General features: G+C 67.4%; 51 protein-coding genes, 2 pseudogenes and 1 riboswitch (1 of these 54 running past the window's edge). Of the genes and pseudogenes, 22 read left to right on the top strand and 31 right to left on the bottom strand.

The genetic code is table 11. From position 1 onward, the window contains the following. On the top strand, positions 1-388 hold the final stretch of the coding sequence (locus tag EK403_RS18940; RefSeq protein WP_128779026.1) for a multicopper oxidase family protein. The gene continues 1,082 nt to the left of window position 1, outside the view; only the last 388 of its 1,470 coding nucleotides appear in the window; its start codon lies beyond the left edge, outside the window; the stop codon is at positions 386-388. 125 nt (positions 389-513) lie between these two features. On the opposite strand, the gene EK403_RS18935 is transcribed toward EK403_RS18940, so the two are convergent. Then, a complete protein-coding gene (locus EK403_RS18935; RefSeq protein ID WP_128779025.1) occupies positions 514-1,659 on the bottom strand; it encodes an FAD-dependent monooxygenase in 1,146 nt (381 codons plus the stop codon). Between the two features lie 9 nt (positions 1,660-1,668). After that, positions 1,669-1,917 (bottom strand): zinc-finger domain-containing protein, encoded by a 249-nt coding sequence (locus tag EK403_RS18930; protein ID WP_128779024.1) that lies wholly within the window; start codon positions 1,915-1,917, stop codon positions 1,669-1,671. Positions 1,918-2,189: 272 nt separating this feature from the next. On the opposite strand from EK403_RS18930, the gene EK403_RS18925 reads away from it, so the two are divergent. The 3 genes from EK403_RS18925 to EK403_RS18915 all read left to right on the top strand — a co-directional run bounded on the left by EK403_RS18925 (position 2,190) and on the right by EK403_RS18915 (position 7,178). Further along, positions 2,190-2,942, top strand: coding sequence for an alpha/beta fold hydrolase (locus tag EK403_RS18925; RefSeq protein WP_128779023.1), 753 nt, complete (start codon positions 2,190-2,192; stop codon positions 2,940-2,942). 99 nt (positions 2,943-3,041) lie between these two features. Then, positions 3,042-3,866, top strand: coding sequence for a serine O-acetyltransferase (gene cysE / locus EK403_RS18920; RefSeq protein ID WP_206659589.1), 825 nt, complete (start codon positions 3,042-3,044; stop codon positions 3,864-3,866). A gap of 333 nt (positions 3,867-4,199) precedes the next feature. Then, on the top strand, positions 4,200-7,178 hold the full coding sequence (locus EK403_RS18915) for a bifunctional [glutamine synthetase] adenylyltransferase/[glutamine synthetase]-adenylyl-L-tyrosine phosphorylase (RefSeq protein ID WP_128779021.1): 2,979 nt from the start codon (positions 4,200-4,202) through the stop codon (positions 7,176-7,178). A gap of 24 nt (positions 7,179-7,202) precedes the next feature. Here EK403_RS18915 and EK403_RS18910 read toward each other — a convergent pair whose 3' ends face one another. Beyond that, complete coding sequence (locus tag EK403_RS18910; protein WP_128779020.1) at positions 7,203-9,515, bottom strand: PAS domain-containing sensor histidine kinase; 2,313 nt, start codon at positions 9,513-9,515, stop codon at positions 7,203-7,205. A gap of 177 nt (positions 9,516-9,692) precedes the next feature. After that, a complete protein-coding gene (gene pepN / locus EK403_RS18905) occupies positions 9,693-12,335 on the bottom strand; it encodes an aminopeptidase N (protein ID WP_128779019.1) in 2,643 nt (880 codons plus the stop codon). A gap of 262 nt (positions 12,336-12,597) precedes the next feature. On the opposite strand from pepN, the gene EK403_RS18900 reads away from it, so the two are divergent. Continuing rightward, positions 12,598-13,080 carry a hypothetical protein gene (locus EK403_RS18900; protein ID WP_128779018.1) on the top strand — a complete coding sequence of 161 codons (483 nt, stop codon included), beginning with the start codon at positions 12,598-12,600 and terminating at the stop codon, positions 13,078-13,080. A gap of 244 nt (positions 13,081-13,324) precedes the next feature. Then, a complete protein-coding gene (locus EK403_RS18895) occupies positions 13,325-13,933 on the top strand; it encodes a L,D-transpeptidase (protein ID WP_128779017.1) in 609 nt (202 codons plus the stop codon). A gap of 10 nt (positions 13,934-13,943) precedes the next feature. Here EK403_RS18895 and EK403_RS18890 read toward each other — a convergent pair whose 3' ends face one another. Then, positions 13,944-14,738, bottom strand: coding sequence for an enoyl-CoA hydratase-related protein (locus EK403_RS18890; protein WP_128779016.1), 795 nt, complete (start codon positions 14,736-14,738; stop codon positions 13,944-13,946). A gap of 2 nt (positions 14,739-14,740) precedes the next feature. Next, complete coding sequence (htpG, locus tag EK403_RS18885; RefSeq protein WP_128779015.1) at positions 14,741-16,636, bottom strand: molecular chaperone HtpG; 1,896 nt, start codon at positions 16,634-16,636, stop codon at positions 14,741-14,743. 315 nt (positions 16,637-16,951) lie between these two features. Between htpG and EK403_RS22525 the strand changes: the two genes are divergently transcribed. Next, a complete protein-coding gene (locus EK403_RS22525; RefSeq protein ID WP_164919677.1) occupies positions 16,952-17,239 on the top strand; it encodes a hypothetical protein in 288 nt (95 codons plus the stop codon). Between the two features lie 107 nt (positions 17,240-17,346). Here the strand turns inward: EK403_RS22525 and EK403_RS23420 are convergent. From EK403_RS23420 to katG, 6 genes and pseudogenes are all read right to left on the bottom strand, one after another. Next, a pseudogene (locus EK403_RS23420) lies at positions 17,347-17,499 on the bottom strand (LLM class flavin-dependent oxidoreductase); the annotation flags it as partial. A 66-nt stretch (positions 17,500-17,565) separates the two neighbouring features. Beyond that, positions 17,566-18,357 carry a DUF3750 domain-containing protein gene (locus tag EK403_RS18875; RefSeq protein ID WP_206659588.1) on the bottom strand — a complete coding sequence of 264 codons (792 nt, stop codon included), beginning with the start codon at positions 18,355-18,357 and terminating at the stop codon, positions 17,566-17,568. A gap of 252 nt (positions 18,358-18,609) precedes the next feature. After that, entirely contained in the window at positions 18,610-19,341 is a 732-nt protein-coding gene (locus EK403_RS18870; RefSeq protein WP_128779014.1) for a hypothetical protein, read from the bottom strand. Between the two features lie 37 nt (positions 19,342-19,378). Next, the gene (locus EK403_RS18865; RefSeq protein WP_128779013.1) at positions 19,379-20,572 is read right to left on the bottom strand and encodes a DUF6925 family protein; all 1,194 of its coding nucleotides are present in this window, start codon (positions 20,570-20,572) and stop codon (positions 19,379-19,381) included. 85 nt (positions 20,573-20,657) lie between these two features. Continuing rightward, the gene (locus EK403_RS18860) at positions 20,658-22,667 is read right to left on the bottom strand and encodes a TonB-dependent receptor plug domain-containing protein (RefSeq protein ID WP_128779012.1); all 2,010 of its coding nucleotides are present in this window, start codon (positions 22,665-22,667) and stop codon (positions 20,658-20,660) included. A 122-nt stretch (positions 22,668-22,789) separates the two neighbouring features. Beyond that, positions 22,790-22,985, bottom strand: a riboswitch (cobalamin riboswitch). A gap of 105 nt (positions 22,986-23,090) precedes the next feature. Next, positions 23,091-25,262 (bottom strand): catalase/peroxidase HPI, encoded by a 2,172-nt coding sequence (gene katG, locus EK403_RS18855; protein WP_128779011.1) that lies wholly within the window; start codon positions 25,260-25,262, stop codon positions 23,091-23,093. Between the two features lie 336 nt (positions 25,263-25,598). On the opposite strand from katG, the gene EK403_RS18850 reads away from it, so the two are divergent. After that, a complete protein-coding gene (locus tag EK403_RS18850) occupies positions 25,599-26,531 on the top strand; it encodes a hydrogen peroxide-inducible genes activator (RefSeq protein ID WP_128779010.1) in 933 nt (310 codons plus the stop codon). Positions 26,532-26,624: 93 nt separating this feature from the next. Here the strand turns inward: EK403_RS18850 and selD are convergent, their stop codons facing one another. The 7 genes from selD to EK403_RS18815 are packed head-to-tail and all read right to left on the bottom strand — an operon-like array spanning position 26,625 to position 30,385. Beyond that, positions 26,625-27,695 (bottom strand): selenide, water dikinase SelD, encoded by a 1,071-nt coding sequence (gene selD, locus EK403_RS18845; protein ID WP_128779009.1) that lies wholly within the window; start codon positions 27,693-27,695, stop codon positions 26,625-26,627. Then, entirely contained in the window at positions 27,692-28,591 is a 900-nt protein-coding gene (locus tag EK403_RS18840) for a terminase large subunit domain-containing protein (RefSeq protein WP_128779008.1), read from the bottom strand. The genes selD and EK403_RS18840 overlap by 4 nt, the downstream gene beginning before the upstream one ends. Next, positions 28,591-28,998 carry a P27 family phage terminase small subunit gene (locus EK403_RS23685; protein WP_128779007.1) on the bottom strand — a complete coding sequence of 136 codons (408 nt, stop codon included), beginning with the start codon at positions 28,996-28,998 and terminating at the stop codon, positions 28,591-28,593. Before EK403_RS23685 ends, EK403_RS18840 begins: the two co-directional genes overlap by 1 nt. Further along, positions 28,985-29,317, bottom strand: coding sequence for a phage head closure protein (locus tag EK403_RS18830; RefSeq protein WP_128779006.1), 333 nt, complete (start codon positions 29,315-29,317; stop codon positions 28,985-28,987). Before EK403_RS18830 ends, EK403_RS23685 begins: the two co-directional genes overlap by 14 nt. Then, a complete protein-coding gene (locus EK403_RS18825; protein ID WP_128779005.1) occupies positions 29,314-29,730 on the bottom strand; it encodes a DUF3168 domain-containing protein in 417 nt (138 codons plus the stop codon). The genes EK403_RS18830 and EK403_RS18825 overlap by 4 nt, the downstream gene beginning before the upstream one ends. Then, complete coding sequence (locus tag EK403_RS18820) at positions 29,727-30,104, bottom strand: HK97-gp10 family putative phage morphogenesis protein (RefSeq protein WP_164919676.1); 378 nt, start codon at positions 30,102-30,104, stop codon at positions 29,727-29,729. Before EK403_RS18820 ends, EK403_RS18825 begins: the two co-directional genes overlap by 4 nt. Further along, the gene (locus EK403_RS18815; RefSeq protein WP_128779003.1) at positions 30,101-30,385 is read right to left on the bottom strand and encodes a head-tail connector protein; all 285 of its coding nucleotides are present in this window, start codon (positions 30,383-30,385) and stop codon (positions 30,101-30,103) included. The genes EK403_RS18820 and EK403_RS18815 overlap by 4 nt, the downstream gene beginning before the upstream one ends. Positions 30,386-30,409: 24 nt before the next feature. Here EK403_RS18815 and EK403_RS18810 point away from each other — a divergent pair, with 24 nt between their 5' ends. Next, a complete protein-coding gene (locus EK403_RS18810; RefSeq protein WP_128779002.1) occupies positions 30,410-30,697 on the top strand; it encodes a hypothetical protein in 288 nt (95 codons plus the stop codon). Between the two features lie 20 nt (positions 30,698-30,717). On the opposite strand, the gene EK403_RS18805 is transcribed toward EK403_RS18810, so the two are convergent. The 8 genes from EK403_RS18805 to EK403_RS18770 are packed head-to-tail and all read right to left on the bottom strand — an operon-like array spanning position 30,718 to position 36,141. Continuing rightward, positions 30,718-31,266: a hypothetical protein gene (locus EK403_RS18805; RefSeq protein WP_128779001.1), complete on the bottom strand. Its 549-nt coding sequence runs from the start codon at positions 31,264-31,266 to the stop codon at positions 30,718-30,720. Next, a complete protein-coding gene (locus tag EK403_RS18800; RefSeq protein WP_128779000.1) occupies positions 31,263-31,619 on the bottom strand; it encodes a phage tail protein in 357 nt (118 codons plus the stop codon). Before EK403_RS18800 ends, EK403_RS18805 begins: the two co-directional genes overlap by 4 nt. Further along, the gene (locus EK403_RS18795; protein WP_128778999.1) at positions 31,619-31,981 is read right to left on the bottom strand and encodes an HNH endonuclease; all 363 of its coding nucleotides are present in this window, start codon (positions 31,979-31,981) and stop codon (positions 31,619-31,621) included. The genes EK403_RS18800 and EK403_RS18795 overlap by 1 nt, the downstream gene beginning before the upstream one ends. A gap of 1 nt (position 31,982) precedes the next feature. Further along, a complete protein-coding gene (locus tag EK403_RS18790; RefSeq protein WP_128778998.1) occupies positions 31,983-32,567 on the bottom strand; it encodes a hypothetical protein in 585 nt (194 codons plus the stop codon). Positions 32,568-32,572: 5 nt separating this feature from the next. Continuing rightward, positions 32,573-33,055: a hypothetical protein gene (locus tag EK403_RS18785; RefSeq protein WP_128778997.1), complete on the bottom strand. Its 483-nt coding sequence runs from the start codon at positions 33,053-33,055 to the stop codon at positions 32,573-32,575. Between the two features lie 2 nt (positions 33,056-33,057). Continuing rightward, entirely contained in the window at positions 33,058-34,599 is a 1,542-nt protein-coding gene (locus EK403_RS18780) for a phage major capsid protein (RefSeq protein ID WP_128778996.1), read from the bottom strand. Then, positions 34,589-34,912, bottom strand: coding sequence for a gene transfer agent family protein (locus EK403_RS18775; protein ID WP_128778995.1), 324 nt, complete (start codon positions 34,910-34,912; stop codon positions 34,589-34,591). Before EK403_RS18775 ends, EK403_RS18780 begins: the two co-directional genes overlap by 11 nt. Continuing rightward, the gene (locus tag EK403_RS18770; RefSeq protein ID WP_280986755.1) at positions 34,909-36,141 is read right to left on the bottom strand and encodes a phage portal protein; all 1,233 of its coding nucleotides are present in this window, start codon (positions 36,139-36,141) and stop codon (positions 34,909-34,911) included. Before EK403_RS18770 ends, EK403_RS18775 begins: the two co-directional genes overlap by 4 nt. Before the next feature lie 390 nt (positions 36,142-36,531). On the opposite strand from EK403_RS18770, the gene EK403_RS18765 reads away from it, so the two are divergent. The 9 genes from EK403_RS18765 (at position 36,532) to EK403_RS18725 (ending at position 42,212) form a co-directional block, all read left to right on the top strand. Beyond that, positions 36,532-36,948, top strand: a complete 417-nt coding sequence (locus EK403_RS18765) for a CopG family transcriptional regulator (RefSeq protein WP_128778993.1) — start codon at positions 36,532-36,534, stop codon at positions 36,946-36,948. A 288-nt stretch (positions 36,949-37,236) separates the two neighbouring features. Next, positions 37,237-38,172, top strand: coding sequence for an extracellular catalytic domain type 1 short-chain-length polyhydroxyalkanoate depolymerase (locus EK403_RS18760; RefSeq protein ID WP_342633792.1), 936 nt, complete (start codon positions 37,237-37,239; stop codon positions 38,170-38,172). A gap of 122 nt (positions 38,173-38,294) precedes the next feature. Further along, positions 38,295-39,179 carry a transglutaminase family protein gene (locus tag EK403_RS18755; protein ID WP_128778991.1) on the top strand — a complete coding sequence of 295 codons (885 nt, stop codon included), beginning with the start codon at positions 38,295-38,297 and terminating at the stop codon, positions 39,177-39,179. Positions 39,180-39,661: 482 nt separating this feature from the next. Continuing rightward, positions 39,662-39,874 (top strand): cold-shock protein, encoded by a 213-nt coding sequence (locus EK403_RS18745; RefSeq protein WP_128778990.1) that lies wholly within the window; start codon positions 39,662-39,664, stop codon positions 39,872-39,874. A 203-nt stretch (positions 39,875-40,077) separates the two neighbouring features. Continuing rightward, complete coding sequence (locus EK403_RS22520; protein WP_164919675.1) at positions 40,078-40,215, top strand: hypothetical protein; 138 nt, start codon at positions 40,078-40,080, stop codon at positions 40,213-40,215. An 11-nt stretch (positions 40,216-40,226) separates the two neighbouring features. Further along, a complete protein-coding gene (locus tag EK403_RS18740; RefSeq protein WP_128778989.1) occupies positions 40,227-40,499 on the top strand; it encodes a hypothetical protein in 273 nt (90 codons plus the stop codon). A 205-nt stretch (positions 40,500-40,704) separates the two neighbouring features. Beyond that, positions 40,705-41,010 carry a hypothetical protein gene (locus tag EK403_RS18735; RefSeq protein ID WP_128778988.1) on the top strand — a complete coding sequence of 102 codons (306 nt, stop codon included), beginning with the start codon at positions 40,705-40,707 and terminating at the stop codon, positions 41,008-41,010. 342 nt (positions 41,011-41,352) lie between these two features. After that, positions 41,353-41,721 carry a response regulator gene (locus EK403_RS18730; RefSeq protein ID WP_128778987.1) on the top strand — a complete coding sequence of 123 codons (369 nt, stop codon included), beginning with the start codon at positions 41,353-41,355 and terminating at the stop codon, positions 41,719-41,721. Positions 41,722-41,873: 152 nt separating this feature from the next. Beyond that, positions 41,874-42,212 carry a hypothetical protein gene (locus tag EK403_RS18725; RefSeq protein WP_128778986.1) on the top strand — a complete coding sequence of 113 codons (339 nt, stop codon included), beginning with the start codon at positions 41,874-41,876 and terminating at the stop codon, positions 42,210-42,212. 94 nt (positions 42,213-42,306) lie between these two features. Here EK403_RS18725 and EK403_RS18720 read toward each other — a convergent pair whose 3' ends face one another. Further along, the gene (locus EK403_RS18720) at positions 42,307-43,101 is read right to left on the bottom strand and encodes a hypothetical protein (RefSeq protein ID WP_128778985.1); all 795 of its coding nucleotides are present in this window, start codon (positions 43,099-43,101) and stop codon (positions 42,307-42,309) included. Positions 43,102-44,129: 1,028 nt separating this feature from the next. Here EK403_RS18720 and EK403_RS18715 point away from each other — a divergent pair. The 4 genes and pseudogenes from EK403_RS18715 (at position 44,130) to EK403_RS18700 (ending at position 47,751) form a co-directional block, all read left to right on the top strand. Beyond that, complete coding sequence (locus EK403_RS18715) at positions 44,130-44,399, top strand: hypothetical protein (RefSeq protein WP_128778984.1); 270 nt, start codon at positions 44,130-44,132, stop codon at positions 44,397-44,399. 158 nt (positions 44,400-44,557) lie between these two features. Then, a complete protein-coding gene (locus EK403_RS18710) occupies positions 44,558-45,280 on the top strand; it encodes a hypothetical protein (RefSeq protein ID WP_128778983.1) in 723 nt (240 codons plus the stop codon). A 642-nt stretch (positions 45,281-45,922) separates the two neighbouring features. Next, a complete protein-coding gene (locus tag EK403_RS18705) occupies positions 45,923-46,234 on the top strand; it encodes a hypothetical protein (protein WP_128778982.1) in 312 nt (103 codons plus the stop codon). A gap of 400 nt (positions 46,235-46,634) precedes the next feature. Beyond that, positions 46,635-47,751 (top strand): annotated as a pseudogene (locus tag EK403_RS18700) (IS3 family transposase). A 146-nt stretch (positions 47,752-47,897) separates the two neighbouring features. On the opposite strand, the gene EK403_RS18695 reads toward EK403_RS18700, so the two are convergent. The 3 genes from EK403_RS18695 to EK403_RS18685 all read right to left on the bottom strand — a co-directional run. Beyond that, a complete protein-coding gene (locus tag EK403_RS18695) occupies positions 47,898-49,094 on the bottom strand; it encodes an extracellular catalytic domain type 1 short-chain-length polyhydroxyalkanoate depolymerase (protein WP_128778981.1) in 1,197 nt (398 codons plus the stop codon). A 30-nt stretch (positions 49,095-49,124) separates the two neighbouring features. Further along, positions 49,125-49,541 carry a CopG family transcriptional regulator gene (locus EK403_RS18690; protein WP_128778980.1) on the bottom strand — a complete coding sequence of 139 codons (417 nt, stop codon included), beginning with the start codon at positions 49,539-49,541 and terminating at the stop codon, positions 49,125-49,127. A 169-nt stretch (positions 49,542-49,710) separates the two neighbouring features. Next, positions 49,711-56,783, bottom strand: a 7,073-nt coding sequence (locus tag EK403_RS18685) for a GH36-type glycosyl hydrolase domain-containing protein (RefSeq protein WP_128779040.1), incomplete at its 5' end; no start/stop codon positions are given.

The following is a 56,783-nucleotide window of genomic DNA, read 5'->3' as shown; positions in this document are numbered from 1 at the left end:
GGCCGACCCGCTCTCAGCCGCCCTGCTCGACAGCCTGTGCGCCGCGCAGAAGACCAACTGGACGATCAATCGCGAGGCCTGGCCCGCCGGCGGCGACTCGCGCCTGCCGAAACCGCTCGCGCTGCTGAAGCTCGGCCGATCCTACGTCGCGGAGCTCTCCAACGAGACGCCGCATGTCCACCCGATCCACCTGCACGGCTTCACGTTCAAGGTGCTGCGGTCGACCCGGCGGGACCTGCCGGTTCATTTCGCCGACACCGTGCTGCTGACCCCGAAGGAGCGCATCACCATCGCCTTCGTGGCGGACCGGCCCGGCGACTGGATGATCCACTGCCACCTGATCGAGCATCAGGAGACCGGGATGATGGGCTACCTTAAGGTGGCGTGAGGGTGCTCCGCCGTCATGCCCGCGCTTTCGCGCGGGTATCCACGACTTGAGCGTCGAGCGCGGTCATCCAAGGAAGTCGTGGATACCCGGCCTGCGGCCGGGCATGACGGCGTCGAGGTGAGCGCTCACCCCTGATCCCGCCAGCCGTAGATCCAGTCGAGGCCGCGGCGGAGCGCCGCTTCGGGGGCGGCGGCGAGGGCGGCGTTGCGGGCCATCGCCGCGAGGCCCGACAAATGGTCGATCCGCATCTGTTTCCGCGCCTGCGTCTGCATGCGGGCGACCCGCATCAGCCTCGCGGACTGATAGGCGGCGAATGGGTCCGCGATGTCGGAGGCGACGAGGCGCGCCAGCACCGCCGCGTCCTCGATCGCGAAGCCCGCGCCCTGCGCGAGCGCCGGCAAAGCCGCGTGGCTGGCGTCGCCGACCAGCGCGATCCGGCCGCGATGCATCCGGGCGTCCGGCGGGCGGTCGTGCAGCGGCCAGGGCGTCCAGGCCGGCCCCGCGGCGATCAGCTCGCGGGCCGGCGCAGCCCATGAGGCCGCGAGCTCCGCCGGGCCGGCGGCGCGGTCGTCTCCGATGACCACGACATTGGCCTCGCGGCCCTTGCGCACCGGGTAGACCACGAGATGCGCGCCGGGTCCGAGCCAGAGCGTGACCTCGGCCATGTCGAAGGCGGTCGGAAGCGCCGAGGCCGGCAGCACGGCCCGCCAGGCCTTGAGGGCCGACCCGCCGACCGAGGTCGGCAGCTTCACGGCGCGGCGGACGACCGAGCGCAGGCCGTCGGCGCCCGCGAGCCAGCCGCCCTCGACCGTCTCGCCGCCGCCCGTCGCATGCGCGATGTCGATCGCGACGCCGTCCGCCGTCTCGCGCATGTCGCGGAGCTCGGCCCCGAGCGTGATTTCGACCGCGCCCGCGGCGGCGATGGCTTCGAGCAGAGCGGCCTGGAGATCGGCCCGGTGCAGCACGCGATAGGGCGCGCCCCAGCGCCGTTCGGCCAAGGCGCCGAACGTGATGCGCTTCAGCCTGCGGCCCGACGGCGCGTCGACGATGGAAACCGCCTCGGGCCGCGTGGCGATGGCGTCGAGCGCGGGGCCGAGGCCCAGCGCTTCGAGGATGCGGCCGGCGTTGGGCGAGAGCTGGACGCCGGCGCCGGTCGCCTCGAGGGCGGGCGCGCGCTCGAAGAGCCGTGACGGTCGGCCTCGGCGGGCGAGCGCGAGCGCGAGCGTCAACCCCGCGATCCCGCCGCCTGCGATGAGCGCGGGACCCTCCATCGCCCTGCCTCAGGCCGGCGCGGGCGTGCGCCAGAGGCAGCCGGCCGGGTCGGTCTCGTCGGCGTGCAGGGTCCTGCTGAACTTGAACAGCGTCGAGCAGTAGGGGCAGACGATCTCGTGGTCGTCGCCCATGTCGAGGAAGACGTGCGGATGGTCGAAGGGCGGCTTTGCGCCGACGCACATGAACTCCCGCGCGCCGATATAGATCGTCGACACGCCGGCGTCGTTGGCGAAATGCGGGATCGCGTGGTCGGCCATGGCGTGTCCTTCGATGTGCGCCCCGAGGCTTACGGGATGCGACGGGAGGCGGCAACCGGGTTGGGGCGCCGGATTTGCGTGCTTCGAGACGGCCGCTGACGCGGCCTCCTCAGCATGAGGAAGGCAGAGGGCGCCGGTTCGCCGACCTTCTCATGCTGAGGAGGCGTCCGCAGGACGCCGTCTCGAAGCACGCAGGACGCTCATGCTGCCGCGGGCTACCGGCGGGCGGCGGACGTCGCTATAGCTCCCGGCCGAAAATCCGAGGAGCCCGCATGCCGACCTTCCACTCCGACGGACTCGAACTCGCCTATCGCGACGAGGGCGAGGGCGACCCGATCCTGCTGATCCACGGCTTCGCGTCGTCGATCGACGTCAACTGGGTCGGCCCGGGCTGGTTCGACACGCTGAAGCGCGACGGCCGGCGTGTGATCGCGATCGACAATCGCGGCCATGGCGCGAGCGAAAAACTCTACGACCCGGCGTTCTACGGCTCCGATCTGATGGCCGGCGACGCCTTCGCGCTGCTCGATCATCTCGACATCGAACGCGCCGACGTGATGGGCTATTCGATGGGCGCGCGCGTCACCGTCCTGATGGCGATCAAGCGGCCGCAGCGGGTCCGGTCGGCGATCCTCGGCGGCCTGGGCGAGGGCTTGCTGCACGGCGCGCCGAACGCCCAGGCGATCGCCGAGGGGCTGGTCGCGCCCTCGGTCGACGACGTCGTCAACCCGATGGCCAAGATGTTCCGCCGCTTCGCCGACGCCACCGGCTCGGATCGAAAGGCGCTGTCGGCCTGCATGCGGATGCAGCGCTCGCTGGTCGACGAGAAGATGCTGGCGACGATCTCGGTCCCGACGCTGGTCGCGGTCGGAACCGAGGACGAGGTCTCGGGCGATCTCGACGCGCTGGTCCGGCTGATCCCCGGCGCGGAAGGCCTGCCGATCCCGCGCCGCGACCACAATCGTGCCGTCGGCGACAAGGTCTACAAGGAGGGCGTCTTGTCCTTCCTCGCGAGACGTCCTTAATCAGGCTGAGCCGATTGATCGCAATTCGGGCCTCGGATGTTTACCTCCCCGTGGTAAGGTCCCTGACCGCCGGATGACATCCCGGAGAGTTCGATAGACATGGCCAAGCTCGCGCGCGCCGAGACGCACAATCTCAAGACGCTCGATCCCGTCTGGGCGCGCATCCGCGCCGAGGCCGAGGACATCATGCGGCGCGAGCCGGAGCTCGGCGGCTTCATTTCGGCCACGGTGCTGAACCATGAGAGGCTGGAGAAATGCGTCGGCGCGCGTGTCGCGGCGCGTCTCGACCATGTCGACGTGCCGCGCTCGCTGATCTGGCAGGCCTTCGAGGAGGCGACCGACGCCGACCCGTCGATCGGCCAGGCGATCCGCGCCGACCTCAGCGCCGTGGTCGAGCGCGACGCCGCCTGCCACCGGGCGATCGAGCCGCTGCTGCATTTCAAGGGCTTCCACGCGATCCAGGCGCACCGCCTGGCGCACTGGCTGTGGAAGGAAGGGCGGCGCGACTTCGCGCTCTACATCCAGAGCCGCGCCTCCAACATCTTCCAGGTCGACGTCCACCCGGCCGCGCCGTTCGGCATGGGCGTGTTCTTCGACCATGCGACCGGCGTCGTCATCGGCGAGACCGCGGTGGTCGAGGACAATGTCTCGCTGCTCCACGGCGTGACGCTCGGCGGCACCGGCAAGAGCGACCAGGACCGCCATCCCAAGATCCGCCACGGCGTGCTGATCGGCGCGGGGGCCTCGATCCTCGGCAATATCGAGGTCGGCCACTGCTCGCGCATCGCCGCGAACTCGGTCGTGCTGCGCGACGTGCCGCCGAACGTCACGGTCGCGGGCGTGCCCGCCCGCATCGTCGGCGCCTCGCCCTGCGCCGAGCCCGCGCAGTCGATGGACCAGATCTTCTATGACGCGGGCATTTGAAGCGCCGCTTTGGATCAGAATTGTTCTGTCGACCCTCGGCCTCACGGTGGTCGCCATTATGAGCGTCATCGGAGTATCGGACTGGTATCACCAGCGCCCGTTTCACTTCGGTTACCTTATTGTATTCTTTCTTTGTTGGATCATGCCCTTGGCATATGGGTGGGTTCGATGGCTAAGAGGCGGACGATTATTCGACAAGCGACGGCAAAACTAGCTTAGAAGCGCCGCGCGCTGGCGCTCTAGCGGCGTTCCGGGAGCGGCTCCTCCCTCTGCTTCCAAAGCCGCCTTGCCCGCGTCCGCTGCTTGCCCCATGCCTTCGACCGGGAGGCTGGGATGGCGGCACGATCATCGGAGCGAAAGGCGCGACCCGCCCGGAAGTCGCGACCGCCGGACGGCTCGCTCGCAGCGTTGCTGACGACCGTTCCGGAGCCGCAAGACGCCGAAAGCGCCCGAGAGCGGATCAATTCGTTGCTCGGCGAGGATGAGGCCTCCGACCTCGCCGCTCTGGCCGAGGCGAAACCCGTCCGGACCCTGCTCGAGGGCCTCGCGGATTTTTCGCCCTTTCTGTGGGGCCTGGTCGACCGCGATCCTGAGCGCGCGGCCCGCCTGTTCGCCTCGGAGCCCGACGAGCGGCTGGCGGCGATCCTGAAGGAGATGGCGGATGCGGCCGAGGGGGAAGACCGCTCGGGGCTCTCCTCCACGCTCCGGCGTGGGCGCGCCGAGTCCGCGCTGCTGATCGCGGCCGCCGATATCGGCGGCGTCTGGGAGGGCGCGCGGGTGACGGAGGCGCTCTCCGAAATCGCCGAGACGGCGATCCGCGCCGCGGTCCGCGCGACGCTCCGCGAGGCGCACGAGGCGGGCAAGCTCACCTTGCCGCGTCCCGACGACCCCGAGCGCGACAGCGGCTATTTCGTGCTCGGCATGGGCAAGCTCGGCGCGCGCGAGCTCAACTACTCCTCCGACATCGACCTGATCGCCTTCTTCGACCCGGAGGCCGCCAGGCCCGCGGACGAAGGCGAGATCACCCAGCTCTACGCCCGCCTCACCCAGACGATCGCCAAGCTCCTGCAGGAGCGCACGCCCGACGGCTATGTGGCGCGGGTCGATCTGAGGCTACGTCCCGACCCCGGCTCCACCCCGGTCGCGATCTCGCGCGACATGGCGATGAGCTATTACGAGAGCGTCGGGCAGAACTGGGAGCGCGCCGCTATGATCAAGGCGCGCGTCGTGGCGGGCGACCAGGCGGCCGGCGACGCCTTCCTGGCGGAGCTCCGGCCGTTCATCTGGCGCCGCTCGCTCGACCACGCGGCGATCGCCGACATCCACGCCATGAAGCGCCAGATCCACGCCCATAAGGGCCATGGGGCGATCGCGGTCGAGGGGCACAATCTCAAGCTCGGCCGCGGCGGCATCCGCGAGATCGAGTTCTTCGTGCAGACGCAACAGCTTGTGGCCGGGGGCCGCAGCCCTGAGTTAAGAACGCGCGGCACGATCGAGTCGCTCACCGGCCTTGCCGAGGCCGGCTGGATCAGTGGGAAGGCGCGCGACGAGCTCGCCGAGGCCTACTGGTTCCTGCGCGGGCTGGAGCACCGTCTCCAGATGGTCGAGGACGCCCAGACCCACACGCTTCCGGACGACGAGGCGGGGGTCGCGCGCTTCGCGCGTTTCGCGGGTTACGCCTCGCGCGACGACTTCGCCAAGGCGCTGACCAGGCGGCTGAAGACCGTCCAGGCGCACTACGCGAAGCTGTTCGAGGACGCGCCGGCGCTCTCCTCCGAGATCGGCAGCCTCGTCTTCACCGGAAAGGAGGACGATCCGGACACGCTGCAGACCATCGCCGGGCTGGGCTATGCGGAGCCCGCGTCGGTCGCGGCTGCGATCCGCGGCTGGCATCGGGGCCGTTATCCGTCCATGCGCAGCGCTCGCGCGCGCGAGCTGCTGACCGAGATCACCCCGACCCTGCTCGACGTCTTCGCGCGCTCCGGGCGGCCGGACGCGGCCCTCAATGGCTTCGACAAGGTGCTGGAGCGCACCACGGGGGGCGTCGCGCTGCTCGCGCTGGTGCGCGCGCATCCCGAGATCCTGAACCTGCTGGCCGTCGTGCTCGGCGCCGCGCCGAAGCTCGGCGAAACGCTGGCGCGCCGTCCGCGCGTGCTCGACGCCCTGCTCGACCCGGCCTTCTTCGGCCACCTGCCGACCCGCGAGGAGATCGTCGAGCGCGTCGACGAAGCGCTCGGCGAGGCCGCGTCCTATGAGGACATGCTGGACCGCGCCCGCATCGTCGGCCAGGAGTTCAAGACCCTGATCGGGCTAAGGGTCGCTTCCGGCACCGCGCCCTCCGACCAGGCGGGCTTCGCCTTCACCCGCGTCGCCGACGTGCTGGTCGAGGCTCTGTTCAAGCGCGCCGAAGCCGAGCTGACGCGGGTCCACGGCAAGGTGAAGGGCGGCGCGGCCGCGGTGCTCGCGCTCGGCCGGCTCGGCGGCGAGGAGATGACGGCCGCCTCCGACCTCGACCTCATCCTGCTCTACGAACATTCGGACAAGGCGACCGAGACCGACGGCGACCGGCCGATCGCGCCGGCGCAGTTCTATGCGCGCCTGACCCAGCGTCTGGTGGCGGCGCTGTCCGCGCCGACCGGCGAGGGGGTGCTCTACGAGGTCGACTTCCGGCTGCGCCCCTCCGGCCGCGCCGGCCCGCTCGCCACCCGGCTGAAGGCTTTTGAAGCCTATCAGGCCGAGGAGGCCGAGACCTGGGAGCACATGGCGTTGACTCGCGCGCGGGTGGTCGCGGGGCCGAAGGCGTTCCGCCGGCAGGTCGGCCGCGCGGTGGGAAAGGTGCTCACCTCGAAGCGTGACGCGGCCAAACTTGCGAAGGACGTGCGCGAGATGCGCGCGCTGCTCGACAAGGAGAAGGGCGGCGGCGGCCCCTGGAACCTGAAGCATGCGCCGGGCGGGCTGGTCGACATCGAGTTCGTGGCGCAGACGCTGCAGCTCGCGCATGCGCACGCCAAACCGGAGCTGCTCTACACCGTGACCGCGACGGCGCTCGACCGCGCGAAGCAGGCCGGAATGCTCGGCGAGAAGGAGTGGGAGGCGCTCGCATCCGCGGCGCGGCTTCAGCTCGACCTCACCCAGACGCTTCGGCTCGCCCTCGACGGGCCCTTCGATCCGGACGCCGCGGGGGAGGGGCTCAAGCAGCTTCTGGCCCGCGTCGGCGAGGCGCCCGACTTCAAGACGCTGAGCGCAGACCTGGCCAACCGGCAGAAGGCGGCGCGCAAGGCGTTCGAGCGGGTGATGAAGGGGCTGGCCTGACCATCAGAGGTCCGGGGCCGGCCTTCACGCGATCCGCTCCTCCACGATCGCCTCGTCGGCCCTCACGGGCAGCCGCACCAGCACGACGGTGCCGACGCCGACCGTCGATCGCAGGCGCATCGAGCCGCCATGAAGCTCGGCAAGCGATTTCGCGATCGCGAGTCCAAGCCCCGAACCCTTGTGGCTCTTCGAGAACTGGTTCTCGACCTGCTCGAAGGGACGACCGAGCCGGTCGAGCGCCTCCTTCGAGACGCCGATGCCGGTGTCCTCGATATAGAGGTTCATGGCGCCGCCGACGGCGCGAGTGCGGATCGTCACGCGTCCGCCCGCCGGCGTGAACTTCACGGCGTTGGAGAGCAGGTTCAGCAGGATCTGCTTCAGCGCCCGGCGGTCGACCTCCACCGTCAGCCCGCAAGCGGCCTCGGCGCGCAGCGCGATCGACTTCTCCTCGGCGCGCGGCGTGATCACCCGCATCGCGTCCATCACCACCCTGTCGATGTCGATGGTTTCGCGCGAGATCATGAAGCGGCCGGCCTCGATCTTCGACATGTCGAGGATGTCGCTGATCACGTCGAGCAGATATTGGCCGCTGTCGCGGATGTCGCCGACATATTCGGCATATTTGTCGGAGCCGAGCGGCCCGAACAGGCCGGACTGCATGATCTCGGAAAAACCCAGGATCGCGTTCAGCGGCGTGCGGAGCTCGTGGGAGATGTTGGCGAGGAAGTCGGATTTCGCCTTCGACGCGTGCTCGGCCTCGCTCTTCTGTTCGGCGTATTTTTCCGCGAGGTCGGCGAGCTGCTGGGCCTGCACCTCGAGCGTCTGGCGCGACTTGCGGAGGTCCGCGACATTCGCCATCAGCGCCTTTTCGGAGTCCATCAGGCGCTCCTCCTGCCGCTTCAGCGAGGAGATGTCGGTGCCGACCGACACGAAGCCGCCGTCCTTGGTGCGGCGCTCATTGATCCGGAGCCAGCGTCCGTCCTCGATCTGCGCCTCGAAGGACCGCGCGCCGTCCTCGACGCGGCCGTCGGGCCGCACGGAGTTGACGATGACCGGCTGGCGGCCGGCCGCGATGATGTCGTCACGCGCGGCGCCGGGCGCGACGGCGTGGTCGGGAAGCTCGTAGAGCTGCTGGAACTTGGAATTGCAGGTGACGAGCCGGTTGCCGGCGTCCCACAGAACGAAGGCCTCGGAGATCGTCTCGATCGCGTCCCGCAGCCGCATGTCGGCGGTCGCGGTGCGCTCCGCGAGGGTGCGGTGCTCGGTGACGTCTACGCAAATGCCTATGAGCCGCTGGCCGGCGCCGTGCCGGTCGCGCACGGCCTCGGCGCGGGCGCGCAGCCACATCCACTCGCCGTCCGCGTTCCGCACGCGGAACACGCGGTCGATGTTCGACGTGGCGCCCGAGGCGATTTCGTCGGCGAGCGCGTAGAGATCGATGTCGTCGGGATGCGTCAGCGCGTTGAAGTCGCCGAACGACACCAGCTCCTCCCGCGGCGGATAGCCGAGAAGCTCGAACAGCGACCGGGACCAGAACACGCGGCCGCTCGCCACGTCCCAGTCGAACAGCCCGCAATGGCCCCGCGAGAGCGCGGTTTCGTTGCGCATCTGGTCGCGTTCATTGACCTCGCTCGCGGCGCGTGTCCGGGCGCATTGCCACTGGAAGGCGAAGCCGAGAAGCGCCAGTACGAATCCGGTGGAGGCATAGAGCGTGACGGAAGACCGGGCGCTCGCCCGCCAGGTCGCAAGAGCGTCGTCGACGCTCTGAACCACCGCGACTTGGCCGGGCCGGCCGGAATGGAGGTTGCGGACCGTCGCGATCGCCGGGACGCCGTCGGGCAGCGTCAGCGTCATCACGCCCGCCCGCTCCGCGAAGGTGGTCAGCGGCTGCGAGGGGCCGAGCAATGTCACCAGGTCGGCGGGCGGCTGACCCTCCGGCGCGCCGGCGGCGGCGACCACCCGTCCGGCCTCGTCGGCGAGGTAGAGCTTGCGACCTCGTTCGGCCGCGCTGCGGGGCAGCATCGCGACGATCGCGTCCCCGAAGGCTTTCGGGTCCGCCCGGCGGTCTACCGCCGGGGCGTGGATGGCCGCGAGCGCCGCGATCGTGGCGAGTTCGTCGGACGCGGCCTGGATGGACCGCGTGCGGCTCGAAAGCGACTGGAGCGTCGCGACCATGCCGAAGGAGATGAGAAAGAGGACGATGAGCGCCGGAACGAGGCGCCGGAGGGCGGGTTCGGCGGCGGCGAGGCGGTGGTGCGCGGGAGCGAGCCAGGTCGCGGGAGACGCCTTGAGGTTCCGTGGACGCAAAAGCATTCCCGCTACGGTGGCGCGCGCCATCGCAGTGTCCTTCCTGATCAAACTAACGGCTGCGTCGACCCGGAACCCCGACACGTCGAATCGACTTGGATATTAGAATCTCTGTCGCGGGGTGCTGTCCAGCATGAATTAACGCTAGATTAATTACTCCAGCCGGCGTGGCCGAAAAGGTGAGTCGGAAGAATCACTTGGCGCGGATCATGACTCGGCGAGCGCTCGTCGGACGATGTCGGCCACGTCGGGCGACAAATCGGCGGTCGACGCGAGCGCGCGGAGCGCGTGTTCGGCCTTGGCGCGGCGGGTCGGCTCCAAGGCTCTCCAGGTGCGGAACGATCCGAGCAACCGCGCCGCGACCTGCGGGTTCGACGTGTTGAGCTCCGCCGCTACGCCCGCCACGAAGGCGTAGCCGCGTCCGTCGGGCCGGTTGAACTGGGTCGGGTTGGCGGCGCCGAAGGCGCCGATCAGCGAGCGGACGCGGTTCGGGTTCTTCATGTCGAAGGTGGGCGCGGCCATCAGCGCCTCGACGCGATCGAGCGTGTCCGGCAAGGGTGACGAGGCCTGGATCAGGAACCATTTGTCCATCAGCAGCGGATCGTCGCCGTAGCGCTGCGCGAAGTCCGCGAGCGCCTCCTCGCGCTCCGGCGTGGCCGAGAGCGACAGGACCTGGAGCGACATCACCCGGTCCGTCATGTTGCCGGCCGATATGTAGAGCCCGTGCGCGCGCTCGACGCCGGTCCGCGCGCCGCCGGCGGCCAGGAGGTCGAGCGCCGCGACCTTGAGCGCCCGCCGGCCCGCCGAGGCGGGGTCGGGCGAATAGGGGCCGGTCTCGGCCAGCCTTTCGAAGGCCGCCTCAAGCGCGTCGCCGAGGCTGTCGCGCAGCCGGCCCTTCAGCTCCGACCGGGCGCGGTGGATCGCCTCCGGGTCGACATTCTCGCCGATCTCGCGGGCGACGTCGCCCTCGCTCGGCAGGCTCGCGACCTGGGCCGCATAGGCGCAGTCCGTCTCGTCGGGCGCGAAGGCGCGCCCGACCGCTTCGGCGATCCTCGGCTCCTCGGCGATCGACCGGCCCTCTCGAACCGCGTCGGTCGACTGCACAAGATGGCGGAGCGCGACCGTCTGCAGCGCCTGCCAGCGGTTGAAGGGATCGGAGTCGCGGGCGGCGAGGAACAGCAGGTCGTCGTTGGTCAGGTCGGAGCTGAGCTTCACAGGCGCCGAGAAGTTGCGGAACAGCGAGGCGACCGGGCGTTCAGCGACGTCCTCGAAGACGACGCGCAGGGTCTCGCGGTCGAAGGTGAAGACCGGCCCCGCCTTTTCGCCGCCGACCTTCAGGTCGACATCGGCGCCGTCCGGCCCGACAAGGCCGAGCACGAGCGGTATGACGACCGGCTGCTTGGTCGGCTGGCCGGGCGTGGGCCGGGTCTTCTGCGTCGCCTCCACCGTGAAGGTCCTGGCGGACGCGTCATAGGCCGTCCGCGCGATCACTTCCGGGGTGCCGGCCTGGCCGTACCAGCGCATCCACTGCGTGAGGTCGCGGCCCGAGGTCTCGGCGAAGCAGGCCACGAACTGCTCGATCGTGCAGGCCTCCCCGTCGTGTCGGTCGAAATAGAGGTCCATGCCGGCCCGGAAGGCGTCGTCGCCGATCCAGACCTTGAGCATGCGGATCACCTCCGCGCCCTTCTCGTAGACGGTCGGCGTGTAGAAGTTGTTGATCTCGTGGTAGATTTGCGGCCGTACGGGATGCGCCAGCGGACCGGCGTCCTCGGCGAACTGCAGGGCGCGCAGGTTGCGGACGTCGGAGATCCGCTTCACCGGCCGGGAGCGCCGGTCGGAGGTGAACTCCTGGTCGCGGAAGACCGTAAGCCCCTCCTTCAGGCAGAGCTGGAACCAGTCGCGGCAGGTGATCCGGTTGCCGGTCCAGTTGTGGAAATATTCGTGCGCGATGATCGCCTCGATATTGGCGTAGTCGCCGTCGGTCGCGGTCTCGGGCGACGCGAGCACGTATTTGTCATTGAAGACGTTGAGGCCCTTGTTCTCCATCGCGCCCATGTTGAAGTGCGAGACGGCCACGACCATGAAGACGTCGAGGTCGTATTCGCGGCCGAAGACCTCTTCGTCCCATTTCATCGACGCCTTGATCGACTCCATGGCGTGGAGCGCGCGGTCCTCTTTGCCATGCTCGACGAAGACCTTCAGCGCGACGCCGCGGCCGCCCACGGTCGTGAAGCTGTCCTCGACGACCCCGAGATCGCCCGCGACCAGCGCAAACAGATAGGACGGCTTCGGGTGGGGGTCGTGCCAGACGGCGAAATGGCGGCCGCCGTCCAGTTCGCCCTGCTCGACGAGGTTGCCGTTCGAGAGCAGGACCGGGGTCTCGTCCTTCGGGCCGGCGACGCGGGTCGTGTAGACCGCGAGCACGTCCGGCCGGTCCAGGAAATAGGTGATGCGCCGAAAACCCTCGGCCTCGCACTGCGTCGTGTAGGAGGCGTTCGAGCGGTAGAGCCCCATCAGCCTGGTGTTGGCCGCAGGGTCGATCTCGGTGACGATGGTGAGCTCGAACGGCCCGCGCGGTGGGTTGGCGATTCTGAGGTTCGAAGGCGACACGTCGAGCTCGTCGGCCGCGAGCGGCGCGCCGTCGATCGCAGCTGAGATCAGCTTGAGTTCGTCGCCGTCAAGGCTGAGGGCGGCGCCGGCGTCGCCCGCCGGGTTCGGCCGCATCTTGAGCGTCGCCGTGACCCGCGTGGCCGACGGTTCGAGATCGAAGTCGAGATGGACCTCGTCGATCAGGAAGTCGGAGGGCCGGTAGTCGGCGAGTCGGACGGGGCGGGGATCCTCGGCGCGCATGACGGCTCCGGCAGCGTGGCGGTGGGGCGCCCGGTTTAGGCCGCCCATCGCGGCGGGGGCAAGGCGGGGCTGCGGAGGCGCCGCCCGATCCCTGCATGCGGGCGCGGCCAGGGAGCGGCCGAAACCCCGAGAGGGTCTTAGCCCGAAGCATCCTGAACATGCGATTACTTGACAATATGTGAACAGAGAGGAAGATTTAGGCGTAGTTTGTTGTTAGTAGTCGAGTGAATACTTGATTTTATGATAACAATGGGAGGGTATCATGAAACTTGCGTATGCCGCGCTCGTCGGCGCCCTGGCGGTCGGTCTGACGGCCCCCGCACAAGCCGACATCCTGAAGTTCGTCGCGAACTCGTCGGCGCAAAACTTCACCACAGACACCGAGCTCACGATCAATCAGGACAATGGCGCGTTCTCGACCCGCTTCAGGGTCAAGAAGCAAAGCATGGTGGTGATCAACTTCACCGCAGAGTGCCTCGTGACGGGCAACAACAACTCCTATGTCGACATCGACATTCTGGTGAAGCTCGAAGGCGAGACGACGTTCAACGCGATCCCGCCGTCGAACGGCGACAACGCTCTCTGCGCGCCCGGCAACAACACGGGGAACTCTTGGGTCGGCGCGTCGATCGCCGGCGGCCAGGTGATGCCGGTCGGCAATCACACCGTGAAGATCCTGGCGAAGCCCCAGGGCACGCTGACCAACGTCCGCATCGACGATCTGGCGCTCTACGTCATTGACTAACGCCGCCGGCCGCCGACCGGCACTTCAACGACCCAAGGGCCGCGCGTCTTGTGCGGCCCTTCGCATGCCCCGCCTCCCATGTGGCCCGCAGGTCACGAGCGGAGCAGAAAGCGTCTTCGTGGCTCGCGCGCCATTCACTCGCCCGCAAGACTTGCGTGTACTTATGGCTCGGGGTAGCAGGGCGGCCGCAAGGCGTCGGGCGCCGCGCGTATCCGCGGCAGGGCAAGCGTCGATGACGAAAACGATGTTCTCACCTTGCGGTTCGGGGCGCGTGGCTGTCGTGCTCGCCACGCTTGCGGCCGCGGGTCTGCTGTCTGGCTGCGGCGGCGCCGACGGCCCGGCGTCCCGTCCCGAGGCGATCGCCTTCGCGATGTCGGCGACCTATCCATCCGCGCTGCCCGTCCAGTACCGCAAGACCGAGGTGATCGACCCGACCGGCGAGACGCCGGGCACCATCGTGATCGACACCTCCCAGCGCTATCTCTACCTCGTCCAGCCGGACGGCAAGGCGCTGCGCTACGGCGTCGGCGTCGGCAAGGAAGGCTTCGGCTGGACCGGCGAGGCCAATGTCCAGAACAAGCAGGAATGGCCCGACTGGGTGCCGCCGCCCGAGATGCTGGAGCGCCGCCCCGACCTGCCGCTCCGCATGTCCGGCGGCCCCGAGAACCCGCTCGGCGCGCGCGCCATGTATCTCTGGAAGGACGGCAAGGACACGCTGTTCCGCATCCACGGCACCAACGAGCCGCTGACCATCGGCAAGGCGATGTCGTCCGGCTGCATCCGGATGATCAATTTCGACGTCGAGGACCTTTACGAGCGCGTGCCGCTCGGCGCCCGCGTCGTGGTGCGCTGATCGGGGCTTTTCAGCCCCGCTCGCTCCAGCGCGGCGCGCGCTTCTCGATGAAGGCGGCCGCGCCCTCGGCATGGTCGCCGGTCGCGCCGGCCTCCGCCTGAAGGGCGCGCTCAAGCGCGATCTGCCGTTCGAAGCTGTTGTCCGCCGACGCCCGGAACGCCTGCTTGGTCAGCGCGATCGCGCTCGCCGACTGCGCCGCGAGCATCGCCGCGAGGGCGAGCGCCCCCTCGACCAGGCGTTCGTCGTCGAACAGCTTCCAGACCAGCCCCCACTCATGCGCCGTCTGGGCGGGCAGGGGCTCGCCCGTGAGGCAAAGCGCCTTGGCGCGGTGCTCGCCGATCCGGCGCGGCAGGGTCCAGGTGCCGCCGACGTCGGGGATCAGGCCGAGCCGACCGAAGGCCTCGACGAAGGCGGCTGACCGGCCCGCCACCACGATGTCGGCCAGAAGCGCGAAATTCGCGCCGGCGCCCGCCGCGACGCCATTGACCGCGGCGACGATCGGCAAGGGGCAGTCCCGGACCTTGGCGATCACCGGCTCGTAGTGCTCCTCCAGCATCCGGGCGACGTCGCGGTCCTCCGCCGCCAGTCCTGCGAAGGCGATGATGTCCTGCCCCGAGCAGAAGCCGCGGCCCGCGCCCGTGACCACGAGCGCGCGGACTGAACGGTCCGCCACCGCCTCGTCGAGCGCAGCCCCGATCGCGGCGAGCAGCTCCGGCGTAAAGGCGTTGATGCGCTCCGGCCGGTTCAGCGTCAGCAGCGCGACCGCGCCGCGCCGTTCGACGAGGAGGACGGGGGCCTCCCCCATGCTCAGCGCAGCGCCCGTTCGAGCATCCGAGCGAGGCGGTCCGAGAAGGCGCGCGGGTCGGCGGGCCGCTCGCCGTCGAGGATCCTGGCCTCGTCGAACAGGAGCCGCACCGCGTCGTCGCGGAAGGCCTCGTCGGACGCGCCCTTTTCGGCGAGCGCGGCGACCAGAGCGTGGGTCGCGTTGATCTCGAGGATCGGCTTTGCGCCCCCGCGCGCGGATTGGCCCGACGCGGCCAGGATCTTCTCGAGCTGCCGGTCCAGGCCATAGTCCGGCGCGACGAGGCAGACCGCGCTGCTCGTCAGCCGGTCGGAGGCGCGCACGTCCGAGACGGCGTCGCCGAGCGCGGTCTTGGCGAAGGCGATGAGATCGGCGACCGCGGGGCTGGTCTCCGTCGCCGGCTTGTCGGCGGCGTCGGGGGCCGAGATCGCGCCGAGATCGGCCGCGCCCTGGCTCGCCGACTTGAACGGCTTGCCCTCGAAGCCCTGCGCCGTCGTGACCCAGAAGCTGTCGACGGGATCGGTCAGAAGCAGCACCTCGACGCCGCGCGCCGCAAAACCCTCGAGATGCGGCGAGGACCGGAGCTGGTCGGGATTGCCGCCCGCGAGATAATAGATCGCCGTCTGGTTCTCCTTGAGGTCGGCGACGTAGTCCTTGAGCGTCCGGAAGCCGTCGCTAGACGCCGTGCTGCGGAAGCGGGCGAGCGTGAGGAGCTGCGCCTGCCGCTCGTAATCCTCGTAGATCCCTTCCTTGATCACGGGGCCGAACGCCTCCCAGACCTTGGCGAAGGTCTCGGGCTCGTTCTCCGCGAGCTTTTCGAGGTCGCCGAGGACGCGGTTCGTCAGTCCCTTTCGGATCGCCGCGAGAACCGGGCTCTGCTGGATCATCTCGCGCGAGACATTGAGCGGCAGGTCGGAGGAGTCGACCAGGCCGCGCACGAAGCGCAGCCAGCGCGGCAGCAGCTCGGCGTCGTCGGTGATGAAGACCCGGCGGACATAGAGCTTCATCCGCCCCTTGCGATCGGGGTCGAACAGGTCGAAGGGCGGCGTCGAGGGCGTGAAGGCGAGCGCCACATATTCGTGGCGGCCTTCGGCCCGGTAATGGGTGACGAGCGCCGGCTCGTCGAACTGGCCCGCGACGCCGCGGTAGAAGTCGGCGTATTCCTCCTTGGAGATCTCGGCCTTGGGGCGCGCCCAGAGCGCCGCGCCGTCGGCGATCTGCTCGGGCTCGGCGCCGGCCTCGGCGAGCGAGATCGGCACCGGCACATGTCCCGACTGCTCCTTGACGATGCGCTCCAGCATCCAACGCTCGGCGTAGGTCCTGGCGTCCTCCATCAGATGGAGCGTCACACGGGTCCCGCGCGCCGGGGCCGCCGCCGGGTCGAGCTCGGTGATCGTGAACGCGCCCTTGCCGTCCGACGCCCAGAGCGCCGCCTCCGCGGAGCCGGCCCGGCGCGACGCGACCTCCACGCGGTCGGCGACCATGAAGACCGAGTAGAAGCCGACGCCGAACTGGCCGATCAGCTGCGCGCCCTCCTTGGACCCGTCTTTGGATTGCGCGGTCTCGAGCCGGTCCATGAAGGCGCGGGTGCCGGAGCGCGCGATGGTGCCGAGAGCCTCGGCCATCTCGTCGCGGCTCATGCCGACGCCGTTGTCTTCGACGACCAGCCGGCCGGCCTCCTTGTCCGCCGTGATCACGATGCGGGGTTTCGGGTCATCGCCGAGCAGCGACGGGGTTTCGATCGCCTCGAAGCGCAGCTTCTCGCAGGCGTCTGCGGCGTTCGACACGAGTTCGCGGAGGAACACGTCGCGGTCCGAATAGACCGAATGCACCATGAGGTGCAGGAGCTTCGCCACGTCGGCCTCGAAGGGGCGAGATTCGGGCGCGGCGGCGTCTGGCATCGAGGCGTCTCCCGGGAGGCGTTTTCAGGCGGGTGAGATGCCCCCCGGCGTCCCGCAGTTCAAGGGCCTTGCGGCCGGAGGGGCGGTCGCGAGATCGAACGCCGCTCCGGCGTCGCCGATGTCCGTAGTTTTACTGACGAGGTCTTCCGATACGGCGACGACCCTCGGTTTCGTCATGCAAGAGGCGCCCCGCGCGACCACCGCCCACGACCGCCGGCGGCTTATCCTGACCTTTTGCTTCGACTCTTCTTGGGAGGTCTGCTAGGCGTCGCGGCAAGGCCGCGATGGACGGCCGCGATGACATCGGGGTCAGACATGACGAACAGCCCTTCCCTGCGCCGCGCCGGCGCCGCCGTTCTCGGTTGCGCTCTCGCGCTCACGACGCTCGCGCCGACCGCTGCCGAAGCCGGACGCCGCCACTATCACCGTCACCACCACCACAATGACGGCGCGGTCGCGGCCGCGGTCGGCATCGGCATTCTGGGCGTCGCCGCCGCAGCCGCCGCCGCCAACGCCCGCGAGCGCGAATGCTGGTACGAGCGCCGCCGCGTCGAGACCCCGTCCGGCCGCGTCGTCCTGCGCCGCATCAAGGTCTGCGACTGACGTTCGCGCGAACGATCGCGATCGACGAGGGGCGACTCGCGACGCGGGGCCGCCCTTTCTCTTTTCAGAGGCTTGGCCTGTTCCGCGGCGGCGCCCCGCGCTTCCAGCCTCAGCCGGCCGATGATCTTCTGCGCGAAACGGCGCATCTCGGTCTCGAAAGGCTGGAACTGCAACATGAACAACCCGATCCCGGCTTCGTGGAAGGCCGCGATGCGCTTCGCGACCTCGTCATAGGAGCCGACGAGCCCCGCGGCCGCGCCTCGCATTGAGTGTGTGTCGAATGTTTAGGACCGCTCTCCGCGATCAGAATGTCTCTGGTGGCTAGATTAGGCGGCCGACCCGAAACCGAACCTGCCGAGGCCCGGAAGGTTGACGGCGGGCCGCCGGAACTCGACGCCGAGCACCGCGCCCAGAACGTTGATCTCCAAGCCCTCGAACCAGCCGACCGTCACGCCGCCATAGCCGCCGAGCGTGAAGCGGAAGCCGGTCTTCGACGGCGTCAGCGACAGCCAGTCGCCGCCATAGGGATAGTCCTTGCCGACGGCCGTGGTCGGGAGCTTGGCGTCGAGCTCGGGCGCCGCGGCCATCACCGCGGCCACGAAGGTGTTGGAGTTCGGACCCGGCCAGGCGCGATAGTCGCCGGACTCTCGGAATTTGTAGCTCTCGATCGCGGCCTCGATCTCGGGGATGGCTCGCTCCGCCTTCGCGCCGTCGGCTGCGAAGACGACGTCCGGGATGCGCCCGAACCAGCGCCCGTCGGCCGCGAAGCCGTTGACCCGGATCGGCTCGCCCCAGGCGGTGTAATCGTAACGCGTGTAGCCGCCGGCGCCCTGGGACTTCAGCACGATCCAGCAATGCGTCGCGAAGATGCCCTTCCAGCGCACCGTCCGCGCCGCGAACACCCGCACCACCGCCTCGCGCTGCTCGCCCGCAGGCTTCAGGAGGCCCGCGCTCGACCGGTCGGCCGTGCGCCAGCCGGCGGCCTCGCCGTCGAGCGCGTAGAGCGCGGCCGAGACGGCGAGCGGCGCCAGAAACGAGATGAGGAAGGCGAGGAGCAGCGCGCGCAGCATCGACACAGGCTCGGAGGTCTTGGGAAAGGAGCGGAGCACCCTGATCATGTAGGCGCGCGCGGCGCTCCGCGGCAGGGCGACCAGGAGGTGTTGATCGTGTTGTCTGATTTCCGGTGTCGGCCGAAGCTCGATCCGCCTGGCCAGATGTCGGGCAATCGTCGCCGAGCGGCGGCGAGAGGCGTCGAAATAATCCGGGATCTGAAGTCCGAACCAGGAAGGATTTGGCGAGGAGCAAGGTGGGCGAACATGCCGCGCCGCGGCCGCTGGAACAGAGCTAATTCGAGTTTATGGCGTTCAGTCTCACTGATATGGCGGCTGTGGACCCGCCTCACCAGGCCTGAACTTGAATAGCGCCTCGACGCTCTCCTCGAACTCTTCTTGCGTATAGCTCAGCGGCATGTTTGGCCGATAAGAAAAATTCCCGGGGCCGACGCCTTCAAACGTCGAGCTGCTTGCTCCGCTTACACGAAGTTGAATGTTGTTGCAGTCTCTGAGCAGGTCGGAGATGCGGTTTCGGACGAACATCGACGCGGCTGCGCTTATGTTGATGGCTTGGCGCAAGATCTCCGCATGGACATCGGGGATCGAACTGTTCACGACCTTCGCGGTCGCGAATTGCGACACATCGTCGATCCCAATGAATTCGGCGAAGTTACTTATTGCGGCACGATTGTCGTAATCTTTCAACACAATATCCGAGCTATTGAATATTAATCCAAGCCGCGCCGCCACCGCATCTCTGTTCAAGAGCAGGTCAATGACAGTGCTCTTGGCGAACTCCTCGAACATCGGCACCGGAACTACAGAAGTTGCTTGCGCGCCTGCTTTTATCGGAACTCGATTGACAATAATTTGCTTATAGTACGATTTGACCCAGTCGACATCGTCACGACAGAAAAGAAGAATCCTGAGATTGTGCCCGTCGAGCAGCCTCCAAAGGTCGCTCTGTTTCGCGTCCAGGCGAAATACCTGATTTGATATCGACTCGTTCGAAAGCACGAGCGTGCCGTTCGCCGGCATGTTGGTCAGCATGCTCGTGAGAAGCGGGAAGTTCTTGGAGCGAAGTTCCTTAAGGATGAACTGGTGTCTGGGAGAGGTCCGGTCGAGAACCGCCTTCGGATAGAAGATCCCGCGCTCTCGGAGCGCCACCCGATTTGCCCACATCCAAGCTTGAATGGCCGATGTGCCTGTTTTGGGCATGCCCGGATGAATGACGATATTGGCCATGAGGCCGTACCCCGCGGTCAACTGAAGATCGCTTGGTGATGACGTCGATCATCTCCTTTTTCGTTTTCCGGGCGGAACTGAATGAAGTCAAGCGCTCTCGGCAGGCGGCAGATTCAAAGACTAAATTTGACTTTGTCCATAAAGTTAGTTGGATTATCGGCACGGAGATCTCGGGCTCGATCGAGGGAATGCGGGGGTTGGGCGAGGCGCGTTCCGTCGGAAGCATTCCAACGAGAGCGCCGATCGGGAAGGCTCGCCGCATCTCGTCGCGCGATATCGACGCAGGTGCGCTCCGTGGTCGCGAGGAGAGAGCCTCGTCGCCGATCGAAGGCGTCGCCTGGCTCCCGAGGGCGGGACGTGTGACGCCGGGGATCCAGGCGTCCTCGTCGAGCAGATAGCGGGTCTCGACCGTCTCTTCGGCGAGGCGGACGATGCGTTCGGGCGGGGAGGCGGCGCCGGGAGGACTGGCCGACCCGTCCACGGGGATCAGCTGGAAAACCTCGATCCGGCCGAACCGCGTGACGAAGACGCGGTGCGGGCTCGCCTTGAGGACGGCCATCAGGGCGCTGGTCGAGACGTCGAACAGCGACCGGCCCTCGCTCTCCCGCAGGACATCGATCAGCCGGTCGTCGTTGGTGCGGACGCAGGCGTCGACCTGCAGGCGGTCGAGGCCGAGGTCGAACAGCGGCGCGCCCCGGTCGTCGGCGCGCACGGCGTCCAGGTCGCGGCCAAGCTCGGTGACGACGCTGCGGCGGTTCATGGCGCAGGCGTCGCGCGGCAGGCAGAGCGCGACCTGCTGGCTCCAGGTCCTGGCCCGGCTCATCGCAGTCTCGTACGCGAAGGGCGTCAGGCCGTCGGCGGGTTCCAGCCTGATCGCGCCGCGCGCCGTGAAGGCCGCGAGCCCGTGGTCGCCCGGAAAGGCCGCCGGTTCGTCGGCGTCGCGCATGAACTCGGCCACCACCCCGAAGGTCCCGAGATGCCAATGGGTCTCGTGCGAGCCGATATGCCGCTCGAGGAGCGCCGCCACTTCGGTCATCGGTTGTTCTCCTCGTCGTTCGGATCGATGCGGCGCCAGGGCGCGATCAGCGTCGCGTCGTGCGCTGCGGCGCGCGCGAGGCGCATCAGAACGAGACCTTCACGCCGCCGAAGGCCGCGCGGCCGGGCGTACCGTAGGTGAAGACCTCTTCGTATTTCCGGTCGAAGAGGTTCTCGACCCGGCCGTAGACCTCGGCGTTGTCCGTCACCTCGAAGGACGCCGCGACGTTGACCAGTGTGTAGGCCTTGAGCGGGACCTGCGAGCGGACGAACGTCGTGGCGTCGAACGCGAAGTTCTTCTGCCGGCTATTGTGGACGACGCCGAGATTGGCGTTCCCGCGTCCATCGAGGAACGCGTAGTTGAAATTGAGGCTCGCGACATGACGCGGCTGGCGCACCAGCGTGTCCCCGTTCACGTCCTCGCCGTCGATGACGGCATAGGCCGCGCGGACGCTGAGGTCGGCGAGCGGCCGCACCGTCAGCCCAAGCTCGACGCCGTCGATCTTGGACATGCCCGGCAGATTGATAGGACGGGAGAAGAACTCGCCGGTCTCACGATCCTTCGTCGACTCGCTTGAGATCAGATCTTTGACGCGCTGCTGAAAGTAGGTCGCGTCGATGGCGACGCGGCCGTCGAGGAACGGCTGGTCGAAGCCCACGTCCCAGCCCCGGCCCCTCTCCGGCGTGAGGTCGGCGTTGCCCCGGAAGTCGCCCGAGAAGCCGTAGAGCTCCTGAACGGTCGGGTTCTTCACGCCCGTGCCGAACGAGGCCCGCAGCTTCGCGCCCACGCCTTCCAGGGTATAGGCGCTCGCCAGCCGGTAGGTCGTCTCGTCCTTGAAGCGGTCGTTGAGATCGTGGCGGACGCTGGCGGTGACGAAGAGGCGCTCGAACAGGCCGATCTGATGCTGCGCGACAAGGCCGGTGTTCTCGATCGACTTGCGGACCTTCTCGGGCAGGAACGTGCTGTCGCCGACGGTCCAGTCGCGCTGGTTGTCGGCCCCGAAGGTCAGCACATGGCTCGCGGGCAGGCGGCCGCCGGTCGCGAAGCGCAGATTGGACTGGTAGTCGACCTTGCGGGTCTCGCCGAGCGAGGAGGAGGTCTTGAGGCCGTCGCCGTCATATTGGCGGCGGTCCGAGTTCGTGTAGCTGAGGCCGAGAATGTGGTCCCAGGCGCCGTCGAGCAGCGTCGCCCTGGCCTGCGTCCGGCCGAAGAACTGCTCGCCCTTCTCGCGGTCGCGATTGTCGACCGCGGCCGCGAAGGGAAAGCCCGGCGCGGACCCGAAACCGTCGCGGTCGGCGTCGAACTCGGCATAGCGGGCGACGCCGGTGATCTCGAACAACTCGCTCGGCCGCACCGAGAACTTGGCGAGGCCGGTGGCGTTCTCATAGCCGTCGCGGTCGCGCCACGAGGCGACGGCAGGGTCGGCGAAGCGCCTGGCTGTCGAGACGCCGCTCGTCCGGAAGCCCTGGCCCGCGATCAGGTAGTCATAGGCCTCCGTCCCGCCCGAGATCGACGCCTGCCCGGTCATGGTCCTGAAGGAGCCGCCCTCGACGCTCGCGCGGAAGCGCGTGGAGCCCGGCTCGCTCTTGCGGGTCACGATGTTGACGACGCCGCCGAGCGCGTCCGAGCCGTAGAGCGCGCTTTGCGGTCCGCGCAGCACGTCGACGCGCTCGACCTCGAGCGACATCAGATTCGCAAAGTCGAACTCGCCGGCGGTCGCCGGGTCGTTCACCTCGATCCCGTCGATCAGCACGAGCGTCTGGTTGCCTTCGGCGCCGCGGATGCGCAGCTGCGTCAGGCCGCCGATCGGCCCCGTGCGGTTGACCGCGACGCCCGGCATTTCGCGCAGCGCGTCGGAGACCAGGCGGATCTGGCGCCTTTCGAGGTCTTCGCCCGAGAGCGAGGACACCGCGCTGCCGATCGCGGCGGTCGGGCCGTCGACCTTGTTGGCGGTGAGGGAAAGTTCTTCGAGGTCGGTCACCGCGCCGTCGGGGACGGATTGCGCAGCGGCGGCGGAGATCAGGCAGGCGTGGACGGCCGCGAATGCGGCGGAGCGCACGACGGCGCCCCGAAGACGGATGGGAAGGTTGGACATCGAGACCCCGAGCGGGACGAGTGGCACGTCACCGCGAACTCGAAGTCTCCCCGATCACACGCAGATCGCCCGCGTCCGACGGTTCGCCAACCATCGGTGCACCCCGCCCGACGCGTCCGCGTGTGACCACACGACTGACGGCAGGTCTCCTGGCTCGCGGGTCGCTGCGCTTGGCGTCGCCTTCCCAGGCTCGGGAGCCCAGTGGCCGATGACGAAGCGCTCGCCGCTTACAGTTGCGGGGGCAGCCGCAGCTTCGGGCCGAAGCCCCACTGCGTTCCCTTTTGATCCCCGAGGGGAACCGTCGGGCCGGACGCTATGGCGGGACTGTGGCGGGTGTCAATCGGCGTCACGGCTCGACGCCGTGGCCCTGCCGCGCTCTCCGGCCGCCGCCGGGATGGCGGCGGCCGGGGAGCTTCGTCCGGATCAGACCAGGTCGAAGCGGTCGAGGTTCATCACCTTGGTCCAGGCCGCCACGAAGTCCTTCACGAACTTCTCCTTGGCGTCGGAGGCGGCGTAGACCTCGGCGAGGGCGCGCAGCACCGAGTTCGAGCCGAAGACCAGGTCGGCGCGCGAGGCCGTCCAGGTCTTCTCGCCCGACTTGCGGTTCACGCCTTCGAATGACCGCTTGGAGTCGTCGGTCGCGGTCCACTTCGTGTCCATCGAGAGCAGGTTGACGAACACGTCATTGGTGAGCTGGCCGGGCTTGTCGGTCAGGACGCCTCGCGTGGACCCGTCGGCGTTGATGTTGATCGCGCGGAGACCGCCGAACAGCACCGTCAGTTCCGGCGCGGTCAGCGTCAGGAGCTGCGCCTTGTCGATCAGCGCCACCTCGGCGCGCTTCGTCCCGGACGTCTCGTAGTTGCGGAAGCCGTCGAGCTCCGGCTCCAGGTAGCTGAAGCTCTCGACGTCGGTGTCCTCCTGCCGGGCGTCGGCGCGGCCCGGCGCGAACGGGACGGTCACGGAGTGGCCTGCGGCCTTCGCCGCCTTCTCGACGCCGGCGTTTCCGGCCAGCACGATCAGGTCGGCGATGGAGACCTTCTTGCCGCCGCTCGCGTGGCTATCGAACTCGGCCTTCACGCCCTCCAGCACGCCGAGAACCTTCGCCAGCTGCTCGGGCCGGTTGACCGCCCAGTCCTTCTGAGGGCTGAGGCGGATGCGCGCGCCATTGGCGCCGCCGCGCTTGTCGCCTCCGCGGAACGTGGACGCGGACGCCCAGGCGGTCCCGACGAGCTCGGAGACGGTGAGGCCGGACTCCAGGATCTTGGCCTTGAGGGTCGCCGCGTCCGCCTCGTCGATCAACGGGTGGTCGACGTCCGGAATGGGGTCCTGCCAGATCAGCACTTCCTTGGGAACTTCCGGGCCGAGATAGCGCGAACGGGGACCGAGGTCGCGGTGGGTCAGCTTGAACCAGGCGCGCGCGAAGGTTTCGGCGAAGGCCTGCGGATCCTCCAGGAAACGGCGCGAGATCTTCTCGTAGATTGGGTCGAAGCGCAGCGACAGGTCGGTCGTCAGCATCGTCGGCTTGATCTTCCTCGACGGATCATGAGCCATCGGGATGATCTCGGGGGCGTCCTTGGCCTCCCACTGAATGGCGCCCGCTGGGCTGCGGGTCTGCACCCATTCGAACTTGAACAGGTTCTCGAAGAAGAAGTTGCTCCACTGCGCCGGCGTCTGGGTCCAGGTGACCTCGAGGCCCGAACCGATGGCGTCGCCGCCGTGGCCCGCGCCGTAGCTTGAGCTCCAGCCGAGGCCCTGATCTTCGATATCCGCCGCCTCGGGGTCCGGTCCCTTGTAGGATTCGGCCGCGGCGCCGTGGGTCTTGCCGAAGGTGTGGCCGCCCGCGATCAGCGCGACGGTCTCCTCGTCGTTCATCGCCATGCGCTTGAAGGTCTCGCGGATGAATTCGGCGGCCGAGAGCGGGTCGCCGTTGCCGTCAGGCCCCTGCGGGTTGACGTAGATCAGGCCCATCTCGGTCGCGCCGAGCGTCTTCTCGAACTTGTCGAGCGTGCGGTGGGTCAGCCAGTCGGTCTCGTTGCCCCAATTGACGTCGCGATCCGGCTCCCAGGTGTCCGCGCGGCCACCGGCGAAGCCGAAGGTGCGGAAGCCCATGGTCTCGAGCGCCACGTTGCCGGTGAGGATCAGCAGGTCCGCCCAGGAGATCGCCTGGCCGTATTTCTGCTTGATCGGCCACAGCAGGCGCCGCGACTTGTCGATGTTGACGTTGTCCGGCCAGGCGTTGAGCGGGGCGAAGCGCTGCTGGCCGCGGCCGCCGCCGCCGCGGCCGTCGGCGAGACGATAGGTGCCGGCGGCGTGCCAGGACATGCGGATGAACTGCGGTCCGTAATGGCCGAAATCGGCCGGCCACCAGTCTTGGCTGTCGGTCATCAGCTTGCGCAGGTCGTTCTTCAGCGCCGCGTAGTCGAGCTTCTTGAACGCCTCGCGATAGTCGAACGCGGGGTCCAGCGGATCGGATTTGGCGGAGTGCTGGTTCAAGAGGTCGACCGGCAGCGTATTGGGCCACCAGTCGGTGTTCTGCCTGGGGCCGCCATGCGCGACGGGGCACTTGCCCGTGCTGTCCTCGGTCTTCGCGTCCATGTTTCTCTCCGATCTTGTCTAGGCTGATTGCGTGATGTCGGTTGGCGCGCGGACCTGGCTCGGGCGCGCGCGATCTCCTGTCAGGGCCGGCGGAATGAACGAACGTTGGACGACGGAAACGCGAATGCTCGCCGGCGGGAGGCCGAGCCGGGACGCAACGACAGGCGGGCGGAAATCACCGGCTCCAAGGGGCCGGTCGCCTGTGATCGCCCATCATCAACCCTTGCGGCGCGCAGCAGCCGTGGCATCTGTTCCTCCCCTTCGCAGCGAGCGTCTTACCAGAGCCGTTTCATTATATTAATTCCGATTTCCTGATTGTGACGATAAGTTGAGCTTATGAAAAACCTCACTCTCAAGCAGTTCCGCTATTTCGAGGCCTTGGCGCGGCACGGCCATTTCGGGCGCGCGGCCGAAGCATGCTCGATCTCCCAGCCGGCCTTGTCGATGCAGATCAAGGCGCTCGAGGAGGAGCTCGGAGCGGCGCTTTTTGAGAGAGACCGGCGTCAGGTTCGTCTGACGAGTTTCGGCGAAGAGATCGCCCTCAGAGCCAGGGACATCCTGCGTTCGCTCGACGATCTGGAGGGATTTGCGCGCGCCTCCCGGGGCGGGCTGGTCGGGAGGCTGCGCATCGGCGTGATACCGACCATCGCGCCCTATCTGCTCCCCAGCCTCATCGCCGACATGACGCGGCTGCATGGCGGCCTCGACCTTCATGTCCGCGAGACGTTGACGCCGAAGCTCGTCCAGGAATTGAACGACGGGCGCCTCGACATGGCGATCGTCGCTTTGCCGGTGTCGGAGCCCTCCTTGGCCGAAGCGGCGCTCTTCACAGAGGATTTCGTCCTCGTCCGGCCGCGCGAGGACGAGGGAAAACCCGTCCCAAATCGCGAGGCCCTTCGCGAAATGAGACTGCTGCTCCTGGAGGAGGGGCACTGCTTTCGCGATCAGGCCCTGTCGTTCTGCAACAAGCACCCGCACGCCGCGCAGCCGCGCGATCTGCTGGACGCCAGCTCGCTGTCCACGCTCGTCCAGATGGTCGAGGCGGGTCTCGGAGTGACCCTGATCCCCGAAATGGCGGTGGGGGTCGAGACGCGCTCGGCCTCGGTGTCCGTCGCGCGCTTCAAGAAGCCCCAGCCGTCCCGGACCATCGGCATGGTCTGGCGCCGGACGAGCCCGCTGACCAAGCAACTCCTCCAGATCTCCGACGTGGTCCGCCAATCGGCAGGGACGCTGCGCCAATCAGGCGCGTCGCGTAGTCTTCCCGGCTGACGGATGCCGATCACGTTTGACGACGGCCGCGCCGGCAGTGGCGGTCGTCGAAAGCGACGGCGGCGTGTCCTCTTGGGGATCAGCGCCGGCCCGTCACGCCAGGCAGCGGACTCCCGGTTCGCCCTCCTGGATGCGGCCGACCACGGCGGCGTCCCCGAAACCGACGGAGCGCGCCAGCTCGACCGTCGCAGCCGCCTTTTGCGGCGCGCAACTGATGAGCAGGCCGCCGGAGGTCTGGGGGTCGGTCAGAAGATGCCGACGCCAGTCGGGCAGGCCCTCGGGCAGACGAACGGCGTCGCCGTAACTTTGCCAGTTGCGGTGCGAGGCGCCGGTGACGAAGCCCTCCTGCGCGAGATGTTCGGCCTCCGGCAGCAGCGGCAGGGCGTCGAGGTCGAAGACCACGGAGACGCCCGCGCCGCGCGCGACCTCGAGCCCGTGTCCGAGCAGTCCGAAGCCCGTCACGTCGGTCATGGCGTGGACGTCAGAATCCTTTGCGAACTCGACCCCGACCTTGTTGAGGCGCGTCGTGGTCGCGACGAAATCACGATAGGCGCCGGCCGAAAGCGCTCCCTTCTTGATGGCCGCCGAATAGACGCCGACGCCGAGCGGCTTCGTCAGGATCAGCGCATCGCCGATCTTCGCGTCGGAGTTCTTCCTCAACCTGTCCCGCTGGCAGAGTCCGACGACCGCGAGGCCATAGACCGGCTCGGGATTGTCGATCGAATGGCCGCCCGCGACCGGGACGCCGGCCTCGGCGCAAATTTCGGCGCCGCCCTTCAGGATTTCGGCCACCGTCTCGGGCGCGATCTTGCCGACCGGCATGCCGAGAATTGCGAGCGCGAAGATCGGCGTCCCCCCCATCGCGTAGACGTCCGAGATCGCGTTGGTGGCGGCGATCCGGCCGAAATCGACGGGGTCGTCCACCATCGGCATGAAGAAGTCGGTGGTGCCGATGACGCAGGTCTCGCCGTCGAGCGCCCAGACCGCCGCGTCGTCCGAGGTCTCGGCGCCGACCAGCAGCCGTTCGAAGGGTCCGTGCTTCGGCTGGTTCTCGAGCAGCGCCGTCAGGACGCCCGGCGCGATCTTGCAGCCGCAGCCGCCGCCATGCGCAAGGCTCGTCAGGCGGACGGTTTCGCGCGCGGGTTGGGGAACGGCGATGTTCATGGCGGGTCTCCTGACGAGATCACCATATGAGCGCGAACGTCCGCTCGACCAGCGAGTCCGTCAACCCGGCGTCGGACGAGCCGCCGCCGTCGATCCACAGGGCGCGGAGACCGCGGGCGCGGTCCAGAACTTGAAGGCCCGAGCAATTTTATTCGAGGCGACGCGGCGCACCAAGCCGCCGCCGCAAAACGCCGACGCGATTTGCTACCGCCCGCTTCACAGGCGCCGGACGAAAAGCGCCGGGCGTGGCCGAACACGTCCGCGGCGAGGTTCTTCGTGCCGACGCCGGCCTGGGAAATGACAATGCCGAGCGAGCCGGGCACCTTGTTCAGGCCAGTGCGCAGCGTGTCGTAAAGGCGGCGGTCCTTCCAGGCGTGGATCTCGTCGAACAGCACGAAGGACGACGTCTTGCCGTTGGCGGTCGCGGCGTCGGCAGAGATCGCCTTGAGCGTGCTGCGCGCCGTGCGATGCGTGATCTCGTGGCGGCTGTCCCGGATGCTGACGTGACGGCCGAGGCGGGGATCGGCAACCACGAAGCCCATGCACTCATTGAAGGCGATGCGGGCCTGTTCGCGGTTGCAGGCGGCGAGCGCGACCTGTCCGAGCGGGAGCTTCTCCCAGCCGATCGTGTGGAGCATCGAGAGGCCGGCGCCCAGGCCCGTCTTATGCGAACCGCGCGGGAGCATGATGTCCACCATGCGGTAGCGGCGCGTTCCGTCGTGCCAACGCGGGCCATAGATCATGCGGACAAGCCGCTCCATCCACGGGTCAAGCTGAAAGGGGCCGCCGGTCGCGGCGTGCCGAAGGCCGCGGAGGAACTGGACCGCGCGCTCGCCGTGGCCGAGCGGGTCGTCGATCGGCGAGCCGTCGAACAGCCAGTCGGGACGCCGCGCCATCAGATCCCCATCGCGGCGAGGTCGGCGTTGTCATGGGCACCGGACGCGATGAAGCGCGAGCCGGCGGCGGGGCTGGCGTAGAGCTCGGCGGCGTAGCGCAGAGCAGTCTTGCTGGCGCCGTCCTGGAGGCGCATGAGGCGCGCGACGTCGCCACCGGCCGCCGCGGTCGCCTGGATCTGGCGCTCGAGCTCGCGGACGCGGCCCAGGTGGACGCAATAGACCTCGAGGAGCGGGAGATGCACGGGCGCGAAGGCGCCGGACGCGACGACGTGCGGGGCGACGCGCCGCCATTCGGCGCGACCCTCGGCCGTCAGGTGCGCGGGTGCCTTCGGGGCGCGGGTGAGCGCGTCCTTCGCGGGCCTCGGCGCGGCCTTCGGTCCAGCACGAGATCGACTAGCCGAGGGCATCTGCCGCCTTCGTGGTGGCGCGGATCTCTAGGCCCTCGCGGCGGCCGAGCTCGACGAGCGACGTGACGCCATAGGCGCGGCCGTTGAAGCGGACGCGGTCGGTTTCCTGAAGGCCGTCGAGGTAGCGCACGCGGAAGATGATGGTGGTCGACTGGGAGACGCCGGCGCCCGTCAGGAACTCGTCGGCGGCGACCTGGACGACCTCGGCCGGGACCGTCGCGAGCGTGGTCCAGGTGTCCAAGGGCACGCCGTCGAGGTCGATGTCCATCGCGCCCAGGCGCTCGATGGCGATGGCGCGGTCCAGGCGGCCGGCCCTCACTGGATCGGCTCCTCGATGAGCACGCCCACGTAGAGCGTGGCGTGGCCGCGTTCGCTCGACGGATCGCGGCTGAAGACGACGCGTTCGATCTGCTGGTCCAGGATGCGGAAGCCGTCCGCGAGGTCCAGGTCGGCGCGCAGCGCGTCCGCGACGAGACCGGCGATGTTGCGGGCGGCGGACGTGCCGCCGGCGAGGGTCCAGACGTCGAGCTTCGCCAGCACGCGGGCGTGACGCCGGGAGAGCGTCAGGTTCTCGCGCAGCGCCGTGCCTTCGCCGATCTGGATCACGGCCGGGGCCTCGGGGCGCGTCTGGGCGTCGACGATCTGCGCGACGGGAACGGCCGCGATAACGGCCGGCGTGGCGACGAGACGAGCGCGCATGGCGCGGTGCAGGGCGACGGGCGCGAACGTCATCCGCCGCCCCACTTCTTGAGCGCCTTGTTCACGGCGCGATTGATCTGCCCGGAGCGGCGCTTTTCGAGGAGCCGGAACGCGGGCCAATAGAACGGGTCCGCGTCGGCGTTGGGCGTGCCGAATTCGATGAACGTCGCCTGAGGCGCGTCCTGATCGCCGGCGACGACGGTGCGAGACAGGTTGTCGGCGCCGGGCTCGACGCGGACGGAGTCGGCGAGGTCGCCATCCTGCCGCGGCGCAAGCGCCTGGGCGTTGTCCGCGAACTCGTGCGCCGACTTGTCTAGGGCCTTCTCGACCTCTGCCTGGACCTGGGCGGGGATGGTCTTGAGGAGGTCGCGGCGGATGGCGGCGAGCGCCGCCTTATTCGAGCTCACGCCGCCGGCTCCTGCCAGCGGTGTTGGTTCACGAGATCCCAGAACCCGATCGGAAGCTGGCGCGCATCGAGGCCGACGATCGTGTCCTCGCGGTGCTCATAGAAGTTCGCGACGAGCATCCGCACGGCCTGCTTAAGGCTCGCCGGGACAGGGTCGGGCATCGGGTCGACGAACTGGCGGACGTAGTCTTCCGCGGCCTCGATGTAGTCGCCGAGGAGCTCGTCGTCGGCAGTGCCGACGATGCGGAGATGCGCCTTGACGTTAGAGACTGTAATAATCATCAAGTGGGACCGAAGCGAAGGAGCATGATTTTGGTATCCGAACGCTTGAAGCGGTGGACATGGGTGTCTGCACTTGCCGCTCTAGTTGCTCCGCCGGCGTTGCTGTTGTATTCGCGCGTCGCCCACAAGCTAGGAGCAAGCGTAGAATTCGGCGTGTCAATAATGCTCAACCTTATTTGGGTATTCTTAGCTTCAGCAATTGTTTTGATTGTTGCGCCAGCCATGATCGGATGGCGAGGGGTGATACTGTTGGCTGCATTCATCGCTGAACTCTATTTAGTAGTGCCGGCATTGTTGCCGATGGGCGTCTAGCCATCAGAGAAAAATCCCAATTAGGCGGACATTTGCGCGGTGGGGAGCGCGCCGGTCCCGGCGTGCACGCCTGAGACGCGACCCACCCCCCGGGCCTCCGGTCGGCCATGTCGGCGCCGGCGAGCGGGATTGGTCGGCGTGTTCAATGCGGCGTCGATCGGCCACTCGTTACGAAGGCGCGACGCCAGGGTCTCGAACGTCAGTCCCTTCTCCGCTGCCCACTGGCGTCGCGTGAGCGTCTTCCCCTCGAACTCGATGATGTTCGCGCTGCGTCCCTTCCGGACGACAACGGGCTCAGCGCTTGCGGCTTCCTCGATGAGGCGAACGGCTCGCTCTCTCACAGCGTCGGGGTCCATGCCGGCGAGGTAACAGACGTCTCGGAAGTCCTTTCCGGCGCCGGTGAACCATGTGCGGGCTTGCCGCTGCTCAACGTGGGCGCGGTTCGGCTCGCTCGGTGCGATTGTGCGCGTGGCATCGGTCAAGGCCTGCCGAATGACTGCGCACCAAAGGGCGCGGTCGCGCGCCGACTGTTCGGTCTCGCTCTCTCGAGAGGTGGCGGGGCTGGTCATGAGGAGATGCCGAAGTCCTGTTCAAAGGTGGCGGTGATCGTGTTGCGGCCGGTTTCGTCGCGGACGTGCTTCCACTTCGCGCACGTCCAGCGTTTCGGGCTGGCGTCGTCGGGGAGCGTGTAGAGGAACGGCTGATAGCCGCCGCGCTCGCGCAGGAAGGCGATGACGCCGGCGGCCTGGAGCGACGTCATCATCTCGAACTTGAGCTCGGCGACGTCGCGAATGTGATTGAGGCCGGCGGGGCTGGCCTGTGTGTAGCCGTCGCCGAACTCGGCCTTTCGCAGGTTGATCTTCGGCTCGACGGGAAGGCGGGCGCTCGGGGCGACGGGCGGAATGAAGGTGAGGAGAGCCATCAGACCAGCGCCTCGCACTTCAGGGCGTGGCGTTCCTCGCGTTGCTTATGGCTGTCGTGGCAATGGCCGCAGAGGGCCTGCCAATTCCTTCGATCCCAGAATAGCCAGCGGTCGCCGCGGTGCGGCTTGATGTGGTCGACGTCGGTCGCCTGGGCGCCGCAGCGCTTGCATGTCGGGTTGACGATCAGGAAGGCGGCGCGCTCGCGCTGCCAATCTCGGTCATAGCCGCGCTCGCGGGCCGAGGGTCTGTTCCGGTCGTGACGGGCCTTACGGACGCGGTCGGCGGCCTGCTGACAGACGCAGCGCGAACAGGCGGCGACAATCCGACCGCAGTTGCAGAAGTGGGCAGGGCGGCGCGGCATGTCAGGCGGCCTGCGCGCGGGTGCTGAGGCCGAGGAAGACGTCGGCGAACTTGTCGTCGAGCGTCCTGTGGTCGGGCTTCTTGGGGGCGACGCCGCGAAGGGCATTCTGGAGATCAATGAAGCCGGCCTGGGCGGCACGGATTTCGGCCGGCGTGCTGCTCCAGGCGGTTTCGGGGCTCCAGCCGAGCCATCCGGTCGCGACCTTGAAGAGACCTTCCAGGTGCTCGGCGAAGGTTTCGCGGGAGGCGAGCCGCGAGCCGGTCGACGGCGTGTCGGTCTCATCCTCGAGGTCGACGCCGGCGAGGCTGTAGACGTGGGCGATGAGCGCCGGGATGAGGTGCCGGACGCCCGCAAAGAGACCATGCGGGACGCCCAGGCTCTCGATGAAGGACGGGACGTCCGACCACGCCGGTGAGTGCTCGCGCAGCACGTCGGCGATGGCGGCGAGGTCGCCGTCCTGGATCTTGTCCACGAGGGCGGCGAGGCCCTCGTGGCGACGCTCGAGGCGGAGGGCCACGCGCAGGGTCGGCCGGAGAACGATGCGCTCTCCGTCGATCCTGATCGTGATCTCCTCCGCCGCGAGCATGAGCGTCAGACGCCGGCCGCCGGGGCGGCCGTGACGGTCTCGCCGTCGATCTCCAGGGTGAAGACCTGCTTCACGTAGGAGTCGGCGTCGCCGCCCTGGACGGGCGCCGAGAAGACGAGGACCGGCATGTAGGCCGTGCTGCCGGTCGCGTTGGCGCCGGCCGGCTTGTCGCCGAGCTCGATCTTGATGAACACGCGGTCATCGGAGGCGAGCGCCGTGCGGAGCGCCGACTGGCCGGCGTCCGCGGCGTCGCGGAGAACCGTGAGCTCGATCGCGCCGCCGTCCACGGAACCCTTGCCCTTGCGGACGCGGCGGGTGCCGAGAACCTTGGCCTCGACCTTGGCGTAGGTGTCGCCGAACTCCCCGCCGATCTCCTCGACGTCGTTGATGACGGTCCAGGTGAGGGCCTTGTAGGCGGCGGCGGTGGTCGGGATCGCGCCGCTCGGGGCGATGCTGATCGTCGACTTGGCGTTGGTCACGCTGGCCATGATTACGCCGCCTTCAGCTTAAGCTTGACGAGGGGCTCGCCGAGGGTGATCCGGCCGCCCACGCGCCGACGCGCGAGGAGGTTGATGATGCCGTTCTTCCAGCCGGTGAGGCGGTCGTATTCGGCTTCGAAGCCGACGCGATCGATGATCGTGTAGGCGCTGGCGAAGTCGCCGAAGACGATCGGCGTCGCGTTGGCGGCCGGGTTCGGCATGTCGACCGCTTCCAGGACCGGGCGGCCGAGGAGGAGACCGGGCTGGCCGGCCTGAAGGCTCTGCTGCCAAATCAGGTTGCCGTCGCCGTCGCGCAGCTTGCGGACGACCGACATGGTCTTGCGGTTCATCAGCCAATGGCCGCGCGCCGCGTAGGCGCTCGGGATGCTGTAGAACACATCGATCAGGTCGTCGGTCCCGATCGCCGTGGCGGCGGTCGTCAGCGTGCCGACTTCCGAACTCGTCAGGACGCCTTCGGCCTGGGTCGTGCCGTTGCCGTTGACGAACCAAGACGCCTCAAGCTTCCCGAACTGGGTGGCGACGTGGTTCTCCAGCCAGGACGCGAGGTCGACGGTCGCGTCCTCATACATGACGCGCGAGACGGGCACGATCACGGCCATCTCGAAGGGCTTGCCATCGATGAGCTCGAACGACGGCTCGGACTCGGCGCGGGTGCCGGTCTCGGTGACAGAGGCGGGTGTGACCGAATTGACGAGCCGCGGGAACTGGACGAGCGGGCCGCCCATGGTGAATGAGGTCGCGACGCCGCGGATCGGCGAGAACTCGGTGATCTTCTCGATGATGCGCGGGTTGAACGACGCCGGGGCGAGGATGCCGCCGGTGCTCGGGGCGCCGACCGTCAGGGCCTTGAGCTCGGTCGCGTCGCCGGTGTGCAGGTAGACGTTGAACGCCTTGCGCTCCAGATCGGCGTCGGACTGGCCGGCCGCCGGGGCCGGGCGGGCGGCCTTCTTCTCGATGGCGTCGAGACGGGCGGCGATGCCGCCCAGGTTCTTCACCTCGTCGGCGACGCCGGCGAGTTTGGTTTCCAGCGCCGAAACGTCCGGCGTGGTGGTCTGATCGTCCAAGATAGGTTCCTTTTGATGCGCCGCGTGATCTGCGGACTTGAGGGACGTCACGCGGGCGCCGGCGTGGGCCGGGACGGAGACGATGGAGATCTCGGCCAAGTCGACGGCCGAGATGGTCCGACCGCCGGCTGAGCGACGGGCGAAGTTCTTGATGGCGAAGCCGATGGAGACGCCGTTGACCGCGCCTTCCTTAAGGAGGCTGTAGACCTCGCGGGCCTTGACGACGGTCTCGACGAGGAGCCGGCCCTTGGCGACGAGGCCCTGGGCGGTCTCGGCGATCGACTCCCAGACGCCGATGACCTCGCGCTGATCGTGCGCCCAAAGCATCGGGAGCGAGCCGGCGATCGCGCCGAACGCGCCCTTGGTGATGACGTCGCCGGTGCGGTCGGCGTCGGCGAAAACCCATGCGGTCGCGGTGATCGCGCCGGCGCCGTCGAGGGTGAAGGCGGCCTTGGTCTCAAGCTGCATTGGCGGCCTCGTCGGGCGTGCCGAGCATGGCGGCGGTCATGACGTCGGAGGCGAGCGCGTAGAGCTCGGCGAAGGGCGTCGCGCCGACGTAGGTCTCGACGAGCTCGTGGGCGCGCTTCGGGGCCTCGCCGCCGCCGATCAGGCCGAGCCGGATGGTCTCGCGGACTTCGGTCACGGTCGCGTCGCCAGCGAACATGCGGCGCGCGGTTCCCCAGGCGCCGGCGCCGACGAGGCGCTCGAACTCGACGAGGAGCGTCGGCGTCAGGGCGAAGGTGTGCTCGGCGTCGCCGAAGAACTGGACGTGCGGACTCACGCGGCGGCTTCCTGGGCGCCGGTCGCGGCGTTCGACTGAGTGAAGGGGCTGGCGAGCTCGTCACCGTCGGAACGGGCCGGGAGGTTCTCGCGGGTGCGGACCTCATTGGCGGTCATGACGCCGGCGGCGCGCAGGCTCTGATAGATCTTCGCACGCGCTTCGCTATCGCCCTGGAGAAGGCCGTCCAGGACGAAGTCGACGACGTGCGACCGGCGCTCCTCGGGGGAGAGGAGCACGCGCGCATAGGCGTCGCGCCACTGGCCGAGCCAATGGGCGAGCGTGAAGATGACGAACTGAGTGCGGAGCTCCTCGGCATTCTTGAAGGTGGCCGACGAGAGGTCGCCGAGGAGGACCGGTGGGCACGCAAAAGCGCGGGCGATCTCGATGACCGTGAACTCGCGGAGCGACTTGAACTCTTGGTCGACGGAGGAGAAGGCGAGCACGTCGACCTTGGCGTTCTCTTCCAGCACGGCGACGCCGCCGGCGTTCTCGCCGGACGCCTCGCCGCCCTTGAACTTGGCGAGCCGCTCGGCCGCCCGATCGGAGAGCTTGCCGGGATGGGTGATGACGGCCGAGGGGCGGAAGCCCTTCTTGAAGATGCGGCCGGCGTGCGCCTCCATGACGAGGGCGGTCGCGATGGCTTCGCGGGCGGCCTTGATGGGCGCGAGGCCGGTCACGCCGTCGATGCTCGGGGCGCTGATGCGCAGCACGTCGGCGTGCTGGTAGATCGTCTGTCCGCCCTGGTGATTGTAGCGATAGGCCGGCGCGCCGGTGTCCAGCGTCAGGATCTCGACGGCGCGCGGGTCCAGGCGGATGAGCTCGAGGGGCGAGCCGTCAGGCCGGCGTGTGGCGACCGCGAAGGCGTCGCCATGCAGCAATGCGTCGGACGTCAGTTGACGCCGGAGCTCGCCGGCGCTGGTCCAGTCGTTCGCCTCGTCGTGGGCGAGGACGTAGGCGTCATGGTCGGGCGCGGGCTTCTTGCCCTCGCCGTCGCGTGCATAGACTTTGACCGGTAGGTTTCCAATCGTCGTCGAGATGAGGGTGACGGCCGCCTTGACAGCGGGGACGCGCATGGCGTTTTCGGGAGTAACGGAGGGGCCGGCCTCGGTCGGCGTGGCGGCGAAGATCTCCGCCCACGCCCCAGGAGAATGTGGAGAGGGCGCGGGCGGAGCAGACTTGGTCTCGAAGGAAAGACCAAGAAACTTCGACAGAGGGGCAGGAAGGCGCAATCAGTGGGTCCAGAACTTGACGACCCCAACATTTTACTATGCGCGACTCGGCGCGCCAAACTGCTACGGCTTGCTGCTACGGAAACCTGATACGGTTTGAGTCACGCGCCGAAGTTGAAAGTGCTTATTTTTCAGTGACTTAGGAAGTTTGGCTGAGCGAGACGAACCGGGATCGAACATTCTCCAGTTCGCACGGCCTACCCTGCTCACCTGTCTGCCGGCGGTGAAGTCAACTCAGCCTAGAGCCCCCCTTGCTCCTCCTGTTTCCTAGGCGAAACGGCGATCTGAGCTGCGTCGCAATCCCAAATCGCGCACCGACGAAATCACGAGCGACACCTTGTGCAGCATCCTCTGACCATCCACATGACATCCGAGGGGATGGAGTCTCGTATGAAGTCAGCTCTCGCGACACGCGACACCGGCAATGAGACGGAGAAGATCACGGTCAATCTGGGCTATGTCGACCTCGGCCGCATGGACCTGCTGGTGCGGGAGGGGTTCTATTCGAACAGGGCGGATTTCATCCGCACAGCCATCCGCAACCAGATTGGCGCGCATGACGGCGTCGTCGCGCAGTCGATCGCCCGCCAGACCCTCGAACTCGGGCTTCGCGTCTATTCGCGCGCAGATCTCGAGGCCGCGAAGGCCGCCGGCGAAATGCTCCACCTGAAGGTCGTCGGCCTCGCCCGCATCGAGTCCGACGTGACGCCGGACCTCGCGCTCGCGACCATAGGCTCCATCACCATTCTCGGCGCGCTTCAAGCCAGCGCCGAGGTTAAGGTCGCGTTGGCCGACCGCATCCATTAGGGCCGAAAGCCCGAACCAAGGATCGTCATCATGAACATGCCATTCGCCGCGGCCCTGCGCCGGGCGTCCGAGGAGACGCGCGCCCAAAACCTCTCGGAGGCGACGAGGTTGATTCAGGCCGCCCTCGGCGGACGTCCGAAAGTCGACGCTTCGGCGGCCGACGCGCTGACACGCCCCGCCGCTTTATTGTCGTCGAGAGCGGGAACGGTCGAGGCGAACGACGCCGGACAGTCTCGGCCGACGGCCCGGCCGCTGGGCGAAGCGGTGTCTCGCTTGAGGGCGGGCAAGATGACGCCCGACGCCTTCGCCGGACTTCCGGGAATGGCGTCGGTCGGCGCGCAGGCGCGCACTAGGCCGTCGGTTCCTGACGGAGCCCGGTTCGACGCCCGCGTCTTTTCCTGCGCCGCAGGGTCTCGGTCCTACAAGATCTATGTCCCGGCCTCGGCGTCCGCGCGGCCGCGCGGACTGATCGTCATGCTGCATGGCTGCACGCAGAACCCGGACGACTTCGCGCGCGGCACCGGCATGAACGAAGTGGCCGAAAGTAACGGATTTGCGGTCGCCTATCCTGGGCAGACGCGTTCGGACAATGCGAACGGGTGCTGGAACTGGTTCGAGCCGAAGCATCAGCGGCGGGGCGCGGGCGAGCCTGCGATCCTGGCGGGATTGACCGAGGCGATCGTCGCCGAGTTCAGGATAGATCCTTTGCGCGTCTTCATCGCGGGCCTTTCGGCCGGCGGCGCCATGGCGGCGGTGATGGGAGAGACCTATCCGGAGCTCTACGCCGCGGTCGGGGTCCATTCCGGGCTTCCGACGAACTCCGCCAAGGACGTACCGTCGGCCTTCGCGGCGATGCGCGGGAACGGTAGGGCGCAGAGTTCGACCGGCCGCGCGCGATATCCGGGGCGCACCATCGTGTTCCAGGGAAGCGCCGACAGCACGGTCCATCCGTCCAACGCCGCCCGGATTATGGACGCGGCCACGCCCGACGCCGCCTCCATCGTCACGCGCCGCGCCGCGGCCGGCGGATCCCGTCGACGCGGAGCCGCCGTCACGGTTGTGGCGGATCAGGCCGGCGAGATCGTCGCCGAACTGTGGCTGGTGGACGGCGCCGGCCATGCCTGGTCGGGGGGACACGCCGGCGGCAGTTTCGTCGACCCGGCCGGTCCGGACGCGTCGCTGGAGATGATGCGGTTCTTCGGCTGCGAGACCACTACGTCTTAGGCCCCAAAGATGGAGCCCGTCCGACCAGATCGCCGTCATGGTCTGGCCGGGGCATGATCTTCGACTAGTTCTGGAGACGTCCCTCGGCGCCAGGTCGCCAACAAAGAACGGACGGACCCCAACTGGACGCCCTTACCATCCGGCACCGGACGGCTTATCGATACAGCCGTCCGGTCACCCTTCAGCCTCACCGGCTGGTCATACGGCCCCGGGAGAGCCGCGAGCTGAGGCTCGTCGCCTTCGACGTCCGGATCTCGCCCGTGGCGTCCGTTGCCTGGTCGTACGACGTTTCGGGCAACGCCATCGCAATGGCGACGTTCCGGGACGCAGCCGACCAACTTGTGATCGAAAGCGTGGCGGACATCGAGCTTGACGCTACCGCATGGCCGGTTTTCGACATAGCGGCGTCGGCGATCTCCTATCCGTTTCCTTATTCGGACGACGAGCGGGCCGATCTCGGATCCTCGACGCTCAATCAGCATCTCGATCCCGCAGGTCGTGTGCGGGCCTGGGCGCGGGGATTCGTCTTCGGCCGGCCCACGGACACGCTGTCGCTGCTGAAGGATGTCAACGCCGGCGTCTGGAGCGGGGTGGCCTATGAGATCCGCGAGGACGAGGGCACGCAGTCGCCATTAGAGACGCTCGACCGAAAGCGCGGCTCCTGCAGGGATCTGGCGACGCTCTTCGCCGAGACGGTGCGAAGCCTCGGCTTCGGCGCGCGCGTGGTCTCGGGCTACCTGCACGATCCAGGGCTCGGCCTGACGGGATCGGCCGGGGCCGGCTCCACCCACGCCTGGTCCGAGGTCTATGTGCCGGGCGCAGGCTGGATCACGTTCGATCCAACCAACCAGAGCGTCGGAGGCGCGAATCTGATTCCGGTCGCGGTGGCGCGCGATGTTCGCCAGATCATGCCGGTGTCCGGCAGTTACGTGGGATCGGTCGACGCTTTCTCAGGAATGTCGGTCGATGTGTCGGTCGCCTCGACCACATCCGTTTCGGGCCCCTGAGCGCTTTCGGCCCCGCGGCGGCACACGCCCCGCGTATGCGTCTCGATCGTGGCGAGGGCTTCGTCGAGCGAGTTGAAGGGGCCGCAACGCATCCCCCTCATCGTCTCACGAGCCTTGCCCTCGGGTTCGACGGCGAACTTGCCCCCGTCCGCCCGGATCACGCCCATCGATCGGCCGAGAAGATCAGTCAGCAGCCACGCGTTCCGACCGGCGGCCGGGTTCACCATAACGTCCAAGAGATCTCCGATCTTCGATATCGAAAAGCGGCGCCGACGCGCTGCCGAACTCATTTATGCGAAATATACCCTCGGCGTCCTTGTAAAAACCATCCGAACGCGCATTTTAGGTCGTCGTTCAAAAAGAATTACGATTTGAGATCCGGGCAATTCGGCTCGTTCATCAGATTTTATTTCTGCTCATGTGAAGCGCGACCGCGTCGCCATATTGGTCGCCGCGCATTTTTATTTTCCAAAGGAAGTCCCATGTCCACGGGAACAGTCAAATGGTTCAACGCCCAGAAGGGCTTTGGCTTCATCGCGCCTGACGATGGCGGCGCAGACGCCTTCGTCCATGTCAGCGCCGTCGAGCGCGCCGGGATCTATGATCTCCGGGAAGGCCAGAAGGTCGAGTACGAACTCGTCGCCGACCGCAAGAGCGGCAAGATGTCGGCCGACCGGCTGCAAGTTCAGGTCTGATCGCGCCGTCCTCCGGGCCCGGAGGACGCCCGCGCCGCTCCTCTACGAGGTCGACCACGGATGTACTGGCGAACCTCATCGGCGGCGCTGCCGCACCAGATCGGAAGAGGCGCTTAGGCGTCTTCGACCCCGTCGCCTTCTGAGGCGGCGGGGTTTTTTCTTCCGGCCCGCATTCGAGGCCGGCCAACCCGGGAGCAGGACGCATGGCGAAGGTCCAAAGACGCGGCAACAAGGAAGCCAAGAAGCCCAAGAAGATCCAGGAGCCCGTCGCGGCTTCCACCACGTTGGCGCGCGGCGCGCTCGCGAGCGCCGCTGCGTCGCCCAAAGCCAAGAAATCCTGAGGGGCGAGGGAGTGGCAACCCGCACCACCGAAACCACGGTGACGTTCGAGCGCTCGTTCGACCTGACTGCGATCGAGGAGCGCCTGCCGCCCGGAACCTATCGCCTGGTCATCGACGAAGACGAGATCCTTGGAATCTCGTTCCTGGCCTATCGCCGAACCGCCACGATGCTGCAGACGCCGGCGTTGCCGGTGCGCGGCGGACGTATCCAGTCGCACCTCGTCGATCATGCCGATCTCGAGGCCGCCATCGAAGCGGACCGCAAACAAGAACCAGCATCTTGACCATCCCTTCGACACAGCCGAGAGGCATCGCGACATCATGGATTATGGAAAGACTCATCCCGCGGGTCGTCTTGGCTATCGTGGCTGCGATGCCTGCTTTGCGGGATGGCTGAACTCAGGCGTCCCTTCACGATAGACAGGATCGATACGGCGGGGGCGACAGCCATGTCGCTCGACAGTTGCGGCGATCAGAAAAGGGAATGACATGAAATATCTTGGCACGATCAGACGAAACGGCGCGCTCGGCGTCACAGCGCTCGCGGGCACCTTGGAACTCGAGTGCTACGAGCAAAACGGTGGTGGTATGGTCATCGGTTCCGGCGAAGTCGAAGCTCATCAGTCGACGATCGCTATGTTTAAACTAAAAGATAACCTGGATTTTGTGACCGACGACGGCCACAAGATCAACTTATTGCTGTCTGACCGCAAGCGGTTGCCCTCCGGCACTATTGCTCATATTACGGCGACCGGTGACCTTCCTTCGAAGAAGAGCGGAATTCTCGGCTGGTGAGGCGTTCCCCTCGAAGGCAAGCGCGAAAAACAGAGCGACGAAGCGCCGTCTTGACCCGAGCACTCGAGTTTCGGCTGGCCCTTCTACCGCGGCCGGTGCTGGTCGTCGTTTTCCGGTCGCGCGAGATAGCAGCCGTAAGAAGTTACGACCGTCTTGTCGACGTCACCGAAATGCTCGCCCCGCGCAGCCCAGCTGTTGCGGGGCTTCTTGCTTCTGCGTGGGCGACCCGACGATCGCACGGGCAGCGTCCAGGCCGCGGAACCGGAAGCCGCAAATGCGCATTCCTGGAAGCCGCGCTCGCGCAGAGTGGCGGGAGGGAGATCAACGGCAGAAAGACGGCGCATGGAATGCGTGGTGCTAGTCGTGGAAGACGATCCGATCGTGCGCTTGGGAGCGATCGAGATCGTGGAGGGTCTCGGCTGCATGGCCTTTGAAGCTCAGAACGCCGACGAGGCCGTTCGCGTGCTCGAGGCGCATCCTGAGATCACGCTTCTGTTCACCGACATCGACATGCCCGGCACAATGGACGGGCTGGAACTCGCCGAGGTCGTACACTCACGGTGGCCGGACAAACGGCTGATCGTCACCTCCGGACACGCTGTCATTCCGAATGAAAACCTTCCCGATGACGGCAAGTTCGTCACCAAGCCATATTATCCGGGGGCAGTGCGTGCTGCGATCAGGCAATCCATCGATCACTGCGCATCCTGATCTTGCACGACACAAAGTTCATCAGCCCGAAGTACGCGTAACTCCGCCCGACCTTGTATCGCTTGTAGCCCCTGATCTTCGCAGGCACTGGCCTGCGGAACAATCTCGGCCCGAGGGTGCTTAATAAGCGAGAAACCAACAGGGAGGCTCTCTTGAGATATCAGCTTGTAGCCGCAGCCTTGATGACGCTGGCGCTCGGCGTGCCGCCGACCTTAGCTCAAGACCAGCGGTCGAACTCGGCTGCTGATCAGGGCGCAGGATCGACATCAGGCGACAAGGCGACGTCGCCTAAGACGACCGGCGCGATGAACAAGACGACGGATTCTGTCGCCACAAGCCCGCAGGATGTCGGCGCTCAGCAGAAGGGCGAAAAGACAGCGGCCGAGGGCGGTGGCGACCGCCCGGGCGCGCCGAAGATCGATGAAAAGCAAGTCTCGCCCGGGACCGTCGGCGCCGCACCCGCGACGGGCGGAAAGGCCGACACGAAGTAAGCTGCCGCGTTGGATCCCCATCTCACGTCACTATGCCCCGCTCGGCTCCGGCCGGCGGGGCGTTTTTGCGCGTCAGGGTTTGGTTCGGTCGGCGTCAGCAAGTCACCGTCAGATAGAAATAGTCGTTCTTAAGGACGGGCGCACCCGCATCACGGTTGAAGACATGGACGGTGATCGTATCGCCATTGTACGCGTAGGCGTGCGCTTCATTGCCAAAGGTGTAGGCCTGAGCGCGCGGCGCGCAGTACGTTACGTCACGATCGATCGTCACCACATACGTCCATGTGCTGGAGTGGGTCGCCGACAGAATTCTTGGACTCCCCGCATAGATGCCTCCGCTAACGTTTATCAACGCCTCGATCTGCGGCTCGTAATATCCGGTGACGTCGCCATAGAGCGTCGCGGTTTTGCTGACATTAATGGAGATCTGTCCTGTCGCGCCGAGCGCCACGATAGAGCCGACGGTCTGCGTCTCGTTCGCAACGAAGCTCGCGGAATTCACGCCCGGCCTGGGCGTCCCCTGTGCGAACGCCGCCAGATTGCCCGTGCTTGCCGACCGCACCGATAGCGAAATCGACACGGCTTTGGCGGAGGCCGGGATCCCGCAGCCGGCGTTCGGCCCGCCTTGCAACGCGAAACTCCCAGGGCCGCTGATTTTGAAAGTCTTGGTCTGGTTGATCAGGATCTGCGCCGACCCAAAGGCCCGGCAGGGCTGGATCGGCGTATAGATCAGATTGAGGGGATTGGGGGTGCTCGACGCAGGGGCCGGCGGATTGGGCAGGCCGGCGCCGGGGGGTGCTTTCGGGAACCTCTCGGCCGCCCATGCCGTGGACGCGAAAGCCAGGCAGAGCGCCATCGACACTACGGAAAATGACCTGAGAATGCGCATTTTCGTCTCCTACGGTCTGGAAAATGGACCATGGAGCGACGGAAGCATCCTTCGATAGTCGTACGATTACTTAGCTCGAACGCCGAGAGCTAACCGGGCATCTTCCACCACGCCGCCGTGACGCCGGCCAGGATCGACAGCGCGAAGAGCGTGATCGAGAGGACGGCCGGGGAGGGGCTTATCACCGCCGAAGAAGGACTGGCAGCGGGCGCACGGTCTCGTGGCGGACGGCGTCGCGGGCCGAAGACGTGGGCCGCGGCGGGGCACACTTCAGCCGAAGTAGTCCTTCCGCGTCATCCGAACAGTGAACCAGGGCCTCACCGCCTGCTGCGCTTACGACTGCAGCGAGTTCGAGGGCGGCCTCGGTCGTGGGCACATCCAGATCGAATGAGTGATCGTCGTATTCGATCGCAACTCTTACTGGCATGCCGCTCCCCCAGGCTCAGGGGACACAAACGCCCGAACGTCCGGTTAGTGGCACGATCCACCCGCGGCGAAAGCCCGCCTCCAGGCCGCTTGCCCATCCGCCGCCGAGAGCGCCGTCCGCAACCTGCCAGCCCGCGCGACAGCGGCCGAAGTCGCGAAGCGCTTCACGATCGATCCGGCGATCGGGCCGGCGGTGGGACCAAGCTCGCGCTTCGCAAGCGAGACGATCCAGGGCATCGCAGCGGCCGGCGTCGTACAGATCCTGCAGGCGACCGGCCTCGTGAAGAGCCTCGTGATCCATGCACCTGACGTCGCTGGGCATCGAGGATGGCCGCGTTCCTGCGCGCGATTGGCTGGCGGTCTCGTCTCTACCCGCCATCGGCACGATAGCGAGACTGTCATTGGCGTTCGCGGTGGACCTCGGATGACCTAAGTCCCCGTCGCCCCGAGCGGGGCTTTTGCTCGGGTCGGATGGCCGCGGAGACGAGCGGTCGCGATCTTTTGGATCAAACGCTGGCATGTTCGCGTTCGTTTAATTAGCGGGCGCGGTCGCCAAGCACGGTCAAGTAAAACAGCGTCGAGTTTCCAGAATCGAGACTCAGATGAGTTACGATATAGACGACGAGGCGGTCTTCGCGGAAAGCAGGTTGCATGCTGCGGAAATAGCGGTGGCGGATCAGATTGATATCATTCGCAGGGTAAAGGAAATGTCTGCCGACACGGCTCAACACGAAGAAGTCTTAATGACACTTCAAAAAGAGCTTTCTGATTGGATGTTATTTAGAAATATGTTCAGAATTAAAAGTGAAATGCTAAAAGACTCTATGAAGGACGTTCCCAAGCTCGGTGAGCAGCCGACGCCTGACGCCTGACGCCTGACGCCTGACGCCTGACGCCCGAGGACCGCTGGCGCCGCGGCTGCGACTGGCGGCGTTTCGGCAACGATGCCCTGAGATAGGTATTTTTCCGGACGCGACGGCCGCCCTTCTGCGCAATTCTCCGCAGCGCTTCGCTCCACTGGAGGATGGTTATGCGGGTGATTCATTGCTTGGCGTCGCTTGGGGCGCTCGCGGCCATTCTGTTCGGCCAACCCGCCAAGGCTCAGTCGCCCGGACCCGAGCTGGTTTACACGCAGATCCAGCCATGTCGGGCGTTCGGGTCGATGCAAATCCCGAAGGGCCAGACCAGAAATCTCCAGATCACCGGAGCTGGCAATTTCGCGACCCAGGGCGGACCGGTCAGCGGCTGCGGAATCCCCGCTTCCGCCGAGGCCGTGTCGATATCTCTGTCCGCACGGTCGTCGAGCGTCGGCTTTCTGACCGCGTTCGCCCAGGGCGCGCCCCAACCGGGCGCAAACTCCCTGAGCTTCGGGGCGAACCAGACGCAGACCGCCGGCTCCATCGTGGCGGTTGGTTCTACGGGGCAAATCTCGATCAATGCCAGCCAGAGCGCGACGCTCTATGGCGACGTCACCGGATACTATGCGGCCCAGATCCGGGTCCGTGCTGATGGCGCCGGACAGGTTCAAAGCAAGACTGATCGAGTGTTGAGCGTGGAGAAGAGAGGCACCGGAAGTTATCGCGTGTTTGTCGATCGAGATGTCAGCGAGTGCGTAGGCGTAGCGAGCACGGCGGTCTCGATCTACGTGCCGGCGGTCGCTTCGGCGGGCTCGTTTATGGACGTTTACATAAGGAACGTCGCTGCCGATCAGGCGCTGACCAACGCGGGCTTTATGCTCCTGATTGCCTGCTAGAAGCCACGATCGCGAAGGCTGAACCTCCTGTCTGAAAGCTTGCTCGGAATACGCCGAGCGCCGCGCGCAGCGTCGGCTTAGCCGGCGGACGAATGCGGTCCGGAACAGCTCAGTCTAGCGCGGGTCGCGCCGGCGAACAACTGGCCGGCTCACGACCGCGACGTCCAGCGCCTCGGTTGACCGCTTGATCTCCCGAGGTCGACGCGGGAGCTTGGCCATGACGAGGAGGATGACCGTCGCCGCTTAAGAAGCAGTGATGGCTCGCCCGGCCATCGGCGTCGGGCTTTTTCGTATTGCACTCAGCCATTCATTGAAGATGCGCCGATTGGACCCATGTGGGGTCCATCGTCGGCAACGGGCATCCCCAGAGCGTCGACGGCTGAGAGTGCGCTTGCTCCCGCTCGTTACTGGCGGGAGAGGCGTCGTGGACCGCGAAACGCTATGGCTATCCGATCGCGCCGATCGCGCGATTGAGGCGGCGCGCGACTTGTGCGCTCAGTCGCGAGAGAGCAGGGCGCTGGCTCGTGAAAGCGCCGCGAGTCTCAGCGCTCGAGTGACAGAGTGGCTGGACACAGAGGTCTCAGATGCGCTCCGCGTGAGGAAAGCCGCAGCGGCGTGGCGTCCGGATCAAAGGCGGGGAGTTTGACGATGCAGGAATTTGTTGCCGCGCTGCTTTCGTTTTTCCTGATCGAACCCCTGCAGGCGGAGATGTCTGAGCGGTTCGGAAAGAGAGCTTCGCCCGAAGCCGTCGCAGGCGTTGCCGCCTGCATTCGGGAAGCGACGCCCGTCCTTATCCGCCAAGCCTCCGAGGATCCCTGGCAGACGGCGACCCACGTCTTCGGGATTTGGAGCGGCATGACGCCTCCCGAGGATATCCTCGCTCGGACCACCCCGGGCTGCGCACGAGCGATCGAGGTCGTGCGGTCCTCGGCGACGCAATCGAGCCGGGTCTAACGCCTCGAAAAGAGCGAGCCGCACCGAGACAATCGCCACACCACGCCGGCCGCCGCCCGTCTGAACGTCGGCCATGGCTTCGCGTCTCCCTCGCGCACCACGATCGCCGCGACGTCCTGACAACCGTCGGCGTAGACTGCGGCGACCGAGCGACGGTACCGGTCGGCGCCGCCGCGGGCCGTCAAGGCTGAGGTGATCCTCATGGACAAGGCGCTTTCAGATTTCATCGATCGGACAATGGGTGCGGGCGCCGAACCCGAGCTTCGCGATTTGCTCCTCAGCGAGCTGTCAAATTACTGCTATGAGAACTCGCTCTATGCTTCGACGCGAGGGTCTGAAGTTGACCTCCCGCCGAGATTCTTCTCCGTTTGAATGAGAGTTTTCCGGCTTTCTGACCCTGATGAGAAAGGAGCTGGCGACGAAGAAGTCGAAGTTTACGGAAGAGCAGATCTCGTATGCGCTGAAGCAGGCGGAGACGGGAAGGCCTGTGGCTGAGGGGATCCGGCGGATGGGGATTTCGGAGCAGACGTTCTATCGCTGGAAGAGCAAGTAGGGCGGCCTGGGCGTCGGCGAGCTGAGGCGGTTGAAGCAGCTCGAGGAGGAGAACGCCAAGCTGAAGCGGCTGGTGGCCGATCTCAGCCTCGACAAGCACATCCTGCAGGATGTCCTGGCAAGAAAAGTTTGAGGCCTGCCCGGCGGCGCGAGATCGTGCGTTACGTGCAGTCGGCCCATGGGGGCAGCGAACGGCGGAGCTGCGCCGTGCTGAACGCCCACCGGCGCATGGTGCGCTACCGCTCGGTCAAGGCCGATCAGACGCCTCTTCTGATGCGCATCCGCGATCTCGCGCGGGTCCGGGTGCGGTATGGCTATTTCCGGATCTACATCCTGCTGCGACGGGAGGGCCGGGCGGTGAACCACAAGCGGGTGCATCGGCTCTATCGCGAGGATGGCCTGGGCCTCAGGCTCAAGCGGCCGCGTCGGCACGTGACCGCGGCCATGCGGGAGGCCAGAACGCCGCCCGGCGCGCCGAACGACCTGTCGTCGATCGACTTCGTGTCCGACGCCCTGTTTGACGGCCGCCGGCTGCGGGCGCTGACGGTCGTCGATTCTTACACCCGCGAGGTGTTGAAGATCGAGGTCGACCAGGGGATCAAGCGCGAGCAGGTCGCGTTCGCCATGTGCGAGATCGCGGCGGTCCGCGGCGCCCCGAAGACGATCCGGGTCGACAACGGTCCGGAGTTCGTCTCGAAGACGCTCGACCGCTGGGCCTACGAGACGGCGTCACGCTCGACTTCTCGCGACCGGGCAAGCCGACCGATAACGCCTTCGTCGAAAGCTTCAACGGCAAGTTCCGGGCGGAATGCCTCGACGCCCATTGGTTCTTGTCGCTCGACGATGCTCGGGCCAAGATCGAGGCATGGCGGCGGGACTACAACGAGAGCCGGTCTCACACGTCCTTGGGCTGGATGACGCCCAACGAATTCGCCTCATTGGCCGGGGTTAACCCCGGCCAATGAGGCCCGGAGCCTCACATTCAGACCGGACACAAATCCGGGGGACCCTCAACGGGCTCGCCAACAACCGGACCTTCCTGGTGTCCGCAGAGGGGTCAGAAAATAACATTTCCAGTGGTGCGATAACATGCTCCCGTCCCCCGGACGCCTCAGCTCCGTAGGGTTTCGCGGAGGAAGAAGCGCATCATTTCCGCTGATGCGTCAGGACCGTTCGGATCGACATAGGTTCCGCCGGCGCGACCTCCGGACCACGCGTGACCCGCGTCGTCCACCAGCCAGCGCTCGGCGACCGTCTCGCCGGCAGGATCCGACACGACCGTGATGGTGGCGCCGCGTCGTCCGGACAGCCCTGCGACCTTTCGAGTGAAGACGGTCGCAGCGTCCGGCGTCGCTGCGTCCATAATCCGCTCGGCGTTCGACGGATGGACGGTCTTGTCGGCGCTGCCCTGGAACACGATGGCGCGCACCGCCCGTCGCCCGCCGCGTTTCGGATGCGTCGCCTTCGGGTCTCCACGCATCGTCGCGAAGGCCGAGACCACGTCCTTGGCGGCGTTGGTCGGGAGTCCGGAATGGACGCCGACGGCGGCGTAGAGTTCCGGATAGGTCTCGGCCATCACGGCCGCCATCGCGCCGCCGGCCGATAGCCCGGCTATGAAGACCTGTGCGGGATCGATTCCAAACTCGGCGACGATCTCCTGAGTGAGGCCCGCCAGGATCGCAGGCTCTCCGGCCCCCCGACGCTGGTCCTTCGGCTCGAACCAGTTCCAGCATGACGACGGGTTGTCCGACCGGGTCTGGCCGGGATAGGCGACCGCGAAACCCCGCGCTTCGGCGACCTCGTTCATACCTGTGCCGAGCGCGAAGTCGTTCGAGTTCTGCGTGCAGCCGTGCAGCATGATGACAAGTCCGCGCGGTCGCACGGCTGCAGAGGCCGGAACATAGAGCTTGTACGATCGGGATCCCGCCGCGCAGGAGAAGCTGCGGGTTTCGAAGCGGGCGCCATGCGGAATGGATGGCGCTCGCGTCTGCAGTCCCGAGGAGGCCATGCCCGGAAGTCCAGCGAAGGCGTCGGGATTCATCTGGTCCTGCCTGAGAGCGCATAGCGGGTCGCCGAGGGGGGCCCGCATGCGAGCGAGACGATCGGCGCCGCCGGCCGCGCTCGCGACGTCCTCTCGCGCCACCGATGACAGCAGCTCTTCGCGACGCGGCGTTGCGTCGTTCTCGACATTGTCGACGCGCGGACGACCGTTGAGGGCCTCCTGGATCAGCCGCGTGGCTTCGGCGAGGTTTTGGGCGCGCATCTGCTGCGACGCCCGGCGCATGGCCGTGGCGAATTGCGTGTTCATCACGATGATCCTTTTGGCGGGCGCGTTGCCCTACTGAATGCGATCGGCCAATGCGGCCTTGATCTCGGCGCTGGCTTGGAGCGCGCCGAGGACGGTGATGGAGCCGATGGTCGCGAGCGCGAGCTCCGAGGTCACGTCGGGCCCGATGCGGGCGAGGCCGACGACTTTGATGTGGAGCGTCTCGCCGGCGGCCCGTATCGCCTCGAGATCGGCGCGGGTGAAATCACGCAGGCCAAGTTCGAGCGTGTTCCGCGCGATCGACTGGCTGACGGCTTCGCCGTGGACGCCGAGCTGGTTGCGGATGGCGGTGCGGATGAAATCGGTGCGGTTCGAGTAGAACCCCTCCTGCACCAACAGGTCCACACGCCCCAGATCGACATGGCCGAGATTGACCGTGATCTTCTCGGTCTCGCCGCCTTTGTCACGAGTCGCTGGCGCTGAGGGCATCGCATTCTCCATCCGTCTGGATGGGATATGGATGTTAAATGGATGGCGCACAAGGGCTGGTTAGCGACCATCTCGCTGCAGGCCGAGGTTTTGGGAAAGCAGGAGAGCCGGCGCGAAGCCGGGGAGGTCCAAGCGCCCGAATTGAGGGCCGCCGAGCGTATCCCATTCCTCACGTTGGCGGCGCGGCCGCGCCGCCGACCGCCAGTGCTGCGAAGGACCGGTTTTCGACGCCTGCCCGGGCGCTCGGCAGGAACAATCTCGCTTCGTGCAGGCGCCCGTCGAGCGGGATGCGGATCCCGCCTGCGACGAGGTCGAGGCGCTGTCCATCCAATGTCGCGCGAGCGTCCGCCTCCGTGGTCCGGACGACGAACACCTTGCAGGAGGTTCCATCGACCGCGACCGTCGCCTCGAAACCGGGCCAGACGTCCGGAATGCAGGGGGCGATCCTCATCGCGTTCCCCTCCCGGGCGAGGCCGAGAATACCCTCGATCCCGGCGCGGTACATCCAGGCGGCAGAGCCCGTGTACCAGGTCCAGCCCCCGCGTCCTGCATGCGGCGTGACCGAATAGACGTCAGCCGCGACGACATAGGGCTCGACCTTATAGCGATCGACCGCAGCTGGGTCGCTCGCATGGCCGATGGGGTTGAGCATGGCGAACAGTTCGTGAGCCTTGGCGCCTTCGCCAAGCTCGGCGAAGGCGAGGATAGTCCACATCGCGGCGTGGCTGTACTGGCCGCCGTTCTCACGCAGTCCCGCCGGATACCCCTTGATGTAGCCGGGATCACGGGGTGTGGATGCGAAGGGCGGGTCGAACAGCACTGCGATGCGGTCGTCGCGGCGAATGAGATGGCGGTCGACCGATTCCATCGCTTGTTCGGCGCGCGCAGGGTCGGCGACGCCGGACAGCGCAGCCCAGGACTGCGCGATCGAGTCGATCCGGCATTCGTCGCTCGACGCCGAGCCGAGCCACGTACCGTCGTCGAAGGTCGCGCGACGGTACCACGCGCCATCCCAAGCCTCGCGCTCAATCGCGGCGCGGACCCGCTCCGCATGCGCCCGCCATCGTTCTGCGCGCAGGGGATCGCGGGCGTCGGCGAGCGGCGCGAACAGCGCGACCGTGCGAATGAACAGCCAGCCGAGCCACACGCTTTCGCCCCGGCCGCCCTCGCCGATGCGGTTCATGCCGTCGTTCCAATCGCCGGTTCCCATCAGTGGGAGGCCATGCGCGCCGGTCAGCACGACGCACTGGTCGAGACCGCGCGCGCAGTGCTCGAACACGGAGGCTCGCTCGCCGGAGTCCATCGGCTGGAAGAAGGCGTCATGTTCGCCGGGCTTGAGCTGCGGGCCGTCGAGGAACGCCGTCTCCTCGTCGAGCACGGCGGCGTCTCCGGACGTCGCCACATAGGTCGCGGCCGCATAGGCGAGCCACACCCGGTCGTCCGAGATGCGGGTGCGGACGCCCTGGCCGGAATGCGGCAGCCACCAATGCTGCACGTCGCCTTCCGGGAACTGCCGTCCTGCCGCGCGCAGAAGATGGCGGCGGGTCTCGGAGGGATCGGCGAACGACAGCGCCATGCCGTCCTGCATCTGGTCGCGGAACCCATAGGCGCCGCTCGCCTGATAGAAGCCCGAGCGCGCCCAGATCCGGCAGCCGAGCGCCTGATAGAGCAGCCAGCCGTTCAGCATGATGTCCATCGCCCTGTCGGGCGTGCGGACCTGCACGGCGCCCAGCAGCGTGCTCCACCGATCCGTCGCCTGCGCCAACGCGTCGTCGAGATCGGCGTCGCGATAACGCAGGACGAGCGCGCGCGCGTCTTCGTCGGACCGGCACTGGCCGAGCAGCCAAACGACCTCGACGCTCTCGTGGGCGGCCAGGACAACCACCGTCGACAGCACCGCGCAGGGGTCGAGACCGGCACCGACCGCCCCGAAAAGCGGCGCGGCGCGGAACAGGGCGGCCGGCGCGTCGGATCCGCCATGGCGGCCGAGGAACTCCGTGCGATCGCCCGTCCATGCGGTCTGTCGGCCCCCAAAATCGGCGAACGCGACGCGTCCCGGGAAGGCCGATCCCCAGGGGCTGCGAGCGAACAGCGCGCCGGTCGCCGCGTCGATCCCGGTGACGACGAACGGCGCCCCGCTGGCCCGCGACGTCCCCAGCGCCCATTCGGCGAAGGCGGTGACCGACAGACGGCGCGGCCGTCCAGACGTGTTGCGGAGCCTCAGACGCGAAATCTTGATCGGGTCAGCGACGGCCACGTATTGCGTCAGCTCTAGCGCGACGCCGTTCGCCTCATGCTCGAACCGGCTGTAGCCGAAGCCGTGGCGGGCGACGTAGAGACCGCCGTCGCAGATCGGCTGCGCCGTCGGGGTCCAGACCTCGCCTGTCTCGTCGTCGCGGACGTAGATCGCCTCGCCGGCGGGGTCCGCGACCGGGTCGTTGGACCACGGCGTCAGCTGGTTCTCGCGGCTGTTTTCCGACCATGTGAAGCCGCTGCCGCCCGCCGAGACATGGAACCCGAACGCCGGATTGGCGATCACGTTGATCCAGGGGGCGGGCGTGGTCCGGCCACCATCGAGGATCGTGACGTATTCCCGGCCGTCTTTGGCGAAGCCGCCGAGGCCGTTGAAGAATTCCAGACCTTCGGAGGCTCGGGCCGCCGCCGACGACGAGCCTCTCGCAAGCGGCTTCGGACGCTCGCCAGGCTCCGGACGCGGAAGCGACGCCGGAAGCCGGGACATCTGCGCCGAAATGGGACCGCGCCGGGCGACCAGCACGACACGGGCGACCGACAGAACCAGGTCGCGGGCTTCGGCGGTGAGGAGATCGGCGCGCAGCGCATGGACGGAACCTTGCGCGGGCGCGTCGCCCAGGCGCGGGCGAGACTGGCTGCTGCGGACCGCCGTGTCGATCGCGACCTGAAGGTCCTGGAGATAGGACGAGGCGTGCTCGTTGATGATGACGAGATCCACGCTGATGCGCTTGATCCGCCAGTATTCATGCGCTCGCAGAAGCTGGCGGACCTGCTCCATATCCTCGACGTCGTCGATCCGGAGCAGGACGATCGGCAGGTCGCCCGAGATCGCGTGCGGCCAGAGCCCGGACTGCGGACCCGCGCCCCGCTCGATCACGTCTGACGTCGCGCGAAAGCGTGGGTCAGGATAGAGCAGCGGCGCCGCAAGCCGCTGGAAATCGGCCGCCTCATCGGCGGTCACATCGAGGTGGCGAAGCTGAACCTGAGCCTGCGTCCAGGCCAGCGTCTTCGCGCGGTCGAAGGCGCTCCGGTCGAGATGCGCGTCGACGAGATCGAGCAACGTCTCGCGCGACGTCGCAGCCATCGTCCAGAACGCGACGCGGACGACGCCGCCGGGTTCTACGGACACCCGGCGACGAATGGAAAAGACAGGGTCGAGCACTGCGCCGACCGTGTTCGACAGCGGACTTTCGGCGCGCCTCGCGAACGCGTCGCGCGGCGCGAGGCTCCGGCCGAGGAACCGAGCGCGGTCGGTCTCGTGCTGCGGATCGGCCGAGGCTTCGCCTTCGACGACCGCGAAATGCGCGGCGCAGACCGCCGGTTCGCCATGCGCCCGGGGCCGGCGCGTCGCCACCAGCGCGCCGAACTCGGCCAGATGTTCGGTCTCGACGAAGAGTTTCGCGAAAGCCGGATGCGCGGCGTCGGCCGCCGGCGGCGCGAGCACGATCTCGGCGTAGGAGGTCAGCTCGACCTCGAACGCGGCGCGTCCCGCGTTCGTCAGCGTGACGCGTCGGACCTCGCCGTCGACCTCGCCCGAGACGATGACCTCCATGGTCGTGGTGAGCGGCCCGTCGCGGCGGATGAAGGTCGCCTGATCTTCGCCGAACACGACTTCCTGGTGATCCGCGGGCGAGCCGATGGGCTGCGCGCCGGCCGACCAGACCCGACCGCTTCCGACGTCACGCAGGATGACGAACGATCCGAGATCGTCGCGCGTCGCGTCGGCTCGCCAGCGGGTCACGGCGAGATCCCGCCAGCGGCTGTAGCCTGTCCCGTCCGCCGTCAATATCACGGCGTAGCGGCCGTTCGACAGCACATGGGTGACGGGCGCGCCGCCCGTGGCCGGCGTGACATGCCGCGCGGCGAAGGCCCCGAGGGTCTCTTTGACCGAGGCCTTGACCTCCTCGGCCCGCGGCTGGGCGACGGCGACGTCGCGCGGCATGCGCTCCTGCATCAGCAGTTCGGAGGCCTGAATCATCGGTTCGCGGTGGAACCGGGCGCGCATGCGGCCGTCCTGCAGGACATTCGCGATCGAGACGATCGTCATGCCCTGATGGTGGGCCATGTAGTTGCGTACGAGCGCGAGCTTGGCGCCCTTCGGCAGACGCGCTCGCGTGAAGTCGAGCGCCTCGTAAAACCCGTAGCGGCCGGTTGCGCCCATCTCGGCCAGAAGGGCGAAATTGGCGCGGGCGCCTTGCGGATCGACCATGGCCGCGAGCCCCGTCGCATAGGGCGCGACGACGACGTTCTCAGCCAGCCCACGCTTCAGGCCGAGTCCCGGCACGCCGAAGTTGAGGTACTGGTAGGTGAATTCGAGGTCGCGGGCGTTGTAGGCGGATTCCGAGACGCCCCACGGGATCCCGAGCGAGCGCCCGTACTCCTGCTGACGGCGCACCACGAGCCGGTTGGTCTCGTCGAGAAGGCTTCCGGCCGGCGCGCGCATGACGAGCGACGGCATCAGATACTCGAACATCGACCCAGACCAGGAGATCAGCGCGGAGCCGCCGCCGATGGGAGTGGCGGTCCGGCCGAGGCGGAACCAGTGCCGGGTCAGGACGTCGCCCTTGGCGATGGCGAACAGGCTCGCGAGGCGCGCCTCGGAGGCGAGCAGGTCGTAGCAGCTCGGATCCAGCCGGTTGTCCGCGAGCGAATATCCGATCGAGAGCAGCTTTCGCTCGGGATCGAGCAGGAAGGCGAAGTCCATCGCAAGCGCGGTCGCGCGGGCCATGGTCGCGATGGCGGCCAGCCGGTCGCCGATCGCGGAGCCGTCGACCGCAAGATCGCGGGCATGCTCGGTCGCGGCGCGGGCGAACGCTCCGATCCAGAAGCCGAAATCCGACGCGTGCTCGCTGTCCGCCGGTGGCGGACGCTCCTGAGCGATCTTCGCGGCCTTGTCCGCGAGGCGCGTCAGAACGGGCGCAAGCACCGGGATCGCGACCGCACCCTTCAGATGGGCGTCTATCTCGTCAAGGATCGCGCTGGCCTGACCGACTCGCGCGCCGCCGGCGTAAGGCGGCGTCGCGAGCGCCTGGCGCGCGAACTCCAGATCGTCGCCAAGCCCCTGCCGCGCATTGGGCGAGACAGGCTCGGCCGCCCACTCCTCGCAGGCCTGCGCAAGCGCGATGAGATGACCTGCGAAATTGCCGCTATCGACCGTCGAGACGTAGGCCGGGAGGAGCGCGTCGCATCTTTCGGTGCCGTACCAATTCAGGAAATGGCCGCGGTGCCGCTGAAGCGAACGGAGCGACGCGAGGGTCGCCTCGATCCGCTCGACCGTCGCGGTCGTCCCCGCCCATCCGAAGTCGCGCGCCGCCACGGCGGACAACAGATAAAGGCCGATGTTGGTAGGCGACGTTCGGCGTGCGACGACGGGGCGAGGATCTTCCTGGAAGTTGTCCGGCGGCAGCATGTTGTCCGCCGGCGTCACGAAGGTCTCGAAGAAGCGCCATGTCCGCCGGCCGATCAGCCGGAGCTCGACGGCGTCGTCCGCCGAAAGCGCAAGCGCCGCAGACGCGCTTGGAGCGCGGCTGATCCAGAGCGCGATCGCAGGTGCCGCGGCCCAGGCGATCGCAAACGGCAGGATCAGCGCCCAGGAGCCCGGAGCAAGGGCCAAGCAGAGCGCGGCGAGCCCAAGTCCGAGGCCTGTTCCGCCGGCCATCATCCGGTAGAAGCCGGGCAGATTCAGCCTCGGGGCTGCCGTCGACTGGGCTGCCGTCGTCCATTCGAGCAGCAGACGCCGCGTCCAGAACACGCGTGTGAGCGTGCGCAGGATCGCGTCGCCCATGCGCCACGCCTGGTCGGGCAGAAAGGCCAGCGAGAGCCCGACCTGCGTCGCCGCGAGCCGCAGGTCGGCGAGAAGCATTCGGTTGTGGTTGCCGATATGGATCCCCGACCGGCTCGGCACGACCGCGAAGAGCAGATGAAGCGCCGCCGGAATGGCGAGCGCCGCGATCACGAACAGCACGCCCCACAGCGCCGCGGGCGGCGGCGACAGCCAGCACGCGGCGAGCGTCGCCATCGTGGCCGGAGCGACCAGCGAACGACGGAGATTATCCAGCATCTTCCCGCGCCCCACCGACGGAATGCCGGAACGCCCCTGCGCGACGCCGAGAATCCAGGGCAGCAGCTGCCAGTCGCCGCGCGTCCATCGGTGCTGGCGGCGCGCCGCCACGTCGTATCGGGCGGGAAAGTCCTCGATCACCTCGACATCGGATGCGAGGCCCGCCCGGGCGAACACGCCCTCGAACAGGTCGTGGCTCAGCATCGCGTTATCGGGCGTGCGCCCTGCGAGCGTCGCCTCGAAAGCGTCGACGTCGTAGATTCCTTTGCCCGTGTAGGAGCCTTCTCCGAACAGGTCCTGATAGACGTCGGAGACCGCGGCCGCGTAGGGGTCGATGCCGCCGGGCGCCGAAAATGCGCGCTGATAGGCCGAGCCTTCGCGTCCGATCGGCAGCGAGGGCGTGACCCGAGGCTGCAGGATGCCGTAGCCGCCGACGACCCGCTGCCCGACCGCATCGAAGGTCGGCCGGTTCAGCGGGTGAGCCATCTTCCCGATCAGCCGGATGGCGGCGTCGCGCGGCAGCCTCGTATCGGCGTCGAGCGTGATGACGTAGCGAACGCCGGTGGGGACATGCGGCGGGCGGCCGTCGACTGGCAAAAAGGTCGTGTCGGTCGCGCCGCGCAGCAGCCGGTTCAGTTCGTGCAGCTTGCCGCGCTTCCGCTCCCAGCCCATCCAGACGCCTTCATCGACGTTGAACAGTCGCCGTCGATGGAGATGCAGGAAGCGATCGCCGCCGGCGGTCGGCCCGTGGAGCCGGTTCAACCGCGCGATCGCCTCGCTGGCGACTGCGAGCAGCGCCGCGTCGCCGTCGAGGGTCTCTTCTCTCGCGTCCACGCCGTCGGACACGAGGGCGAAGGACAGGTCTCCGCCGGCGCCCGCGAGGTGATGGATTTCGAGCCTGCCGATCTGCTCCAGCAGATCCGCCTCGC

Origin of the sequence: Hansschlegelia zhihuaiae (genome assembly GCF_004103825.1) — a bacterium.
In the GTDB taxonomy this organism is placed as follows: domain Bacteria; phylum Pseudomonadota; class Alphaproteobacteria; order Rhizobiales; family Methylopilaceae; genus Methylopila; species Methylopila zhihuaiae.
Note: the sequence above shows the minus strand (reverse complement) of the source record. Positions and strands in the feature narration are given on the sequence as shown.

Bases quoted from the DNA above. Each gene is read 5' to 3' on its own strand.
- EK403_RS18935 (WP_128779025.1), bottom strand. From the start codon at position 1,659: ATGGAGGGTCCCGCGCTCATCGCAGGCGGCGGGATCGCGGGGTTGACG.
- EK403_RS18930 (WP_128779024.1), bottom strand. From the start codon at position 1,917: ATGGCCGACCACGCGATCCCGCATTTCGCCAACGACGCCGGCGTGTCG.
- EK403_RS18925 (WP_128779023.1), top strand. From the start codon at position 2,190: ATGCCGACCTTCCACTCCGACGGACTCGAACTCGCCTATCGCGACGAG.
- cysE (WP_206659589.1), top strand. From the start codon at position 3,042: ATGGCCAAGCTCGCGCGCGCCGAGACGCACAATCTCAAGACGCTCGAT.
- EK403_RS18915 (WP_128779021.1), top strand. From the start codon at position 4,200: ATGGCGGCACGATCATCGGAGCGAAAGGCGCGACCCGCCCGGAAGTCG.
- EK403_RS18910 (WP_128779020.1), bottom strand. From the start codon at position 9,515: ATGGCGCGCGCCACCGTAGCGGGAATGCTTTTGCGTCCACGGAACCTC.
- pepN (WP_128779019.1), bottom strand. From the start codon at position 12,335: ATGCGCGCCGAGGATCCCCGCCCCGTCCGACTCGCCGACTACCGGCCC.
- EK403_RS18900 (WP_128779018.1), top strand. From the start codon at position 12,598: ATGAAACTTGCGTATGCCGCGCTCGTCGGCGCCCTGGCGGTCGGTCTG.
- EK403_RS18895 (WP_128779017.1), top strand. From the start codon at position 13,325: ATGTTCTCACCTTGCGGTTCGGGGCGCGTGGCTGTCGTGCTCGCCACG.
- EK403_RS18890 (WP_128779016.1), bottom strand. From the start codon at position 14,738: ATGGGGGAGGCCCCCGTCCTCCTCGTCGAACGGCGCGGCGCGGTCGCG.
- htpG (WP_128779015.1), bottom strand. From the start codon at position 16,636: ATGCCAGACGCCGCCGCGCCCGAATCTCGCCCCTTCGAGGCCGACGTG.
- EK403_RS22525 (WP_164919677.1), top strand. From the start codon at position 16,952: ATGACGAACAGCCCTTCCCTGCGCCGCGCCGGCGCCGCCGTTCTCGGT.
- EK403_RS18875 (WP_206659588.1), bottom strand. From the start codon at position 18,357: ATGATCAGGGTGCTCCGCTCCTTTCCCAAGACCTCCGAGCCTGTGTCG.
- EK403_RS18870 (WP_128779014.1), bottom strand. From the start codon at position 19,341: ATGCTGACCAACATGCCGGCGAACGGCACGCTCGTGCTTTCGAACGAG.
- EK403_RS18865 (WP_128779013.1), bottom strand. From the start codon at position 20,572: ATGACCGAAGTGGCGGCGCTCCTCGAGCGGCATATCGGCTCGCACGAG.
- EK403_RS18860 (WP_128779012.1), bottom strand. From the start codon at position 22,667: ATGTCCAACCTTCCCATCCGTCTTCGGGGCGCCGTCGTGCGCTCCGCC.
- katG (WP_128779011.1), bottom strand. From the start codon at position 25,262: ATGGACGCGAAGACCGAGGACAGCACGGGCAAGTGCCCCGTCGCGCAT.
- EK403_RS18850 (WP_128779010.1), top strand. From the start codon at position 25,599: ATGAAAAACCTCACTCTCAAGCAGTTCCGCTATTTCGAGGCCTTGGCG.
- selD (WP_128779009.1), bottom strand. From the start codon at position 27,695: ATGAACATCGCCGTTCCCCAACCCGCGCGCGAAACCGTCCGCCTGACG.
- EK403_RS18840 (WP_128779008.1), bottom strand. From the start codon at position 28,591: ATGGCGCGGCGTCCCGACTGGCTGTTCGACGGCTCGCCGATCGACGAC.
- EK403_RS23685 (WP_128779007.1), bottom strand. From the start codon at position 28,998: ATGCCCTCGGCTAGTCGATCTCGTGCTGGACCGAAGGCCGCGCCGAGG.
- EK403_RS18825 (WP_128779005.1), bottom strand. From the start codon at position 29,730: ATGACGTTCGCGCCCGTCGCCCTGCACCGCGCCATGCGCGCTCGTCTC.
- EK403_RS18815 (WP_128779003.1), bottom strand. From the start codon at position 30,385: ATGATTATTACAGTCTCTAACGTCAAGGCGCATCTCCGCATCGTCGGC.
- EK403_RS18810 (WP_128779002.1), top strand. From the start codon at position 30,410: ATGATTTTGGTATCCGAACGCTTGAAGCGGTGGACATGGGTGTCTGCA.
- EK403_RS18805 (WP_128779001.1), bottom strand. From the start codon at position 31,266: ATGACCAGCCCCGCCACCTCTCGAGAGAGCGAGACCGAACAGTCGGCG.
- EK403_RS18800 (WP_128779000.1), bottom strand. From the start codon at position 31,619: ATGGCTCTCCTCACCTTCATTCCGCCCGTCGCCCCGAGCGCCCGCCTT.
- EK403_RS18795 (WP_128778999.1), bottom strand. From the start codon at position 31,981: ATGCCGCGCCGCCCTGCCCACTTCTGCAACTGCGGTCGGATTGTCGCC.
- EK403_RS18790 (WP_128778998.1), bottom strand. From the start codon at position 32,567: ATGCTCGCGGCGGAGGAGATCACGATCAGGATCGACGGAGAGCGCATC.
- EK403_RS18785 (WP_128778997.1), bottom strand. From the start codon at position 33,055: ATGGCCAGCGTGACCAACGCCAAGTCGACGATCAGCATCGCCCCGAGC.
- EK403_RS18780 (WP_128778996.1), bottom strand. From the start codon at position 34,599: ATGCAGCTTGAGACCAAGGCCGCCTTCACCCTCGACGGCGCCGGCGCG.
- EK403_RS18765 (WP_128778993.1), top strand. From the start codon at position 36,532: ATGAAGTCAGCTCTCGCGACACGCGACACCGGCAATGAGACGGAGAAG.
- EK403_RS18760 (WP_342633792.1), top strand. From the start codon at position 37,237: ATGACGCCCGACGCCTTCGCCGGACTTCCGGGAATGGCGTCGGTCGGC.
- EK403_RS18745 (WP_128778990.1), top strand. From the start codon at position 39,662: ATGTCCACGGGAACAGTCAAATGGTTCAACGCCCAGAAGGGCTTTGGC.
- EK403_RS22520 (WP_164919675.1), top strand. From the start codon at position 40,078: ATGGCGAAGGTCCAAAGACGCGGCAACAAGGAAGCCAAGAAGCCCAAG.
- EK403_RS18735 (WP_128778988.1), top strand. From the start codon at position 40,705: ATGAAATATCTTGGCACGATCAGACGAAACGGCGCGCTCGGCGTCACA.
- EK403_RS18730 (WP_128778987.1), top strand. From the start codon at position 41,353: ATGGAATGCGTGGTGCTAGTCGTGGAAGACGATCCGATCGTGCGCTTG.
- EK403_RS18720 (WP_128778985.1), bottom strand. From the start codon at position 43,101: ATGCGCATTCTCAGGTCATTTTCCGTAGTGTCGATGGCGCTCTGCCTG.
- EK403_RS18715 (WP_128778984.1), top strand. From the start codon at position 44,130: ATGAGTTACGATATAGACGACGAGGCGGTCTTCGCGGAAAGCAGGTTG.
- EK403_RS18710 (WP_128778983.1), top strand. From the start codon at position 44,558: ATGCGGGTGATTCATTGCTTGGCGTCGCTTGGGGCGCTCGCGGCCATT.
- EK403_RS18695 (WP_128778981.1), bottom strand. From the start codon at position 49,094: ATGAACACGCAATTCGCCACGGCCATGCGCCGGGCGTCGCAGCAGATG.
- EK403_RS18690 (WP_128778980.1), bottom strand. From the start codon at position 49,541: ATGCCCTCAGCGCCAGCGACTCGTGACAAAGGCGGCGAGACCGAGAAG.